Genomic DNA, 54749 nt, shown 5'->3' on the forward strand with positions numbered 1-54749 from the left:
TCCGCCAGGTCGCGCCGGTGGCAGTCACAGGAACACCTTCCCCTCGCCGCGGTACGTGGGAAGCTCGCCGATCACGCGGCCGTCGTCGACGAGCGCGTAGGCCTCGACGTGCTCGGCGAGCTCACCGGACTTGGCATGACGCAGCCAGACGCGGTCGCCCGCGCGGAGCGCGCCCGCCCCTCGACCGGTGACCGGGGTCTGCACCTCGCCGGCGCCCTCGCGCGCAAGCAGCCGCAGGCCCTCGGGCCACACCACGCGCGGCAACCGGTCCCGGCCGGGCGGGCCGGACGCGATCCACCCGCCGCCGAGCAGGGTCGCGTGCTCGGGACCGGGCGAGCGGACCACGTCGAGCGCGAACGCGGCGGCCGGCGCGGGCGCGAAGCCGGCGTACCCGTCGAAGAGGTGGCCGGCGAACAGGCCGGACCCGGCCGCGACCTCCGTCACGCTCGGATCGGCCGCCGTCGCCTCGATCGAGCCCGTGCCGCCGCCGTTGACGAACTCGAGTTCGGCGTGCCGGCGCACCGCGGCGACCGCGAGGGCTCGCCGCTCGACCAGTTCGGCCATCGAGCGCGGCTTCATCCATCGGGTCGCCGCGCCCGCGACCGGCCGGCCGGCCGGCCGATCGGCGACGCCGGCCACCTGCGCCTCGTAGGCCATGAGCCCGACGAGGCGGAAGCCGGGCCGGGACGCGACCGTCGCCGCGAGCGCCTCGGCGTCGGCCGCCGAATGGACCGGCGACCGGCGCACGCCGACGTGGCCGAGCACGGGCGCGCGCCACGATGCGTCGAGTTCGAGGCAGACGCGGATCGGTTCGCGGCGCCCCGGACCCGCCACGGCGTCGACGAGGTCGAGCTGGTCGACCGAGTCGACCATGATCGCCACCCGCGCCGCGGCCTCGGGATCACCGGCGAGCCGGGCGATCGCCGCCCGGTCCGCGGTCGGGTAGCCGACCACGACGTCATCGGCCGACCCCCTTCCGACCAGCCACAGCGCCTCCGGGAGGGTGTACGCGAGCACGCCCCGGTACCCGGGCAGCTGCTCGAGCGCCTCGACGACGCCGCGCACGCGCAGCGACTTCGACGCGACCCGGATGGGCGTGCCGCCCGCACGACGCACGAGGTCCCGCGCGTTGCGACGCAGCGCCCCGAGGTGGAGCACCGCCAGCGGTGCCGCGAGTGCCGCCGTCGCGGTGTCGAGCTCCGGCCAGTACCGTTCCGGGTGGGTCCAGGGCGTGCCATCCGCGTCGTCGGGGGCGTCGGCGCGGAGGCCGAGATCGAGGGCGGTCACGGGGCACAGTATGCCTGCGGGGCGCGCGGGACACCAACCACGCACTACGCTCGCAGCATGCGCCTCGGGGTCCTCGACGTCGGTTCCAACACCGTGCACCTGCTCGTGGTCGACGCGCATCCCGGTGCACGACCCATCCCGGCCGCGTCGAACAAGTCGGTGCTTCGGCTCATGCGCTACCTCGACGACGACGGCGCGATCACCGAGGAGGGCGTCGACGCGCTGCTCGCCGCGGTGACCGAGGGCGCGCGGGTGGCCCGCGAGGCCGGCATCGACGAGATGCTCGCGTTCGCCACGTCCGCCATCCGCGAGGCCGCCAACGGTCCCGAGGTGCTGCAGCGCATCGAGGACGCCGCCGGCATCCGCCTCGACGTGCTGAGCGGCCCCGACGAAGCGCGGATCACCTTTCTCGCCGTGCGCCGGTGGTACGGCTGGTCCGCCGGACGCGTGCTCCTGTTCGACATCGGCGGCGGCTCGCTCGAGATCGCGCACGGCGGCGATGAGATCCCGGATGCCGCGCAGTCGGTGCCGCTGGGCGCCGGCCGGTGCACGATCCGCTTCCTGCCGGACGATCCGCCGAGCGAGGCGCAGGTGAAGCGGCTCCGCGAGCACGCTCGGGGGCTCCTCGAGGCGACGGTGGACGAGTTCGGCGGCATCCCGGCATCCGACCACGTCGTCGGCTCGTCGAAGACCATCCGATCGCTCGCCAAGCTCGCCGGCAGCACCGAGGAGGGCGTCGGCTCGGAGGAGCGCAGCATCCTGAAGCTCTCGCACCTCGACGACTGGATCCCGCGCCTCGCACGCATCCCCGCCGACGCGCGACCGGCGCTGCCCGGGATCACCGAGGACCGCACGTTCCAGATCGTCGCCGGCGCGATCGTCCTCTCCGAGACGATGCACGCGTTCAAGGCGAAGACCCTCGAGGTGTCGCCGTGGGCGCTGCGCGAGGGGCTCATCCTGCGGCGCCTCGACCGCTTGGGCTGAGCCGTCGGCCGGCGGTGGCGCCGTTGGAGACGGACGGGCGCACCGGGTCGATTCGTGGTGCTCCCGCTGGGATTCGAACCCAGACTGAGGCGAGTTTAAGTCGCCTGCCTCTGCCGATTGGGCTACGGGAGCGCGGTGCCGGCCGATCCGGCCGGCACCGCGTCACAGCTTAGGGCGACTACTTGGCCGCGACGGCCTTCGCGGGCGTCTTGCGAGCACCCTTCGTGCCGCTGCTCGACTCGACCGCCTTGGCGGGTGCGGCCGGAGCCACCTCGGCCGCCGGCTTCGGGCGCGCGGCGAACTGCTCGAAGGCAGCGCGCGGGTGCTGGACCGCAGCGAGCGACACGATGTCGCGGCCGAGCCAGAAGTTGTTCCACCAACCCCAGAACACGCGGAACTTGCGCTCCCACGTCGGCATCGCGAGGCCGTGGTAGCCGCGGTGGGCGAACCACGCCGGCAGGCCCTTGATCGCGATCTTGCCCGACTGGAACGCACCCGAGCCGACCCCGAGGCCGGCCACGGCGCCGAGGTTCTTGTGGATGTACTGCTTGGGCTCCTCGCCGCGCAGGACCGCGACGATGTTCTTCGCGAGCAGCTTGCCCTGGCGCACCGCGTGCTGCGCGTTGGGCACGCAGTAGCCGCCCACGCCGCCGCCGGTGAGGTCGGGCACGGCCGCGATGTCGCCGGCCGCCCACGCGTCGGGCACGAAGTCGTCCTCGTCGCCCACGCGGAGGTCGGCGCGCGTGAGGATGCGACCGCGCTCCTCGACCGGGAGGTCGCTCGTGCGGACGATCGCCGGGTTGGCCATGACGCCTGCGGTCCAGACGATGAGGTCGGACTCGAAGGTCTCGCCCGTCGAGAGCTCGATGCGCCCGTCGACGGCGCTCGTGAGCTGCGTGTCGAGGTGGACCTCGGCGCCGCGCTGGGCGAGGTGCTTGATGACCCAGTGGCTCGTCGGCAGCGACACCTCGGGCATGATCCGGCCCATCGCCTCGATGAGGTGGAAGTGCGTGTCGTCGAACGAGAGCTGCGGGTAGTACTTCAGCAGCGAGCTCGCGAACGAGCGGAGCTCGGCGAACACCTCGATGCCCGCGAAGCCGCCGCCGACCACGACGAACGTGAGCAGGCGGTCGCGCTCCGGGCCCGCCGGCAGGTTCGCGGCCTTGTCGAAGTTGGTGAGGACGCGGTCGCGGATCGCGACGGCCTCCTCGATGGTCTTGAGCCCGATCGCCTGGTCGGCGACGCCCGGGATCGGGAACGTGCGCGAGACGGCACCACCGGTGACCACGATGACGTCGTAGTCGAACTGCCACGGCTCGCCCACCTCGGGCGTGATCGTCGCGGTCTTCGACGCGTGGTCGATGCCCGTGACCTTCGCGGTCACGACGGTGGTCTTCTTGAGGTGGCGACGGAGCGCGACCACCGAGTGGCGCGGCTCGATCGAGCCGGCGGCGACCTCGGGAAGGAACGGCTGGTACGTCATGTACGGCAGCGGGTCGACGACCGTCACCTCGGCCTCGCCGGGTCGCAGCCACTTCTCGAGCTTCCACGCCGTGTAGAAGCCTGCGTAGCCGCCACCGACGATCAGAATCTTGGGCACGGTGAATGGACTCCTTGGTTTTCTGGTGAGTGCGATCACTGGGCGCGGATGCGCTCAGTCCGCCTGATGTGCCGAGTGGCGCCGATGCCCAACAGCGCTGCTAGCGTACCAAATCCGGCGACCAGCGAGAGCGGCACCGTGATATAGGCGAGCGTCCACGGCGTCGGCAGCAGCGTCTTGGCGCTTTCCGAGCGCGGCGGCGGCGGATCGGCGATCGGGACGATCTGCTCGGCGTCGCGCCCGTCGGCCGTGTCCTGCTCCGGCAGGTCGGCGCGGCGATGCACGCGGATCCAGTCCTGGAGGCTGCCCAGCGGGTTCGCCTCGACGGCCTCGACGTCGGCGGTGAGCGCGGCGACCGGGTCGATGATGCCGTACCCGTAGAGCGGGCTCGGCACTTCCTCGCCCTTCGGGTCGGCGGTGCGGATGACGCGGTTGATGACGTTCGCGGCATCCATGTCGGGGTACTCGGCGCGCACGAGCGCCACGAGGCCCGAGACGAGCGGCGCCGCCGCCGAGGTCCCCGACCACTGGACGTAGCCGCCGTCGGGGAGCACGCCGACGAGGTCCTCGCTGGGTGCCGCGACCGCGATGGTGATGCCCTGCGAGCTCGCGTCGAAGCTCGCGTTCTGCTCGCGGTCCACGCCGGCGACGGTGAGCACGCCGGGGATCGTGGCGGGCGCACCGACCTGCGTCGTGCCCGATCCGCGGTTGCCCGCGGCCGCGACCACGACGACGTCGTTCTCGAAGGCGTGCAGGAACGCGTCGTCCCAGCTCTCAGGCCAGTCGCTGGTGTTGCGGGTCAGCGACATGTTGATCACGTCCGCGCCGTTGTCGACCGCCCATCGCACCGCATCGGCGATCTGCTCGTCGTTGGTCTTCGGCGACCCCGAGTCCTGCCCGAAGGCGACGGATGCCGTGAGCAGGTCGGCGTCGGGCGCGACCCCGATCACGCCGTTGCCCGCGCCGGTGCCGCGGCCGGCGAGCAGGGAGGCCACCAGCGTGCCGTGCTCGCTCTCCTCGCCGACGGGCGTCTGGCCGTTCGGCGACCCGATGCCCGAGGCATCCGTGCCGCCCACCACCACGCCGCGGAGCTCGGCGATCTCGCCGTTGACGCCCGTGTCGATGATGGCGACCTTGACGCCGTCGCCGCGGGACGTGTTCCAGGCCTGGGTGAAGCCGTACTCGTTCAGCCAGTACTGCAGGTCGCGGACCGTGTCGGCGTTCGCGGGGGCGGTGCCCGTGACGGCGAGCGCCGCGGCGAGCGCGATCGTGAGACCCGCGCGCCACCCGGCGCGGCGGCGTCGGCGCCGGACGACGGCCCCCGCACGGCCGTCCCGGGTCCGGGTGGGCGTCATGACGACGACTCCGCGGCATCCGCGTCGTCGACGCCGTAATCGGGGCACCGGCACACGTCGGGCGACCAGGTGGAGCGCTCGAGGGCGAGGTCGCCGATCGGGTTCACGCCGGGACCTGCGGCGAGCGCATGGCCCGCGAGGGCGTGCAGGCACTTCACGCGCGTGGGCATGCCCCCCGCCGAGACGCCCGCGATCTCGGCGACGGTGCCGAACTGCTCGCGGTCGGCGAGGTACTGCTCGTGGGCCGCCCGGTAGGCTGCCGCGACCTCGGGGTCGCGCTCGAGCAGCTCGGTGAACTCCACCATGAGCTGGGCCGCCTCGAGGAACGACATGGCGGCGGTGGCGACCGGGTGGGTCAGGTAGTAGAAGGTGGGGAACGGCGTGCCGTCGGACAGGCGCGGCGCCGTGGAGACGACCGTCGGCGCGCCGCAGACGCAACGCGCCGCGATGCCGACGACGTCGCGCGCGGGGCGGCCGAGCTGCGCCGACACGATGCGGAGGTCTCGGTCGGACACCGGGGGGAACGGCGGGCGGGTCATCGGGTCCCCTCGTCGGCGGGTCGGTCGTTCGCGGGCTCGGTCGCCGGGGCGTCGGATGCCGCGGGCGCGAGTCCCGCGGTCATCACCGAGCGCAGCATCGTCTGCATCCAGTCGCCGCGCTGCTCGGTCACCTCGCGGGAGACCTCACGGTCGGCGGCGGCGAGCGCCTCGGGCGAGCGGTCGTCGATGACGAGGTAGCTGACCTCGCCGGGGAGCACGTAGTAGAGCCGCTCCCGTGCCTGGGTGACGATGTACGTCTCGTCGTTCCAGCGTTCGCGCTGCTCGGTGAGCCGGGCGACCTCGGCCTCCTGGCGGGCGACGTCGGCCTTCAGCTCGGCGATCTGCTGGCGCTGCTCGGCGTAGGCCGCGATGCTCGGCGCGAGCACCACCACGGCGAGCACGAGCACGCCCATCATGATGATCGAGAAGCCCGAGAAGCGGATGCCGGCGAGCCAGTCGGCGCTCACCTGGCGGACGGACTGCCGTGCGGGCCTGCCGCCCGAGCGCGGCGGCGGCGTCCGGGACGGGCTGGCGGCCGGCTCGGCGGGCTTGGCGGGCTTGGCGGAACGAGGCGGGGTCGGACGACGTGCGTTCATCGGCGTCGCCTCCTCTCGTGCCCGCGGGAACGACCGACGGGAGCGGCCGCCTGGCCGCTCCCGTCTGGACGTCTGGTGACGTGCTACGCCGTGAAGCGCGGGAATGCCGTGCGGCCCGCATACACCGCGGCCTCACCGAGCTCTTCTTCGATCCTCAGGAGCTGATTGTACTTGGCCACTCGCTCGGACCGGGCGGGCGCGCCCGTCTTGATCTGCCCGCAGTCCGTCGCGACCGCGAGGTCGGCGATGGTCGTGTCCTCGGTCTCGCCCGATCGGTGCGACAGCACCGCGGTGTAGCCGGCGCGCTGCGCGAGCTTGACGGCGTCGAGCGTCTCGGTGAGCGTGCCGATCTGGTTGACCTTGACGAGGATCGAGTTGCCGACCCGACGGCCGATGCCGTCGGCGAGGCGCTTCGGGTTCGTCACGAAGAGGTCGTCGCCGACGAGCTGCAGCTTCGTGCCCAGCGAGCCGGTGAGTTCGGCCCAGCCGTCCCAGTCGTCCTCGGCGAGCGGGTCCTCGATCGAGATGAGCGGGTACGCGTCGGCGAGCTCGGCGTAGTACGCGTTCATCTCGGCGGCGCTGCGGTCCTTGCCCTCGAAGCGGTACACGCCGTTCTCGAAGAACTCGGTGGCCGCGACGTCCAGGCCGAGGGCGATCTCGCCGCCCAGGGTGAAGCCGGCCTTGCCGATCGCCTCGGCGATCAGGTCGAGCGCGGCGCGGTTGTTCGCGAGGTCGGGCGCGAAGCCGCCCTCGTCGCCGAGGCCCGTGGACAGGCCCTTCGACTTCAGCAGGCTCTTCAGCGCGTGGTACGTCTCGACGCCCCAGCGGAGGCCCTCGGAGTAGGTCTCGGCACCGACCGGCAGGATCATGAACTCCTGGATGTCGACGCCCGTGTCGGCGTGCGCGCCGCCGTTGATGATGTTCATCATCGGCACCGGGAGCACGTGCGCGTTGGGTCCGCCGAGGTAGCGGAACAGCGGCAGGTCGGCCGAGTCGGCCGCGGCCTTCGCGACGGCGAGGCTCACGCCGAGGATGGCGTTCGCGCCGAGGCGGCCCTTGTTCTCGGTGCCGTCGGCGTCGATGAGGGCGGCGTCGATGACGCGCTGGTCGCTGACGTCGAGGTCCTCGATGGCCGGGCCCAGCTCGTCGAGCACGGCGTCGACGGCCTTCTGCACGCCCTTGCCGAGGTAACGGTCCTTGTCGCCGTCGCGCAGCTCGTACGCCTCGAACGCGCCGGTCGACGCGCCCGAGGGCACCGCGGCCCGCGAGACCGTGCCGTCGTCGAGCAGGACCTCGACCTCGACGGTGGGGTTGCCGCGCGAATCCAGGATCTCCCGTGCGCCGACAGCTTCGATGAATGCCACAGTGAACTCCTCTGTGATGGGGGTGTGCTGGACGACTCCGTCGTGGCCCGCAGGACAGTCTAGGACCCTCGATCCGAGGTCGCCTCGCGTATGTCGTCGCGCGCGACGCGGCGCGGGGCGCCGTCAGGCGGCGAGGTCGCGGAACTCCAGCGACGCGGCATCCGTCGTCTCGGCCGTGACGGGCGCCCACGCGTCGAAGCCGTCGGCGGTCACCCGCTCGAGCAGCCCGCGCAGGTTCTTCGTGCGCTTCTCGAAGCGCACGCGCATGCCGGATGCCACGAGCTCGTGCTTCAGCGCGAGGAGCTCGCCGGGCGCCACGTCGCGGTCGTGCACGAGCACGACCGCCCGCGGCCGGCCCTCGTCGCGGACGGCGAGGAGGTCGACGATCCGCTCGAAGCCGATCGAGAACCCGCACGCCGGCACCTCCTGGCCGAGGAAGCGCCCGACCATGTGGTCGTAGCGGCCGCCTCCGCCGAGCGAGTAGCCGAAGTCGGGGTGGGCGATCTCGAAGATCGTGCCCGTGTAGTACCCCATGCCGCGCACGAGCGTCGGGTCGAAGTCGACGGCCGCGCCCGGCACCGCGTCGCGCAGGGCGACCAGGTCGCGGAAGGCGTCGTGGTCGAGCCAGCCCGGGGCGGCGGCCTCATCGGCGGCGATCGACCAGTCGGCCGCCGCGAGCTCGCGCAGCTCGTCGGCGACGCCGGGGCGGTCGACGCCCAGGGTCGCGAGCTCCGCGGCGACGCCGTCGGGGCCGATCTTGTCGAGCTTGTCGATCGTGATGAGGGCGCGCTCGCGCAGGTCGTCGGGCACACCCCACGAGCCCAGGATGCCGGCGAGGATCCGGCGGTCGTTCAGCCGGATGCGGCATCCGTCGAGCCCCAGCGCCTCGAGCGCGGCCACGGTCGCGGTGAGCAGCTCGAGCTCGGCGAGCGGGCCGGCCTCGCCGATGATGTCGATGTCGCACTGCACGAACTGCCGGTAGCGGCCCTTCTGCGGGCGCTCGGCGCGCCAGACCGGCGCGATCTGGATGGCGCGGAACACGGGCGGCAGTGCGGCGCGGTGCGTCGCGTAGAACCGGGCGAGCGGCACCGTCAGGTCGTACCGGAGGCCGAGGTCGGCGAGCGAGAGCGCGTCGCCGGACTCGGCCGCCGCTGCGAGGTCGTCGGGCGTGATGCCGCGCTTCATGACGGCGAACGCGAGTTTCTCGTTGTCGCCGCCGAGACCCGCGTGCAGTCGCGACGAGTCCTCCATCACGGGGGTCTCGATCTCGTCGAACCCGTGGGCCGCGTACACCCCGCGGATCACCGAGAGCGCATGCTCGCGGCGGGCCTTCTCGGCGGGCAGGAAGTCGCGCATGCCGCGCGGGGGCGTCACGGTCTGGGCCATGCGTCCCATTCTTCCAGCAGCGGATGGCGCGCCCGACCGGGGTGCGGACGAAGTTCTCCACATCCGGGCCATCCCCGATCCACGCGCGCGCGACCGCCGCTAGGCTCGCGTCTCGTCGGCGCGTCCGCCGACCCGAAGGAGGTCGGATGGCCGGCATCGAGGTGTCGGGACTCGCGCGCGCGTTCGGCGACGTCCACGCCGTGAGGGAGGCGACCTTCACCGTCGAGCCGGGCCATGTGGCCGGCCTCATCGGCCCGAACGGCGCCGGCAAGACGACCCTCCTGCTCATGCTGGCGACCCTGCTGCGGCCCGACGCGGGCACCGTCCGCGTCGCCGGTTTCGACGCGGTCGCCGAGCCGCGCGAGGTGCGCGCCCGCATGGGCTGGATGCCCGACCTGCTCGGGTCGTGGTCGACGCTGACGGTGCGCGAGGCGCTCGTCGCGAGTGCGCGGCTGTACGGCCGACCGACGGGGGCGGCGGCGGCCCGCGCCGCCGAGCTGATCGACCTCGTCGACCTCGGCGAGCTCGCCGACCGGCCGACGCGGGTCCTCTCGCGCGGCCAGAAGCAGCGGCTGAGCCTCGCCCGCGCGCTCGTGCACGACCCGGAGGTGCTGCTGCTCGACGAGCCCGCCTCGGGTCTCGACCCCGTGGCGCGCGCGTCGCTGCGCACCCTCGTCCGCAGGCTCGCCGGCGAGGGACGCACCATCCTCGTCTCCAGCCACGTCCTGGCCGAACTCGAGGAGATGGCCGATCAGGCGGTGTACCTGTCCGGTGGGGTGACCGCGGCCGCCGACGACATCGCGCGCGCCGGGCGCACGGCCCGCGACTGGCGGGTGCGCTCGCTCGACCCGGCACGCCTGCGCGCGGCGCTCGACGCCGCCGGCTGGGGAACCGCGAGCCGCATCGACAACCTCGGTGCGATCGTGCCCCTCGCCTCCGAGGAGGACGCCGCGCAGCTGCTCGCGCACCTCGTCGCGTCCGGGGTGCCGGTCTCGTCGTTCGCCCCCGCCGTGGGCGACCTCGAGCACGTGTTCCTCGATCTCAGCCGCAACGGGGAGGACCGCGCATGACCGGGTTCCTGCAGGGCCTCTGGCTCGTGGTCACGATCGACCTGCGGCAGCGGACGCGCACCGTCGCCTGGTATGTGCTCCTCGGCGTCTTCGTGCTCCTCGTGCTCGCCGTCACGGTGCTGCTCGTCTTCGCGACCGACGCCCTCTTCGCGGGCGGCGGCGGGGTGTTCTCGACGATCGTGTTCTTCGTGCTGCTCCTCGGCACGCTGGTCTCCCCCGCGCTGAGCGCCAACGCGATCAACGGGGAACGCGACTCGGGAACGCTCGCGACCACGCAGGTGACGCTCGTCTCCACGACGCAGATCGTGCTCGGCAAGTGGCTCGCCGCCTGGATCACCGCGCTGGCGTTCCTCGCGGCGGCGGTGCCGTTCCTCGCGTTCGCCGTGGCCCTCGGCGAGGTTCCGGCGGCGACCATCGTCGTCGCGACGCTCGTCACGGCCGTCGAACTCGGCGTGGTGGCCGCGATCGGCGTCGGCCTGTCCGGCGTGCTCACCCGACCGCTGTTCTCGGTGGCGGTGACCTACCTCGTCGTGGCGGCGCTCTCGATCGGCACGCTCATCGCGTTCGGGCTGGGCGGCGCGGCGGTCCAGTCCGAGGTGCGCGCCACCAACCGGTCCGTCGACTGGGCGGCGGTCGAGCGCGACGGGGTGCCCCCGGGCGAGGAGGCGCCCTGCCTCCCGTCCGAGACGTACACCTACCCCACGCCGCGATTCGACTACGTCTGGGGCTTCCTCGCCGCGAACCCGTACGTCGTGGTCGCCGACGCGGCCCCCGGCAGCTTCGACGAGCAGGGCGACCCGAAGGACGTGTTCGGCTGGATCGCGACGGGTGTGCGCCAGGCGCAGCACGCACCCGAACTCGAGATCGAATACGACGAGTGCGCGGCCTGGACCCCGTCCGGTTCGATCGCGCCCGACGACGACTGGGAGCGGCCGCAGCAGGTCTACGACCGCTCGGTGCCGTCCTGGTTCGTCGGCCTCGGCATCCACCTGCTCCTCGCTGCGGGCGCGCTCGCCTGGGCCGTGCAGCGCACCCGCACCCCCGCCCAGCGCCTCGCGCGCGGCAGCCGGATCGCCTGACCGGGAGCGCCCGTCACGCCTCGGCGGCGCGCACGTCGTCCTGCAGCGAGCGGATGGCGCCGCGCAGCGCCCGCTCGGCGTCGAGGCCCTGCGCGCGGGCGGACGCGACGAGCGCGAGGAGCGTGTCGCCGAGTTCCGCCTCCGTGGTCGGTGCGGCAGCGGCATCCGTCGGCTCACGGGTCACGCCCACCTTCTCGGCCTTGCCGAGCAGCTTCTGCGAGAGCGCGAGTGCCGGCATGCCCTGCGGCACGCCGTCGAGGACGCTCGTCCGGTGCGGCTTCTCACCGGCTTTGAGCTCGTCCCAGAACGCGACCACGTCGGCGGCCGTCTCGGCCTCGCGGTCGCCGAAGACGTGCGGATGCCGCGCGACCATCTTCGCCGTCATGTGCCGGGCCACATCGTCGATGTCGTAGTCCTCGCCCGGGGTGTGCGCCGCGAGGTCCGCGTGGAAGAGCACCTGGTAGAGCACGTCGCCGAGCTCCTCGATCATCTCCTCGCGCGAGCCGGACTCGATCGCGTCGATGAGCTCCCAGCACTCCTCGACGAGGTACTGCACGAGCGACTCGTGGGTCTGCTCCGCATCCCACGGGCAGCCGCCGGGACCGCGGAGCCGTCCGACCATCGCGACGAGCTCGAGCAGTCCGTCTCCGGACGCGGGGGCCTGCGTCATCCGTCGTCACCTTCCCGTCCGCGTATTGCGGCTCCTCCCAGCGAGCGTAATCGCGGCCCGATAGACTCCGTACCCGGGGTGCCGGGAAGTCTGGTCGGCCGACGCGATGCGTCGTTCACGTCCCCGCGCGCCCGCCCGGTCGCGCTCGTCTTCCCCAGAGGTGCCATGAACATCCTCCGCTCCGAGCGCGTCTCCGCGTCGCTCCTGCTGTCCGCCGCCGTGCTCGGCCTGCTGCTGGCGAACCTCGCGTTCGGCCCGGCGCTGATCGACCTGAAGCACGCCTACCTGCAGGTGCCCTTCACTCCCCTGAAGCTCTCGGTCGGACACTGGATCAGCGACGGCCTCCTGGCGATCTTCTTCTTCATCGTCGCGATCGAGCTGCGCCGCGAGCTCGTCATCGGCGAGCTCAACAGCCTCTCGAAGGCCGCGCTGCCCGCGATCGCCGCGATCGGCGGCGTCGTCGTCCCCGCGGGGGTGTTCCTCGTCTTCGCCGGCAACGGGCCGACCTCCGACGGCTGGCCGATCCCCACAGCGACCGACATCGCGTTCGCGCTCGGCGTGCTGGCGATGTTCGGCCGGTTCATCCCGACCCGGGTGCGCGTCTTCCTGCTCGCGCTGGCCGTGCTCGACGACCTCATCGCGATCCTGCTGATCGCCTTCTTCTTCACCGCCGACGCCGACCTCACGTGGCTCGGGTTCGCCGCCATCACCGTGACGCTCTTCGGCATGACCAGCCGGCTCCTCCGCCCCCGGTCGCCGTACGTGCTCGCGCGCCGGGCGCAGTGGCCCGTGATCGTCGCGCTGGTCGTCCTCGGCGTGCTCACGTGGAGCTTCGTCTACCTCTCGGGCGTGCACGCCACCATCGCGGGCGTGATGCTGGGCCTCGTGATGTCGCGGCGTCCCGCCGGCCGGGTCATGCACGAACTCGAGCCGTGGTCGAACGGCGTGGTGCTGCCGCTCTTCGCGTTCTCCGCCGCGCTCGTCGCGGTGCCGCAGGTGCGTCCGAGCGAGCTCGACCCGGCGTTCTGGGGCATCCTCGTCGGCCTGCCCGTCGGCAAGATCGTGGGCGTGACGATCGTCGGCGGCATCGCGACCTGGTTCGTCGGCCGCCGCAAGGGCATCACGCCGTTGACCTGGGCCGACATCGCGACCGTCGGCGCCCTCGCCGGCATCGGCTTCACGGTGTCGCTGCTCATGAACGAGCTCGCGTTCCGCGAGTACCCCGACGTGATCGACCAGGGCACCGTGGCCGTGCTGCTCGGCTCCGGCGCGGCGATGATCGTCTCCGCCGTGCTCGTCACCCTCCGGTCGCGGCACTACCGCCGGCTCGGCGAGCAGAAGGGCGTCGGCGGGGCGATGTCGCGCAACGCCGCTCCGCCGATGGAGGAGGCCGACCGGACCTGACGACGACGGGGGCGGATGCTGCGGCATCCGCCCCCGTCTCGTTGCGGGCCCGCGGGACTCAGCCGGCCGTCGCCGCCGCGCCGTCGGCGACCGGCTGCTCGACCGGGAAGATCACGCCGATGAGGTTCGAGACCCACTCGATGAGGTCGGCGTCGCCCGGAGCCTCGCCGCCGGGCGTGGGGAACGGCACGAGGATGACGTCGTTCTGCGCGAACAGCTTCGCGCCCGGGTACATGCGCTCCAGCCGCACACGTCGCGAGTCGGGGAGCCGGGCCGGCGCGATGCGCAGCTTCGAGCCGGTCGCGATGACGTCGGAGAGTCCCGCGAGCTGGGCCTTGCGCCGCAGGCGCGAGATCGCGACGAGGTGCTCGACCGCCTCGGGCGGCTCGCCGTAGCGGTCGACGAGTTCCTCGACCACGAGGTCGATCTGGTCCTCCTTCGCCGCCGGCCCGCTCGCGGCCGACAGCTTCTGGTAGGCCTCGAGCCGCAGCCGCTCGCTGTCGACGTAGTCCTCGGGGATGTGCGCGTCGACGGGCAGTTCGAGCCGGAGCTCGGTCTGCCCCTCGGCGACCTCGCCGCGGAACGCGCTCACTGCCTCGCCGATCATGCGCAGGTACAGGTCGAACCCGACGCCGGCGATGTGACCGGCCTGTTCCGCGCCGAGGAGGTTGCCGGCGCCGCGGATCTCGAGGTCCTTCAGGGCGACCTGCATGCCGCTGCCGAGCTCGTTGTTGGCCGCGATCGTCTCGAGGCGGTCGTGGGCCGTCTCGGAGAGGGGCTTGGCCGGGTCGTAGAGGAAGTACGCGTACGCGCGCTCGCGCCCGCGCCCCACGCGGCCCCGGAGCTGGTGCAGCTGGCTCAGGCCGTACTTGTCGGCGCGATCGATGATGATCGTGTTCGCGTTGGCGATGTCGAGGCCCGTCTCGATGATCGTCGTCGAGACGAGCACGTCGAACCTGCGCTCCCAGAAGTCGACGACGATCTGCTCGAGCACGTGTTCGTTGAGCTGTCCGTGCGCGACCGCGATACGCGCCTCGGGCACGAGCTCGGCCAGCTGCGCGGCGACCCGGTTGATGGACGAGACGCGGTTGTGCACGAAAAACACCTGGCCCTCGCGGAGCATCTCGCGACGGATCGCGGCGGCGACCTGCTGGTCGGAGTAGGGCCCGACGTAGGTGAGGATCGGGTGGCGGTCCTCCGGCGGCGTCGCGAGCGTGGACATCTCCCGGATGCCGGTCACGGCCATCTCGAGCGTGCGCGGGATCGGCGTCGCGCTCATCGCGAGGATGTCGACGTTGGTCTTGAGCTTCTTCAGCTGGTCCTTGTGCTCGACGCCGAACCGCTGCTCCTCGTCGATGACGAGCAGCCCCAGATCCTTGAACTTCACCTGCTCGGTGAGGATCCGGTGGGTGCCGATGACCATGTCGACGGTGCCGTCGGCGAGGCCGGCGACGGTCTCGCGCACCTCCTTGTCGGTCTGGAACCGGCTGAGGGCCCGCACGTGGACCGGGAACCCGGCGAAGCGCTCGGAGAACGTCTCGAGGTGCTGCTTGACGAGCAGGGTGGTCGGCACGAGCATCGCGACCTGCTTGCCGTCCTGGATCGCCTTGAACGCCGCGCGGACGGCGACCTCGGTCTTGCCGAACCCGACGTCGCCGGCCAGCAGTCGGTCCATCGGGATGGGCCGCTGCATGTCGGCCTTGACCTCGTCGATCGTCTGCAGCTGGTCGGGCGTCTCGGCGTAGGGGAACGCCTCCTCGAGCTCGTGCTGCCATGGGGTGTCGGGCCCGAACGCGTGCCCCTTGGCCGCCATGCGAGCCGAGTAGAGCTTGACGAGCTCGACGGCGATGTCGCGGACGGCCCTCCGGGCGCGGCTCTTGGCCTGCGCCCAGTCGCTGCCGCCCATCTTCGACAGCGAGGGCGCCTCGCCGCCGACGTACCGCGAGAGCAGGTCGAGCTGGTCCATGGGCACGTAGAGCCGGTCGCCGGCCTGGCCGCGCTTGGACGGGGCGTACTCGAGCACGACGTACTCGCGCACCGACTTGGGCGCCTGCTGGATGCCGGCCGTGCGACTCGGTCCGGTCGGTCGCGTGCCCGTGGCGACCTCGCGCTGCACGAGCTCGACGAACCGGCCGATGCCGTGCGTGGAGTGCACGACGTGGTCGCCCGGCTTCAGCTGCAGGGGGTCGACGACGTTGCGGCGACGGCTGGCGAGCTTCTTGACCTGCCGGGTGTCGTAGCCGGCCGACCGACCGTAGAACTCGGCTTCGGCGATCAGCCCGACCTTCGCCTCGGGCACCTCGAAGCCGGCCGAGGCCTGGGCCTGCACGAGGAACGCGACGCCGGGTTCGAGCTCGGCGGGCACCTCGTCGACGAGGCGGCCGGCGAGCCCGTGCTCGGCCAGCACGTCTCGGGCGCGCTCGACGAGGCCGTGGCCGGCGGCGGCGACCACGAGGCTCCAGCCGTCGCGGAGGCGCTCGCCGACGTGGGCGACGGCGCCCTCGACGTTGCCCTGGAAGCTCGGTACGCTCGCCGCCGCGATGCGGACGTACGCGCCGTCCGGACCGCCGGACGCCTCGCCGATCGCCTCGGCGGCGTCGCCCTGGTCGAAGCTCGAGAAGGTCCACCAGGCCCGCCGCGGGTCGGGCTCGCCCGGTGCGCTGTGCAGCGCCGACTCGCGGAGCTCGCGCAGCGTGAGGAAGTCGCCGGCCTCGAGGTCGATCGGCGCGGCGGCGCCGGCGGTCGCGGCGTTCCATGCTGCGGCGAGGAACTCGCGGTTCGTCTCGGCGAGGTTGACGGCCCGGGAGGCGACGCGCTCGGGCGCGACGACGGCCACGGCGGCGCCCGCCGGGAGGTAGGTCGTCACCGGCACCAGCCGGTCGAGCAGCGCCGGCGCGAGCGACTCCATCCCCTCGACCGGGATGCCCTCGGCGACCTTCTCGAGGATGCCCGAGAGGTTGGGGAACTCGTGGACCATCTCGCGTGCCCGCTGGCGCACGGGTTCGGTGAGGAGCAGCTCGCGGCTCGGCGGGAGCTCGACGCGCTCGACCTTCTCGGGGAGCGACCGCTGGTCGGCGACGGAGAAGGCCCGCAGTTCCTCGACCTCGTCGCCGAAGAAGTCGACCCGCACCGGGTGGTCGGCGGTCGGCGGGAACACGTCGAGGATGCCGCCGCGCACCGCGAACTCGCCGCGACGCGACACCATGTCGACGCGCGCGTACGCGAGGTCCACGAGGCGCAACGCGATCCGGGACAGGTCGTACCCGCGCGCGCCCCGGGCGAGCACGATCGGCTCGAGGTCGCCGAGGTTGTCGGCGACCGGCTGCAGCGCGGCGCGCACCGAGGCGACGACGACGAGCGGATGGCGCGCGCCCTCCGCCTCCCACGTGCGCAGCCGGCGCAGGGCGTGCAGGCGTCGGCCGACGGTCTCGGCGGACGGACTCAGCCGTTCGTGCGGCAACGTCTCCCAGGCGGGGAACTCGAGGAGCTCGCCGTGCTCGAGGTACGGCTCGAGCGACGCGCGGAGGGCCTCCCCCTCGCGGCTGGTCGCCGTCACGGCGAACAGGGCCGGCGCGAGCCCGGCCTCGCGGCGACGCTCGAGCAGCGCGGCGAGCATCGGCGCAGCGAGGCCCGCGGGCGCGGAGAAGTCCGCGTTCCGCTCGGCCTCCGCGAGGGCTCGTTCGATCGTGGAGGCGCGCGAAAGCGCCGTGTTCAAGCCCTGCAGGATCACCGGAGCAGTCTACGCGCGCCCCCTGACAGCCCTCCGATGTCGCAGCGCGCCGATAGCATGGTCGCCGTTCCCGACCGGAAGGACCCGCATGATCATCGCCGCCGCCGACGGATCCGCCCTCGGCAACCCCGGTCCGGCCGGGTGGTCGTGGTACGTCGATGACGGATGCTGGGCCGCGGGCGGGTGGCCGCACGGCACCAACAACCAGGGCGAGCTCACGGCCGTCCTCGAGTTGTTCCGGGCCACGGCGCACCTCGACGAGGAACTGCTCGTGCAGTGCGACAGCCAGTACGTGATCAACGCGCTGACGAAGTGGATGCCGAACTGGAAGCGCAAGGGCTGGCGCAAGGCCGACGGCTCCCCCGTGCTGAACCTCGAGCTCATGCAGTCGCTCGACGAGGCGCTGCGCGGCCGTCGCTACCGGTTCGAATGGGTTCGCGGGCACGCCGGGCACCCGATGAACGAGGCCGCGGACGAGCGTGCGCGCGCGGTCGCGATCGCCTACCAGCGGGGCGGCGACATCCCCACGGGCCCCGGCTGGACGGGGGCGTGCGAACCCGCCGTCGATGCGATCGTCTCCCCCGGGACGATCGACCTCCCGGACGCCGCCGACGACGCCGACGCGGGCGAGGTGCCCGCCGACGCGGCGCTGTTCGACTTCGACGACCCCACCGCCGACTGGACCACGCTCTCGCTCGAGCTCACGACCGAGGAGCACACGCGGCTCGTCGAGCGCGCCCGCGCCGCCGGCGTCTCACCGGAGGAGTTCCTCCGCGGCCTGATCTAGCGGCTCAGGCCGGCGAGTGGAAGCGCTGCTGCGCGGCCACGAGCCCGTCCGTGACGATCGACTCCACGGCGTCCGCGGCATCCGCCAGCAGGTTCGGCAGCGCCTCGCGCTCGGCCCCGGCGAAGTCGCGGAGCACGTAGTCGGCGGCGTCCATGCGACCCGGGGGTCGGCCGATCCCGACGCGCACGCGCGTGAACTCGGGCGATCCCGCGGCCTTCTGGATGTCGCGCAGCCCGTTGTGGCCGCCGTGGCCGCCGCCGCGCTTCAGCCGCACGGTGTCGAACGGGATGTCGAGCTCGTCGTGCACCACGATGAGCCGGTCGATCGGCAGCGAGTAGAACTTCAGCAGCGCCGAGACCGGCCCGCCCGAGGCGTTCATGTAGCTGTTGGGCTTGGCGAGGACGAGCTTGGGGCGCCCCGGGCCGAGGAACCCCTCGGCGACGCGCGACGGCGTCTTGTGGCTCTTGAACGTCGCGCCGATGCGCGACGCGAGCTCGTCGGCGACCATCTGGCCGACGTTGTGGCGGTTGCCCGCGTACTGGGCGCCGGGGTTGCCGAGGCCGACCACAAGCCAGGTGTTGTCGGACACGACCTCGTCCTTCCGGCGGTGCAGGAGGCGGTCGAGCAGGTTCACGGATGCCTCCGGGGCGGGGGTGGTGGGAACGGCGGAGGGCCTGCGGCCCGCGTCCGAGCGTACCCGGATGCGGCGCCGCAGGCCCTCACGTCGAATCGATCGATCGGGGTGCGGTCGACTACTCGGCCGACTCGCCCTCGGTCGCGGCCTCCTCGACGGCGCCCTCGGCCTCGGAGACCTCGCCCTCGGTCTCCTCGCCCTCGGCGGTCTCCTCGCCGAGGTCGACCTTCTGCGGCACGTGCACGTTGATGACCAGCGTCTCGGGGTCGCTGATGAGGGTCGCGCCCTTGGGCAGCTCGACCTCGTTCGCGAGCACCTTGGTGCCGTCCTCGAGGCCCTCGACCGAGACGGTGATGTTCTCGGGGATGTGCGTCGCCTCGACCTCGAGCAGGAGGGTGACGGCGTCGAGGTCGGCGATCGTGCCGGAGGCGGGCTCGCCCTCGACGTGCACGGGGACCTCGACCTGGACCTTCTCGCCGCGCTTGATGACGACGAGGTCGATGTGCTCGATGAGCTGGCGCACCGGGTCCTTCTGGACGTCCTTCACGAGCGCGAGCTGGCTCTTGCCGCCGATCTGGAGGTCGAGCACCGCGTTGGCCTTGCGGATGAGCAGCGCGACCTCGTGGCCCGGCAGCGTCAGGTGGCGGGGGTCGGTGCCGTGGCCGTAGAGCACGGCGGGGATCTTGTCGGCGGCGCGGATCTTGCGCGCCGCGCCCTTGCCGAACGACTCGCGCGGCTCGGCGACGATCTTGTTGTCTTCGTCCATGGTGATGGCTCCTAGCGGGCTCGCGGCCCAGAGTGGGGTTTCTGATGTCGTCTCGAACGCCCGGCACTGCGCGTACGCAGCCAGCGTGAGGAACAGCCGTGAGTCTCGTTCCACCGCGTCGATCACGGATGCCGCACCGGGCGGGCCCGGCTCCGGCGGCATCCCTCGCCGAAGTTCAATCGCCCAGTCTACCGGATGCCGCGGTCGGGGCTGCGCGCGCCGATATCCTCGACCCATGAGCTCCCGCCTGCACGACCTCGTGGTCGACACCCTCGGCCGCCGCGTGGTGCAGGGCGAACTCGCCGAGGGCACGACGATGCTCGCGGAGGAGCTCGAGCGCGAGTTCGGCGTCTCGCGCTCGGTCGTCCGCGAGGCGGTCCGCGCGCTGCAGTCGCTGGGGCTCGTCGAGTCCGCCAAGCGCGTCGGCATCCGCGTGCTGCCGATGGCCCGCTGGAACGTGTTCGACGCCTCGGTGATCCGCTGGCGGCTCGCCGCGGACGCGCACGGCGTCCAGCTGCGCTCCCTCACCGAACTGCGCGCCGCCGTGGAGCCGGCCGCGGCCGAGCTGGCGGCCCGCTTCGGTCCGGATGGACTCGCGGCGGAGCTCATCGCGATCGCGGGCCGCATGCGCGCGGTCGGCCGGGCGGGCGATCTGGCGACGTTCCTCGACCTCGACATCCGCTTCCACGCGCTCGTGCTCGCGGCATCCGGCAACGAGATGTTCGCCAAGCTCGAGGGGGTCATCGCCGAGGTGCTGCGCGGCCGGACCGAGCACGGGCTCATGCCCGACCACCCGCACGAGGAGGCGCTGCAGCTGCACGTCGACGTGGCCGACGCGATCCTCGGACGGCGACCCGACGAGGCCCGCGAGGCCATGGACCGCATCATGCGCCGCACGGTCGACGAGGTCGAGTCCGTGTGGGCGGGCCGGCCGCGCGTCCACCTCGCGTAGCCGGCCCGCCGGTCGGGTCACGAGAAGCGCAGCAGCACCTTGCCGCTGGTGGCGGCGTCCGTCGCGGTCTCGAACGCCGCGAGGGCGTCGGCCGCGTCGAACTCGTGGGTGACGACGGCCCCCACCGCGAGCGAGCCGTCGGCGAGCGCCGCGACGACCTCGTCGATCTCGTCGTTGAAGCGGAACGAACCGACGAGTTCGAGCTCGCGCGTGATCGCGAGCGAGACGGGCACCGGCTGGTCGCCCGTGGGCAGGAGCCCGACCATCACGACGCGACCGCCTCGGGCGGTGCCGCGGATGGCCGAGCCCAGGCCGAGCGGGTTGCCGGACGTCTCGAAGGCGACGTCCGCCTCGACGGCGGCGATCGCGTCGGCGTCCCGGGCGTCGACCGTCCGAGTCGCTCCCGCCTCGCGCGCGATCCGCAGCGGCAGGTCGTGCAGGTCGACCGCGACGATCTCGGCGGCGCCGGCCCGGCGCAGCACGGCGACCGTGAGGGCGCCGATCGGCCCGCTGCCCACCACGAGCGCGCGACGCCCCCGCACCTCGCCGGCGCGGCCCACCGCGTGCCACGCCACGCTCGCGGGCTCCACCAGGGCGGCGTCGCGCAGCGCGAGCCCCGCCGGGAGCGCCCGAAGCATCCGCGCCGGGAGCACCGCATGGCGTGCGAAGGCGCCGTCGGTGTGCGGCACCCGGGCGGCGCTGCCGAGGTAGGTGCACCCCGGCGAGAGGTTCGGGCGATCGGCCGGGTACCGCGCGCCGTCGCCGGGCCCGGGGGTGGCCGGGTGCACGGCGACGGGCGTGCCCGCTGCGGGACCGGTCCCGTCGGCGGCCGCGCGGACGACGGTGCCCACGACCTCGTGGCCGAGCACCATCGGGTTCCGGAGGATCGACTCGCCCGCCGCGCCGTGGCGCCAGTAGTGCAGGTCGGACCCGCACACGCCCCCGTAGGCGATCTCGACCACGGCGTCTCCCGGTCCCGGCGCGGGGACCGGGACCGGTTCGACGCGGAGGTCGCCGGCGCCGTGGGCCACCACGCCCAGCGTGGTCTCGGGGATCTGCTGCTCGTTCATCCGTTCCCTTCCGTCCGTCGCCGTCACACGACCGCGGTCATGCCGCCGTCGACGAAGACCACCTGGCCGTTGACGTAGTCCGACCCGTCCGAGGCGAGCCACACGGCCGGCCCGATCAGGTCCTGGGTGGTCCCCCACCGGTGCGCGGGCGTGCGCCCCGTGATCCAGGCGTTGAAGTCGGCGTCGTCGACGAGGTTCTGCGTCATCTGCGTGTGGATGTACCCGGGCGCGATCGCGTTCACCTGCAGCCCGTGCGCGGCCCACTCGGCCGTCATCGCGCGGGTGAGGTTGCGGATGCCGCCCTTGGAGGCGGTGTACGCGCCGATGGTCGGCCGAGCGAGATCGGCCTGCACCGAGGCGACGTTGATGATCTTGCCCCGCCCGCGGGGGATCATGCGGCGGGCCGCCTCGCGACCGACGAGGAAGGCGCTCGTGAGATTGGTGCGGATCACCCGGTCCCAGTCCGCGGGGTCGAGTTCGAGCATCGGGACGCGGTGCTGGACTCCGGCGTTGTTCACGAGGATCCGCAGGTCACCCACGTCGCGCTCGACGCGCGCGATGCCGTCGGCGGCGGCCGCGGCATCCGTCACGTCGAAGGCGACGGATGCCACGCGCCCCGCACCGTACCGGTCGGCGAACGCCTCGTGCGCCGCCCGGAGCCGGTCGGGGTCGACGCCGTGCAGGACGATCGTGGCGCCCGCGTCGGCGAGCCCCGCCGCGATGGCGCGGCCGATGCCGCGGCTCGAGCCGGTGACGAGCGCGACGCGCCCGGTGAGGTCGAAGAGGTCCACGGCCGCCCTCCTAGAAGCCGCTCGCGAGCAGGTAGATCGTGAGGGACAGCGCGAAGCCGATGATGCCGACGAGCGCCTGGCCGACCGTCCAGGTCTTCAGCGTGGTCTTGGTGTCCATGCCGAAGAACCGGGAGACCAGCCAGAAGCCGGAGTCGTTGACGTGACCGGCGAACACGGAGCCGGCGGCCAGGCTCAGCACGATCGCGGCGAGCTCGACCGGGTTGTAGGCGGCGTTGTCGAGGACCACCGGCTGCACGAGCGCGGCGGCGGTCGTGAGCGCGACGGTGGCCGAGCCCTGGGCGAGGCGCACGACGGCGGCGATCACGAACCCGGCGACGATGACCGGCAGCCCGATCGCGTCGAGGGACTCCGCGATGGCGTTGCCGATGCCGCTCGCCCGGAGCACGCCGCCGAACATGCCGCCGGCGCCGGTGATGAGGATGATCGAGCAGACCGGGCCGAGGGCGCTGTCGACGACCGTCTCGACGAGGCTGCGCGGCTTGCGGTTGCGCCAACCGAGCAGCCACATGGCGAACAGGACGGTGATGAGCAGCGCGATGGGCGTCTCGCCGAGCAGGCGGAGGATCTGCACCCACGTGTCCTCGAGCGAGACGAGGCCCGCGGTGGCCGCCATGTTGAGGCCGGTGTTGAGGAAGATCAGGCCGAGGGGCAGGAGCAGCAGGAAGAGGATCGTGCCGAGCTTCGGGGTGGATCGGAACTCCTGCTCGGGCGATTCCGCCGGGGCGTCGAGGATCATCGGCACGGGCAGGTCGATGCGCCGCCCGAGGAACCGGCCGAAGAGGTAGCCGACGACGTACCAGGTGGGGATCGCGACGACGAGGCCGAGGACCAGCACGAGACCCACGTCGGCGCCGAGCAGGCCGGTCGCGGCCACCGGGCCCGGGTGCGGCGGGACGAAGATGTGCATGACCGAGAACGCCGTCGCGGCCGGGAACGCGTAGAGCAGCAGCGACCCGCCGAGGCGCCGGGCGACGGTGAAGATGATCGGCAGCATGACCACGAGGCCCGCGTCGAAGAAGATCGGGAAGCCGAACATGAGCGACGCGATCGACAGCGCGAGCGGGGCCCGCTTCTCACCGAACCGGGAGATGAGCGCGTTGGTGAGCACCTCGGCGCCACCCGAGACCTCGAGCATCCGGCCGAGCATGGCGCCGAGGCCGACGAGGAGTGCGACGCTCGCGAGCGTGCCGCCGAATCCCGTGAGGAGGGTGGGCACGAGCTGGCCGGCGGGGATGCCGGTGGCGATGGCGGTGAGCACGCTCACGATCACCAGGGCGATGAACGCGTGGATGCGGAACTTCATGATGAGCAGCAGCAGCGCGGCGATCGCCGCGGCCGCCACCGCGAGGAGGCCCGGCGTGCCGAGCGTCCAGTTGAGGTCGAGGTCGGTCATCTTCGTCCTTGTTCGAGAGTGGTGGTCGGGGTCGGGTGGTGCTGGATGGTTGGCGGGCGACCTGCGGCGTCAGCCGTGGTCCGGGGCGCCCTCGTCCAGGACGCCGAGCGCGTCGCGGACATCCGCGACGATCTCGGCGGGGTCGCGGCGGACGTCGACGCGGATGCCGCGCTCGTCCTCCTCGAGGGGCTCGAGCGCGTCGAACTGCGACGCGAGCAGGCTCACGGGCATGTACTCGTGGGTGCGCCCGAGCTGACGGTCCGCGATGAGGTCGGGGTCGCCGACGAGGTGCACGAAGACCGTCGAGGGCGCGTAGGCGACGAGCTGGTCGCGGTACCGACGCCGGAGCGCCGAGCAGGCGACGACGATCGGCCGGCCTTCCGCCAGCTCCGCGCCGATGCGCAGCGCGATGATCTCGAGCCAGGGCGCGCGGTCCTCGTCGTCGAGCGGCTGGCCGGCGGCCATCTTCGCCTTGTTGGCGCTGGGGTGCAGGTCGTCGCCGTCGATGAACTCCACGCCGAAGGCCGCCGCCAGCGCGGCGCCGATGGTCGACTTCCCCGATCCGGAGACGCCCATCACGATGATGGGGGTGCGAAGTGCCATGGTGCTGCTCCTCAGACGCGTCATTACATCTGATTCCAACACCCGACTCGCGGGTTTAAATCAGATTTATTGCAGGTACGATAGCACAGCGTCGGCGCGGACGGTCACGGGGACTCCCGACGACACACGGGGCGGGCGTGTCCTACGCTTGACCCGATCCCCCGACGGAGCGAGGCGCCGCTGCGCGGCGCGAGGAGGAATGATGGCGGAGACCACGGGCACGGCGAACATCGGCGTCGTCGGACTCGCAGTGATGGGGTCGAACCTGGCCCGCAACCTGGCGAGTCGCGAGGGCAACACGGTGGCCGTGTTCAACCGCTCCCCGGAGCGCACGCGCACCCTCACCACCGAGCACCCCGAGGCCGGGTTCGTCGCCGCCGAGGGCTACGACGAGTTCGTCGCCTCGCTCGCGAAGCCCCGCACCGCGATCATCATGGTCCAGGCCGGCCGGGGCACCGACGCGGTGATCTCCGAGCTCGTCAAGCGGTTCGAGCCCGGCGACATCATCGTCGACGGCGGCAACGCGAACTTCCACGACACCATCCGTCGCGAGGCGGAGATCGCGCCGACCGGCATCCACTTCGTCGGCGCCGGCATCTCGGGCGGAGAAGAGGGCGCGCTGAACGGCCCCTCGATCATGCCCGGCGGCTCGGCCGAGTCGTACGAGACGCTCGGCCCGATCCTCGCCTCGATCGCCGCGGTCGCCGAGGGCGAGCCGTGCGTCACCCACGTCGGCACCGACGGCGCCGGCCACTTCGTCAAGATGGTGCACAACGGCATCGAGTACGCCGACATGCAGCTCATCGCCGAGGCCTACGACCTCATCCGACAGGGCACCGGCAAGTCCCCCGCCGAGATCGCCGACATCTTCGCTGAGTGGAACACCGGCGAGCTCGAGAGCTACCTCATCGAGATCACCGCCGAGGTGCTCCGGCAGACGGATGCCGAGACCGGGCAGCCGCTCGTCGACGTCATCCTCGACGAGGCCGGCGCGAAGGGCACCGGCGCCTGGACCGTGCAGAACGCGCTCGACCTGGGCGTGCCCGTGTCGGGCATCGCGGAGGCCGTGTTCGCCCGCAGCCTCTCGTCCAAGCGGGCGCAGCGCGACGCCGCCGCCGACCTGCCCGGCCCCTCGGGCGAGTGGACCGTCGCCCCGGAGGACGCCGACGCCTTCGTCGAGGACGTGCGCCGCGCCCTCTACGCGTCGAAGATCATCGCCTACTCCCAGGGCTTCGACGAGATCGTCGCGGGCGCCGAGCAGTTCGGCTGGGACGTCAAGAAGGGCGAGATCGCGAAGATCTGGCGCGCGGGCTGCATCATCCGCGCGCGCTTCCTCAACCGCATCGCCGAGGCCTACGCCCAGGACCCGGGCCTCGTCGCCCTCGTGACCGCGCCGTACTTCCGCGACGCCGTCGCCGGCGCGCAGGACAGCTGGCGCCGCGTCGTGCAGGTCGCCGCCGGCGCCGGCATCCCCACGCCCGCCTTCTCGTCGTCGCTCGCGTACTACGACGGCCTCCGCGCCCCGCGCCTCCCCGCCGCACTCGTACAGGGCCAGCGCGACTTCTTCGGCGCCCACACCTACAAGCGCGTCGACAAGCCCGGCGTGTTCCACACGCTCTGGTCGGGCGACCGCTCGGAGATCGAGACCACGCCCTCGTCGCACTGAGCGTCGGGCACGGGTGAGACGGAGCGGATGATGCCGAGGCCGTCGTGGCAGCAGGAGGGGCAGGACCCCGACTACCGGTTCACGCTGGCCAACGAGCGCACGTTCCTCGCCTGGATCCGGACCGCGCTCGCCCTGCTCGCGGGCGGTGTGCTGCTGCACCAGTTCGCCGTCGGGCTCGAACCGCGGGTGGTGCTCGTCATCGTCGCGGTCGGGCTCGGGCTCGTCTCCACCGCGCTCAGCGTCGTCGCGTACACCCGGTGGCGCGCGAACGAGATCGCCATGCGGCACGGACGGCCGCTCCCCTACGGCTGGGCGCTGCCCGTGCTCGCCGCCACAAGCCTCCTGACGGCAGCGGTGCTCACGGTCGTCCTGATCGTGTCGTGAGGCCGCCGAGGTGAGCGCCTACCGCGTGCCGGCGACCGGCGACCCCGGCCTCCAGCCGGAGCGAACCGCGCTCGCCTGGGGCCGGACCTCGCTCGCGATCGCCGTGAACGCGCTGCTGTCGCTGCGCACCGGGCTCGTGCTCGGCGAGCCGTCGCTGGTCGCCATCGGGGCGCTGCTGTTCGCCGCCGCCGGCGGCGCGGTCGCGATCGGCGCCGTGCGGCGCGTGCAGCTCTCCGGCGCCGAGCTGACGATCACCCCGCCTGCTTGGGCGCTGCCCGGCGTCGCCGCGGCGACCGTCCTCGCGAGCGTGGGCGGCATCGCCTCGGTGCTCGTGGAAGGATCGGCGTGATGGACGATTCGCATCCCGAACTCGACGACGACGGCTGGCGCGACGACCGACCGGTGCGCACCGAGCGGCGCCGCCGCGCGCTCCGGATCGTCGTGCTCGTCGCGCTCGCGGGCATGCTGCTCCCCCTCGTCCTCTCGGCGTACGGCGTCGCCCGCGCCGCCGCCGAGCGCGCGTGCGCCGTCTACGCGCTCGACTACAGCGTCAACGCGACCTCGAGCGTCGGCTTCGACCTGTTCGCCGAGGGCGGCCCGGGCTGGCTCTGCTTCGCCGAGGTCGGCGCGGGCGACCGCGGCATCCTGCTCGGCAACCTCGGCCTCATGCCGGCCGCCCCGCGCCCCGCAGCGCCCGGACGCGACGCGTAGCGCCCTCGGGCGTCCCGCTACCGCACCGCCTCCGACTCGAGCAGGCGCTGCCTGACCTGGCGCCGGATCACCTTGCCGATGAGCGAGCGCGGCAGGTCGTCGACCGCGATGACGCGCTTGGGCACCTTGTACGGCGTCAGCCGTTCGCGCGCGAGGGAGCGGATCGACTCGACATCGAGGGTCGCGCCGGCTCGGAGCACGACGGCGGCGACGACCTCCTCGCCCGACCGGGCGTCCGGCAGGCCCACGACCGCGCAGTCCTCGATGTCGGGATGGTGCCGCAGCGCCTCCTCGACCTCGCTCGGTGCGACGTTGAAGCCGCCGGTGATGATGAGTTCCTTGATGCGGTCGACGATGGTGACGAACCCGTCGTCGTCGATCGTGACGATGTCGCCCGTGCGGAACCACCGCGCACCGCCGTGCGGGTCGTCGACGAACACCGCGTCGGTCTCGTCGGACTTGCGCCAGTACCCGGTGAACACCTGCGGTCCGCGCACGACGAGTTCACCCCGCTCGCCGTGCGGCACGTCGCGCATCGGGTCGTCGGGGTCGACCACCCGGACCTCGGTCGACGGCAGCGGGAGCCCGACGGTCCCGGCCTTGCGAGTCGGCGCGACCGGGTTCGCCATGAGCACGGGCGAGCACTCCGACAGCCCGTATCCCTCGACGAGCATGCCGCCGGTCTGCGCCTCCCACGGCTCGACCACCTCGGCCGACAGCGGCATCGCGCCCGAGATGGCGATGCGGATGCCGCGCAACGAGACGCCCCGCTCGACGGCGGCGCGCGTCAGCCGCTCGTAGATCGGCGGCACGGCCGGCAGGAACGTCGGCGGGCGCTTCCGGGCGACCTTCAGCACGAGGTCGGGGTCGAACTTGGGGAACAGGACGAGCCGAGCGCCCATGCTCATCGCGAAGGTCAGGCACAGCGTCAGGCCGTACGCGTGGAACATCGGCAGCACCGCGTAGACGACCGACGTGCCGCGCTCGATCTCGGGCACCCACGCACGGGCCTGCGCGGCGTTCGCGAGCAGGTTCGCGTGCGTGAGCGTCGCACCCTTCGGCGAGCCCGTCGTCCCGCTCGTGTACTGGATCAGCGCGACGTCGTCGACGCCGGGTGCCGCGAGGTGCGCATCGACCGGGTCGGATGCCACGACCTCGCGCCACGGGACCGCGCCGCGTACGCGCGTGGTCAGCGCGGCCCGCGACTCGCGCGCCTTCGCGATCGGCAACCGCAGCAGGGCGCGGGTCGCGAACGGCATCGCCCGCGTGACGTCGACCGACACGACGTGCTGCACGCGCACGTCGTCGGGGAACGCCCGGATGGTCTCCACGACGTTGCTCCAGGCGATCACGACGCGCGCGCCGTGATCCTCGAACTGGTGGCGCAGCTCCCGCGGCGTGTAGAGCGGGTTGTGCTCGACGACGATCGCCCCGAGGCGCAGCACCGCGTAGAACGCGACGATGTGCTGCGGGCAGTTCGGCAGCACGATCGCCACCGGGTCACCCGGCTGCACGCCAAGGCGCCGCAGACCCTCGGCAGCCCGCTCGATCTGGTCGCCGAGCTCCGCGTACGTCGTCACGCGGCCGAAGAACTCCAGCGCGGGCCGGTCCGGGTACTGCTCGACCGACGCGCGGATCAGGTCCCAGAGCGAGCCGTCGGGCGGCGGGAGTTCGTGCGGGACGCCGGGGGCGTAGCTTCGGAGCCAGGGCTTCGCCGTGGCATCCGCCATCAGGCCGCGCCGTCGAACATGCTCGTGACGCTGCCGTCCTCGAACACCTCGTGGATGGCCCGGGCGAGCAGCGGCGCGATGGGCAGCACCGTCAGGCGGTCCCAGCGCTTCTCCTCCGGAACGGGCAGCGTGTCGGTGACGACGACCTGGTCGATGAAGTCGGACTGCAGGATCTCGACGGCGGGGTTGGAGAACACCGCGTGGGTCGCGGCGACCACGACACCCGTGGCGCCGTTCTTCTTCAGCGCCTCGGCCGCCTTCACGATGGTGCGGCCCGTGTCGATGAGGTCGTCGACGAGCAGGCACACGCGTCCCTCGACGGTGCCGACGATCTCGTGCACCGAGACCTGGTTCGGGACGAGCGGGTCGCGCCGCTTGTGGATGATCGCGAGCGGCGCGCCGAGCTTGTCGGACCAGATGTCGGCGACGCGAACGCGCCCCATGTCGGGCGAGACCACCGTGAGCGTCTCGGGGTCGAGCAGCTTGCGGAAGTGCTCGAGCAGCACGGGCATCGCGAACAGGTGATCGACCGGGCCGTCGAAGAAGCCCTGGATCTGCGCGGCGTGCAGGTCGACCGACATGATCCGGTCGGCGCCGGCGGCCTTGTAGAGGTCGGCGACCAGGCGGGCCGAGATCGGCTCGCGGCCGCGGCCCTTCTTGTCCTGCCGGGCGTAGGGGTAGAACGGCGAGACCACCGTGATGCGCTTCGCGGACGCGCGCTTCAGCGCGTCGACCATGATGAGCTGCTCCATGAGCCACTCGTTGATCGGCGCCGCGTGCGACTGGATCACGAACGCGTCGGTGCCGCGCACGCTCTCGCCGTAGCGCGCGTACAGCTCGCCGTTGGCGAACGTGCGGGCATCGGTCGGCACGAGCTCCGAGCCGAGCTCGGCGGCGATCTGCCGCGCGAGCTCCGGGTGCGCCCGCCCCGAGATCAGCACGAGCCGCTTCGATCCGGTGGTCTCGATCATGTGTGCAGTCCTTCCCACCGGTGGCGGCGTTCTCTGGTCAGTCCTCGGTCGCCTGGACGGCGTCGCCCGTGCCGGCCGCCTCGGCCGCCTCGGCGGCCTTGGTGCCGGCCCGGTGCTCCCGGACCCACCCGTCGATGTTGCGTTGCGGGGCGACGTTCACCGCGAGGGCACCGGCAGGAACGTCCTTGCGGACGACCGTCCCGGCCCCCGTGTAGGCGCCGTCCCCAATCGTAACGGGCGCGACGAACACGCCGTGCGACCCCGTGCGGACGTGGGACCCGATCGTGGTGCGGTGCTTGCTCACGCCGTCGTAGTTCGCGGTGATCGAGCCGGCACCGACGTTCGAGCCCTCGCCGATCTCGGTGTCGCCGATGTAGGACAGGTGCGGCACCTTGCTGCCCGCGCCGATGTCGGCGTTCTTCGTCTCGACGAACGTGCCGATCTTGCCGTCGGCGCCGAGCACGGTGCCCGGGCGGAGGTACGAGAACGGTCCGACGGAGGCACCGGCGCCGATAACGGCGAGCGTGGCATCCGTTCGCTTGACCTCGGCGTTCTCGCCCACCTCGCAGTCGACGAGCGTCGTGTCGGGGCCGACCACCGCGCCCGTCGCGATGGCCGTCGCGCCCTTCAGCTGCGTGCCCGGGCGGATCGTGACGTCGGGCTCGATGCGCACGGCGAGGTCGATCCACGTGGTGCCCGGGTCCTCGATCGTGACCCCGTTGAGCTGCCAGCCGCGCACGATGAGCGCGTTCAGCCGCGCGGCGGTCTCGGACAGCTGGGCGCGGTCGTTGATGCCCGCGACGAGCCAGCCCTCGGACACCGGCCGGGCCTTGACCTCGGAGCCGGCGGCGCGGAGGTGCTCGATGACGTCGGTCAGGTACTTCTCGCCCTGCGCGTTCTCGGTCGTGAGGTTCGCCAGCTGGTCGCGCAGCGCGTTCGCGCCGAACGCGTAGACGCCCGCGTTGACCTCGTCGATCGCGAGCTCCGCCTCGCTCGCGTCCTTCTGCTCGACGATGCGGTCGAACGACCCGTCGGCCGCCCGCACGATGCGCCCGTAGCCGGTCGGGTCGTCGTATCGGGCCGAGAGCACGGATGCCGCGAGCCCGTCGGCGCGGTGGCGCTCGAGCAGCTCGGTGAGCGTCGAGGCGTTCAGGAGCGGCACGTCGCCGTTCAGCACCAGGACCTCTCCGGCGAAGTCGCCGGGGAGCGCCTGCACGGCCTGCTCGACCGCGCGGCCGGTGCCCGGGATCTCGTCCTGGTCGACGATGATCGTGCCGGGCAGCTCGGTCTCGATCGCCGCCGCGACGAGGTCGCGCTCGTGGCGCACCACGGCGACCACGTGCGCGGCATCCAGCGCACGTGCCGTGGCGAGCACGTGCGCGATGATCGGCGCACCCGCGAGCGGGTGCAGGATCTTCGGCGTGGCCGACTTCATGCGGGTGCCCTGACCCGCGGCGAGCACGATGATGGCGAGGTTGTTGTCCATGCTCCGCCACCAGGATTCGAACCTGGTCCTCACAGCTCCAAAGGCTGTCGTGCTGCCGTTACACCATGGCGGACCGCGCCCGGCGGGGGTCCGCCGAGCGCCTACCAAGTCTGCCACGCGGCATCCGTCGGCTCTGAACGGATGCCGCATGCCCGATGCGATACTGGCGACATGACGGCGGACGCGGACGAGGTGGACCGGATCGTCGACGACTGGGAGCGCGAGCGCCCCGACCTCGACTTCGCCCCCCTGCAGGTGTTCTCGCGCGTCGGGCGGCTCGCGAAGCTGCTCGACCGCGCCCGCAAGCAGGCGTTCGAGCGCTCGGAGCTGGAGTCGTGGGAGTTCGACGTGCTCTCCGCGCTGCGGCGTGCGGGGGCGCCGTTCCGGCTGCCGCCGAAGGCGCTGCTCGCGCAGACGCTCGTCTCGAGCGGCACCATGACGAACCGCATCGACCGGCTCGTCGCGCGCGGGCTCGTCACGCGGCAGACCGACCCGCACGACGGCCGCGGCATCCTCGTCGAGATGACGCCCGCGGGCGTCACGCGAGTCGACGCCGCGATCACCCGGCTCGTGGATGCCGAGGCCGAGCTGCTGGCCGGCCTGCCCCCGGCCGAGCAGCGCCGGCTCGCCGCGCTGCTGCGCAAGCTCTCGCTCGGCTTCGCCTGACCCGAGGGGACGCGACGTGCCGCGCCGCCGCGGCGTCCCGCGGCGTGTCGCGTCCCCTCGGCGCGGTCTACCGGCGCAGCACCCGCCGGGCGAGCCAGTTGCCGAGGTACTGCACCACCTGCACGAACGCGACGATCAGCAGGACCGCCGCCCACGTGACCACCGGCTCGAACTGCCGGTAGCCGTAGAGCTGCGCGAAGTAGCCGAGCCCGCCGCCGCCGATGAGCCCAGCCATCGCCGACATGTCGATCACCGCGACGACGATGAACGTGTAGCCGAGGATGAGCGGCCCGAGCGCCTCGGGCACGACGACCGTCCCGAGGATCCGCCAGGGTCCGGCGCCCATCGACCGCGCCGCCTCGATCACGCCGGGTCGCACGGTGAGCAGGTTCTGCTCGACGATGCGGCCGAACGCGAACGACGCCGCGAGCGAGAGCGCGAAGATCGCGGCATCCGTGCCGATGCCGACGCCGATCACCGCCCGTGTCACGGGCTGCACCGCCGCGATGAAGATGATGAACGGGATGGGCCGGAAGAAGTTGATGACGACGTTCAGCACGTTGTTCACGACGGCGTTCGGCAGCAGGCCGCCGCGCCGCGTGACGTACAGGCCGACGCCCAGGAGGAAGCCGCCCGCGCCGCCGAACAGCATGGTCAGCGCGACCATGTACAGGGTCTCCGCGGCCGCGGTCCAGAACTCGGGCGCCAGTTCGATGAGCCGGTCCATCAGCGGGCCTCCGTCACGTCGGCGTGGCGCGCGACCGTCTCGAGCGCGCGGTCGATCGCGGCATCCGCCCCCCGGATCGCGAGGGTCAGGTGGCCGAACGCGCGTCCGCGGATGTCGTTGATGCCGCCGTAGACGAGCTCGAACTCCAGGCCCGCCGCCGCGAGGTCGATGAAGACCTGCGCCTGCGAGGCGTCGCCGTCGCGGAACGAGAAGGTCACGATCCGCCCCTCGTGGCGCTCGCGGAGCACCGCGAGCTCGGCGGGCGAGGGTACGCCCTTGATGACGGTGCCGACGAACCGCTGCGACGACGGATGCCGCGGGCCGGAGAACACGTCGAACACGTCTCCGTGCTCGATCACCCGGCCGCGGTCCATGACCGCGACCTTCGTGGCGATCGTCTGGATCACGTCCATCTCGTGGGTGATGACGATGATCGTGACGCCCTGCTCCTCGTTCACGCGCTTCAGCAGCGTCAGCACCTCGTGCGTCGTCTCGGGGTCGAGCGCGCTGGTGGCCTCGTCGGCGAGCAGGAGGCGCGGGCGGGTCGCGAGGGCGCGGGCGATGCCGACGCGCTGCTTCTGCCCGCCCGAGAGCTGGTCGGGGTGGGCGCCGGCCTTGTCGGCGAGGCCGACGAAGTCGAGCAGCTCGTCGACCCGGGCGCGGATGTCGGCCGCGCGCCATCCGGCCACCTTCAGCGGGTACGCCACGTTGCCCCGCACGGTCTTCGCATCGAACAGGTTGAACTGCTGGAAGATCATGCCGATGCCGAGGCGGATGCCGCGGAGCTCGCGCTCGGCGAGCCCGGTGATCTCGCGCCCGTCGATGCGGATCGAGCCGCTCGTCGCGGGCTCGAGCGCGTTGACGAGCCGCACGAGCGTCGACTTGCCCGCGCCGGAGTAGCCGATGATCCCGAAGACGTCGCCCGCCTCGATCTCGAGCGAGACGTCGTCGACGGCGGTGACGGGCTCGGCGCGCCGGTCGGCCGCCGGATAGGACTTGGTGACGTGCTCGAGGGTCACGAGCGCCATGGGGTACCTCCTTCCGTGGGCAGGCCGGTGGTCGAGGAGCACGCAGGCGCGTACCGAGACCTCGCACGGGTCTCGGTACGGGCGCTGCGCGTCCTACTCGACCACCGGGGCCGCCGCCGACTAGCCCTGGGCGCGGGTGTCGTCCTCGACCTCGGCCAGCGAGGACTCCAGGTCGGCGACCGGGATCTCGACCGAGACGCCGGTACCCGCCGAGGCCTCGTCGAGGCCGGCCTGCACGGCCGCGTCGGTCTGGAAGATCTCGACGAGCTTGCGGTACGTCTCGTTGTCGGCTTCGTCGGCGCGCGCCGCGAAGATGTTGACGTAGGGCAGCGCGTTCGGGTCGGCCGGGTCGTCCTTCGCGATGGCGTCCTCGAAGCTGAGGCCCGCGTCCTCCACGAAGTCGTTGTTGATGATCGCCGCGGCGACATCCGGCAGCGACGTCGCCGTGAGCGACGCCTCGAGCGGGGTGACCTTCACCTTCGACGCGGCCTGGTCGATGTCGTCGACGGTTGAGAAGATCGACCCGCCGTCCTCGAGCTCGATGAGGCCCGCCGACTGCAGCACGAGCAGGGCGCGCGCGAGGTTCGAGGGGTCGTCGGGGATGGCGACGGTCTCGCCCTCCTCGATGTCCTCGACCGACTCGTACTTGGTCGAGTACAGGCCGAGCGGGTAGATCTGCGTCGAGCCGACGGGCGTCAGGTCGGCGTCGGCCGAGACGTTGTAGTCGGCGAGGTAGACGATGTGCTGGAACTGGTTGAGGTCGAGCTCGCCCTCGGTGAGCGCCGGGTTCGGCTGGGCGTAGTCGGCGAAGTCGACCAGCTCGATCTCGATGCCGGCTTCGGCGGCGGCCGCTTCGAAGGCGGGCCACTGCGGGTCGGACTTGCCGACGACGCCGATGCGGACGACGTCGTCGCCCTCGGCCGCCCCGGCGGACGAGCAGGCGGCGAGCCCGATGACGAGCGGGGCTGCGGCGAGCGCGGCGATGAGCTTGGTTCGGGTGCTGGGCATGCGGTGGTTCCTCTTTCAGGTGGGCGCGCGCGAACGGATGCTGGTGGCGGATGGTGCCCGGCATGACGAAACCCCACCGCTGGTGGCGGTGGGGCGTCGATGCCGCGTTCGTGGACGCACGTCAACGTTAGACGAAGGTCCTGCGCCCGAATGACCGCATGGTCACCGAGTGTCACAGATCCTGCGGCGTCATCCCTCGAGTTGCTCGGAAACTTCGAGCCAGCGCGTCTCGAGGTCGGTCACGGAGTCCTCGAGCGCGCGCAGTTCGTCGCCGAGCGCACCGAGTCCGACGTAATCCGACTGGTCGTGCCGGGCGAGCTTCTCGTGCTGCTCGGCGATCTGCGCCTGCAGCTTCTCGAGCCGGCGGTCGATCGACGCCAGCTCCTTCTCGGCGGCGCGGCGGTCCGCGCCCGCGAGCGCCGGGCCACCGGCAGCGGATGCCGCGGGGCCGGTCGTGGACGAACCCGGCGCAGACGCCGGCGCCGTGGCATCCGTCACCTGCCGGCGTCGCAGCTCGAGGTACTGGTCGACCCCCCGCGGGAGGTCGCGCAGGTGCCCCTCGAGGATCGCGACCTGGCGGTCGGTCACCCGCTCGACGAGGTACCGGTCGTGGCTCACCACGAGGAGGGTGCCGGGCCACGCGTCGAGGAGGTCCTCGATCGCGGCGAGCATGTCGGTGTCGAGGTCGTTGGTCGGCTCGTCGAGGATGAGCACGTTGGGCTCCTGCAACAGGATCAGCAGGAGCTGCAGCCGCCGCTTCTGCCCGCCGGAGAGGTCCTTCACGGGCGTCGCGAGCTGCTGGTTCGTGAAGCCGAGCCGTTCGAGCAGCTGTCCGGGCGTGAGCTCGACGGCCTTCGAACCCGAGCCGACCACGTAGCTCGTCTTCTGCGCGGCGACCACCGCGCTCACGCGCTCGTCGGCCCATTCGGCGAGCTCCGCGAGCTCCTGGCTGAGCACCGCGATCTTCACCGTCTTGCCGCGCTTGACGCGGCCGGTCGTCGGCTGCACCTCCCCCGTCACGAGCTTCAGCAGCGTCGACTTGCCCGCGCCGTTCACGCCGAGGATGCCGGTCCGCTCGCCCGGGGCGATGCGCCACTCGAGCTCGTGCAGCACGGTGCGGGTCGCCGGCGCGTCGGGTGCGGCATCCCGGACGGGGTACTCGACCGTCACCCCGAGCAGGTCGACGACGTCCTTGCCGAGCCGCGTGACCGCGAGCCGGTTCAGCTCGACCGGGTTGCGCACGGGCGGCTCGTTCTCGATGAGCTGGTTCGCCGCCTCGATGCGGAACTTCGGCTTCGACGTCCTCGCGGGCGCGCCGCGGCGCAGCCACGCCAGCTCCTTGCGCATGAGGTTCTGGCGCTTGGCCTCGGATGCCGCGGCCATGCGGTCTCGCTCGACGCGCTGCAGCACGTACGCGGCGTACCCGCCCTCGAACGGTTCGACGATGCCGTCATGCACCTCCCACGTGGCCGTGCACACCTCGTCGAGGAACCACCGGTCGTGCGTCACGACGACGAGCGCGCCGTCGTTCGCCGCCCACCGGGCCTTGACGTGACCGGCGAGCCACGCGATGCCCTCGACATCGAGGTGGTTCGTGGGCTCGTCGAGGAACAGCACGTCCCAGTCGCCGATGAGCAGGGCGGCGAGCCCCACGCGTCGGCGCTGGCCGCCCGAGAGGTCGCCCACTCGCGCGTGCCACGGCACGTCGGCGAGCAGCCCGGCGATCACGTCGCGCACCTTCGCGTCGCCAGCCCAGACGTGCTCCTCGATGCCGCCGACGACGGCGTCGGCGACCGTCGTCGCCGGGTCGACCGTGTCGGCTTGGTCGAGCATGCCAATGCGGATGCCGCGGCGCACCGTCACGCGACCGCCGTCCGGCTCGAGCCGCCCGGCCAGCAGCTTCAGCAGGGTGGACTTGCCGTCGCCGTTTCGCCCCACGATGCCGATGCGGTCGCCCTCGTCGATGCCGAGGGTGACCTCGTCGAAGACGGTGCGCGTGGGGAACTCGAGGTGCAGGCGCTCGGCGCCGAGGAGGTGTGCCATGTCGCGCTCAACCCTAGCCACCCACCCTGTGCGCCCTCGCCCGCTGCTCCCCCTCCCCTCCTCCTTCCGCCCCCCCCTGCGACGGAGTGATGCCACCTGCACCGGTGGTGGCGCGCGGCGGTGCACCTGGCATCAATTCGCCGCACGGGCGGGCGCGGGGAAGAGAGAGGGTGGGCGCGGAGAGGGAGGAGGGCGCGCGTCAGCGGAGGACGACGCGGGCGCCGTGGACGGGCCCGTGGACGTGGACCGCGGTGAGCCGCGCCGCCGACAGCGCGACCTGCAGCTCGATCGCCGAGTCGGCGCCGTCGACGAGGAACGCCACCGTCGGCCCCGACCCCGAGACGATGCCCGCGAGCGCGCCGTTGCGCTCGCCGATGTCGAGGATGCGGCCCAGGCCGGGCGCGAGCGACAGCGCCGCCGACTGCAGGTCGTTGTGCAGCGCGGTGGCGAGCCGGCGCGGGTCGCCCGCGCGCAGCGCCTGCAGCACCGCGAGGTCGACGGTGGGCGAGGCAGCGGATGCCGCATCCGCGCCGGAGCGCCAGTCCTCCTCGAGGCCGGCGTCGCGCCGGCGGTCGAGTTCGCGGTAGACCGCCGGCGTCGACAGGCCGAACTCGGCGACGGCGAGCACCCAGTGGAACGACCCGGTCGCGAGCGCCGGGCTCAGCCGGTCGCCTCGTCCGGTACCGATCGCGGTGCCGCCGGTGAGCGCGAAGGGCACGTCGGCGCCGAGGGACGCGGCGAGGGCGTGCAGCTCCTCCTTCGGCAGCGCGGTGCCCCAGAGCGCGTCGCAGGCGACGAGGGTCGCCGCGGCATCCGCCGACCCGCCGCCCATGCCGCCGGCGATGGGCACGTGCTTCTCGATCTCGAGGCGGACCCCGCCGGGCACCCCGGCGTGCCGGGCGAGCAGCTTCGCCGCGCGGACCGCGAGGTTCGAGGCATCCGTCGGCAGGTCGGAGGTGTCGACCGTGCCGCTGAACGAGACCGTGATGTCGTCGTCGGGCCAAGCGCGCACGTCCTCGTAGAGCGACACCGCCTGGTAGGCCGTCGCGACGTCGTGGTAGCCGTCGGCGTCGAGCGCGCCGACGCGCATGAAGACGTTGATCTTGCCGGGCGCCCGGACGTGCACTGCCTCGTCGGTCGCCGCGATCGTCATGCGTCCACGCTAGGGCATGCGGTCAGCCCACGCGCTCCAGCCACTCGCGCAGCGTCGCCTTCACGTCGGCGACGCGCGAACCGTCGGGCATGCGCCCCCACGTGAGCGAGATCGACGAGCGGTCGTCGCCCCGCGGGCTCGACCCGGCGAGCACGAACTCGCCGCCGTCGAGGTGGAACCGGGCGGTCGGATGCCGCGCCGACGTGTTGCGCGCGAGCGGCTCGACCGCGAGTTCGGCGGCCACCACGTCGGCCAGCGCGTGGAGCGCCGCGACCGCGTCGAGCGGCACCGTGCGCGAGACGCTCGCCTCGAACATGCCGTCCTGGCGCTGCCCGGGCGAACGGATGCCGCGGGCCTGCTCGTACGCCACGGTGAGGTGCTGCGACCACCACGCGTCGACCCCCTGGTCGGCAGGGAGCCAGGCGGCGATCTCGGGGTGGGACCACTCGCGCGCCCCCGCCTCGTCGAGGATGGCGAACCAGTCCTCGCGAGCGCGCCCGGTCACCTCGCGCACCTTGGCGTCGCCGACGCCGTCGCCGCTCGATCCGATGCCGTCCGTCGTCATGCCCTCACGCTACCCGGGGCGCGGGGGCCCGCCGCAAGGGGGTGGCGTCGGGCCGTTCCTCCGTACTCGGGTCGGTGCGCGGTCAGGCGGAGGCCGCGGCGCGCGCCACACGCAGGAAGTCGTCGACGGTGAGCTGCTCCCCGCGGGCCTGCGGGTCGATGCCCGCACGCTCGAGCACCGCCGTCGCCGCGGCCGACGTGCCGCCGAGCACCCCGGAGAGGGACTGCCGCAGCATCTTGCGACGCTGCTGGAACGCGGCGTCGACGAGCGCGAACACGGCGACGCGCTCCGCCTCGGTTCCGGGCGGGTCGCCGGGCGCCTCGCCGCGCTCGAAGCCGACGAGCACCGAGTCGACGTTCGGCACCGGCCAGAACACCATGCGGGAGACCTGGCCGGCGATGCGCCACCGGCCGTACCAGGCGGCCTTGACGCTCGGAGCGCCGTACACCTTCGAGCCCGGTTCGGCCGCGAGCCGGTGCCCCACCTCGGCCTGCACCATGACGATGCCGCTGCGCAGCGACGGCAGGTGCTCGAGCAGGTGGAGCAGCACGGGCACGGAGACGTTGTACGGCAGGTTCGCGACGAGCCGCGTGGGCGCTCCGGGCAGCGACGTGACGCGGAGCGCGTCGTCGTGCACGACGGTGAGGCGCGTCCCGGGCTGCATCACGGTGGCGGTGTGCGGCAGTTGCCGGGCGAGGCGGCCGTCGATCTCGACGGCGATGACGTCGGCGCCGGCCTCGAGCAGTCCGAGGGTCAGCGAGCCGAGGCCCGGCCCGATCTCGAGGACCGTCTCCCCCCGTTCGACGCCCGCGGTCTGCACGATGCGGCGCACGGTGTTGCCGTCGTGCACGAAGTTCTGGCCGAGCTTCTTCGTCGGCGTGACGTCGAGCAGCTCGGCGAGGTCGCGGATCTCGGCGGGTCCGAGGAGGCGCGCGGTACGGTCCGCCCCGTCGGCCTCGTGGCGGTGCGCGTTCACCGGATGCTCCCCCGCACGGTGTCGATGCTGCGGCACGTGGGGGCGACGGTGGTCACGGCGCGCCGGTTCACGCGGATCCCGCCGCGTCGGCAGCGAGGCCGTCGTCCCACGACCCGTAGGCCCGCACGGTGTTCTCGGCGACCTGCGCGCAGAGTTCGTCGAGGTCGGCGTCGAGGGTGTCGGCGAGGAACCGCATGGTGTGCGGCACCAGGTACGGCGCATTGGGCCGGCCGCGGAGCGGCACGGGCGTGAGGTACGGCGCATCGGTTTCGACGAGGAGCAGCTCGCGCGGGAGGACGCGCAGCGCCGCCCGCAGGTTCTCGGCGTTCTTGAACGTGACGTTGCCCGCGAACGAGCAGTACCAGCCGGCATCGGCGGCGAGCCGGGCGAGCTCGGCGTCGCCCGAGAAGCAGTGGAAGATCGTGGTGTCGGGCGCGCCCGCACGACGCAGGGTCGCGACCACCTCGTCGTGGGCGTCCCGGTCGTGGATCTGCAGCGCGATCCCGTGCCGCTTCGCGATGTCGAGGTGCGCCTCGAACGAGCGGAACTGGGCGTCGCGGCCCTCGTCGCCGGTGCGGTAGAAGTCGAGGCCGGTCTCGCCGACGGCGCGCACGCGCGGCTGCGCGGCGAGTTCGTCGATGACGTCGATCGCGGCATCGAGCTCCCCGCGGGCGTCGAGTTCCGGCGCCTCGTTGGGGTGCAGTGCGACGGCCGCGAGCAGGCGGGGTTCGCGGGCGGCCATCTCGGCCGACCAGCGGCTGGTGGCGACATCCGTGCCGACCTGCACCGCACCGGCGACGCCGACGGATGCCGCACGCTCGAGGTGCTCGTGCGGCGTCAGCGGCATCGCGCCGTCGGCGATCTCGAGGTGGGTGTGGTTGTCGTACACCGCGACCGCGAGCGGCTCGGGCGCCGGCGGGTACTCGACGGCGCGTCCGCCGTCGGATCGGGTGCGCAGGTGGTCGGCCGGAGCCGTCACTCGGCGACCTCCACGCGTGGGAACAGCGGTTCGAGCGCGGCGACGCGCGAACCGGGCGTCCACTCGTGGGCCCGGTCGATCGGCTGCTCCTGCACGGTGCCGGGCGCGCCGAGGGCGGTCCACAGCTTCGCGGTCGCCTTGGGCAGCACCGGCGAGAGCAGCACGGCGAGCGTGCCCAGCCCGTGGTAGGCGGTCGCGAGCACCGCCTCGAGGCGGTCGCGCTGCGCCGGGTCCTTCGCGAGCGCCCACGGCTCCTGCTCGGTGAGGTAGCCGTTGAGCGCGTCGACGAGGCGCCACGCCGCGGCGATCGCCTCGTGCACGCGGAGTCGCTCGATCGCCCGCCACGCGGCATCCGTCACCTCGGCCCCGAGCGCCGCGACAGCGGCGTCCGCGTCGGTGCGGCCGGCCTCGCCCGAGGGCACGTCGCCGTCGCAGTACCGGCCGATCATCGCGATGACCCGGGAGGCGAGGTTGCCGAAGCCGTTCGCGAGCTCGGCCTGGTAGCGGGCCGCGAGGTCCTCCCACGAGAACGAGCCGTCCTGTCCGAAGTGGATGGCGGAGAGGAAGTAGTAGCGGAACGCGTCGGAGCCGAAGGTGTCGGTGATCTGCTCGGGCGCGATGCCCGTCAGCTTCGACTTCGACATCTTCTCGCCGCCGACGAGCAGCCAGCCGTGGCCGAAGACGCCGCGCGGCACCTCGAGGCCCGCGGCCATGAGCATGGCCGGCCAGATGACGGCGTGGAAGCGGAGGATGTCCTTGCCGACGAGGTGCTGTGCGGGCCAGCGCCGCGCGAACTCCGCGTCGTCCTGTCCGTAGCCGACCGCGGTGATGTAGTTCAGCAGCGCGTCGAACCACACGTAGACGACGTGGGACTCGTCCCAGGGCACCTTCACGCCCCAGTCGAACGTCGACCGCGAGATCGACAGGTCGGCCAGCCCCGACCGCACGAAGCTCACGACCTCGTTGCGCGCCGACTCGGGCTGCACGAAGTCCGGACGCGTCTCGTAGAGCTCGAGCAGCCGGTCGGCGAACGCGGACATGCGGAAGAAGTAGTTCTTCTCGTGCAGCAGTTCGACGGGCTTCGAGTGGATGGCGCACACGAGCTGGCCCGCGTACTCCCCCTCGCCGTCGACGAGCTCGGACTGCTGCTTGTACTCCTCGCAGCCGACGCAGTAGTAGCCCTCGTACTCGCCCGTGTAGATGTGCCCGTCGTCGTAGAGCTTCTGCAGGAACCGCTGCACGTTCGCCTCGTGGCGCTCGTCGGTCGTGCGGATGAAGTCGTCGTTGGCGACGTCGATCGTGTCGAGCAGCGGCTTCCACGCCTCGGCGACGAGCTTGTCGGCCCATTCCTGGGGCGTGACGCCGTTCGCCGTCGCGGTCCGCAGGATCTTCTGGCCGTGCTCGTCGGTGCCCGTCAGCATCCACGTGTCGCGGCCCGCCTGCCGGTTCCAGCGCGCGAGCACGTCGGCGGCGACCTCGGTGTAGGCGTGCCCGATGTGGGGCACGTCGTTGACGTAGAAGATCGGGGTGGTGATGTAGAACGAGGAGCCGTCGGCCATGCCGACAATCCTACGGGCGGCGCACGCCGCGTAACGCCGGGCCGGGGGCGGCCCCGGCCCGGACGATCAGCGCACGGGCGCCGCGGCGGCGGGCGCCCCGACCTGCGGGATCGAGCCCGTGCGCAGCCGGCGCGCGCGGCCGTCGCCGATCACCGGCGGCAGCACGCCCTCGACGCTGACGCGCTCGTGCGGCGTGGGGACGCCGATGGTGACGTCCTGCTGCTTGAGCCGGGACGGCCGCACCTTCTGCCCCTTGTAGTCGACGAGCTTCATGCCGATGACGATCTTGCCCGCCGAGTCCCGCTGGTCGAGCTGCCGGTACGCGTCGGCGATCTCGGACAGGGAGAACACGTCGGCGATGGGCAGCCGGATCTGGCGGTCGGCGACGAGCTGCGCGACGCGCGCGAGCGCGATGGTGTCGCCCGCGTAGAGCTTCACCGCGTCGTGGTCCTCCACGGCGCCCCAGTCGGTCGTGGTGAACACGCGCATGGACGGCACGCCGAGCGCGGCGGCCTCGTCGGACTCGCCGCCGAGGAAGTCGAGGAACGCGGTGACGGGCGCCCGGGTGACGGCGCGGACGCGGGCGGCGAGGTCCGGGCCGTAGGAGACCGGCACCACGCCGAACTGCCGGACGAAGTCGAACCGCTCCTCGGTGGTGCTGCCGATGACGACGGCGCCCCGAGCCCGCGCGAACTGCGCCGCCAGGCAGCCGATGCCGCCGGCCGCGGCCGTGATGACGACGACGTCGTTCGCGCCGAGGTTCAGGCCCTCGACCGCGCCGAGGGCGGTGGTGCCGGCCACGTAGAGCGACCCGGCGATCTCCCACGAGAGCGAGATCGGCTTGGGCAGGAGCTGGGTCTCGGGCACGACCACGTGCGTGGCGTGCGCACCGCGGGCGACGTAGCCCATGACCTCGGCGCCACGGCGGAACCGCGTGACGCCCGGCCCGACCTGGGCGACCACACCCGCGAACTCGCGCCCCTGTCCGGAGGGGAACTCGACCGGCCACCGGTCGGCGTTGTCGCCGAGTCGCACGGCCGTCTCGACGGGCGAGATCCCGGCGGCGTACACCTCGACGAGCACTTCGCCCGGGCCGGGTGCGGGCGTCGGGATCTCCTGGATCTCGAGCACCTCCGGTCCGCCGAATTCACTGAACCGCACTGCCTTGGCCATGACGCCCTCCCCCGGACTCCGTTGTCACGGTCATCGTGCGTCCGGCCGGTGGGAGGCGCTTGGGAAGCACCTGTGATTCCGATGCAAGCGAATGGGCTCGCAGGTTCAGTCGCCCCGGCGAGCCTCCAGCGCCGCCTCGTACAGGTCGCGGCGTCCCAGGCCGGTCTCGGCGGCGACGGCGGCCGCGGCGTCCTTCAACCGGGTACCGGATGCCGCGAGCGCGACGACCCGCGCCACGGCCTCGCCGGCGTCGGCCGGAGCCGGCTCGGCGGCACCGCCCACCACGATGCAGATCTCGCCGCGCACGCCGTCGGCAGCCCAGGCGGCGAGCTCGCCGACCGGACCACGGCGGACCTCCTCGTGCAGCTTGGTGAGTTCCCGGCAGACCGCGGCGGGCCGGTCGTCGCCGAACGCCTCGGCGAGCGCGCCGAGCGTGGCCGCGAGCCGCGACGGCGCCTCGAAGAACACGAGCGTGCGACGGTCGGCGGCGAGGTCGGCGAGCCGCCGCATCCGCTCGCCCGCCTTGCGCGGCAGGAACCCCTCGAACGCGAAGCGGTCGGTCGGCAGCCCCGACACGGCGAGCGCGGTGATCACCGCGCTCGGGCCCGGGATCGCCGTCACGTCGACGCCCGCCTCGACCGCGGCCTGCACCAGCGGGAAGCCCGGGTCGGACACCGTCGGCATGCCCGCGTCGCTCAGCACGAGCAGGTCGCCGTCGCGCGCGAGCTCGACGAGGTCGGCGGCGCGCGCCCGCTCGTTGTGCTCGTGCAGGGCGATGAGCTTCGGCCGGTTGGCGATGCCGAGGCCGGCGAGCAGCCGCTGGGTCACGCGGGTGTCCTCGGAGGCGACGACGGTCGCGTCCTCGAGCGCCTGCCGGAGCCGTGCGGAGGCGTCGCCGAGGTTGCCGATGGGCGTCGCCGCGAGGATGATCACCGCTCCAGTCTGACGCACGGATGCCGCGGCGGGCGCGGCTACAGTGGGGCGCATGGGTTCGAACGGGGTCGGCGCCGACGCGCGCGACGCCGCATCCGTCACCCCGCCGGAACCGCCAGAGCGCGCCGCCGAGGCCGAGCCAGAGACCGCGACCGGCCCGGTCGACGCTCCCGCGACCGACCCCGGCCCGCGCGGGTCGCGCCTCGACGAGCGCTGGGCGCACCTGTTGCGCACCCCCCGTCGCCGCGCCGTCTGGTACTGGGGCGGCCCCATCGCGGTCGCGCTCATCGCGGCGTTGCTGCGCTTCTGGAACCTCGGAGACCCGCACGAGATCGTCTTCGACGAGACGTACTACGTGAAGGACGCGTGGACGCTCATCGCGAACGGCTACGAGTCGGCCTGGCCCGCGGGCGCGAACGAGGACTTCGCGCGCGGCGACACCGACGTCTTCTCCGACGACCCGTCGTACGTGGTCCACCCGCCGCTCGGCAAGTGGATGATCGGGCTCGGCATGGCGCTCTTCGGCGCCGACAGCGCGTTCTGGTGGCGCGCGTCGACGGCGCTCGCCGGCGTCGTCGCGGTGTTCGCGCTGACCATGGTCGGCCGCATCCTGTTCCGGTCCACCTCCCTCGCCGTGATCGCCGGGCTGCTGTTCACGGTCGACGGCAACGCCATCGTCATGAGCCGCGTGGGCCTGCTCGACAACTGGCTGATGCTGTTCTGCCTGCTGGGCTTCTGGTTCGTGCTGCTCGATCGAGCGAAGACCGAGGATCGGTTCGCCGCGCGGCTCGCGGCGCTGCGGGCCGACGGCGCCGAGCCCCGGTCGGGTCCGGTGGTGTGGGCGCGACCCTGGGTGGTCGCGGCGGGCGTCGCGTTCGGCGCGGCGATCGCCGTGAAGTGGTCTGGCCTGTACTTCCTGGCGGCGGTGGGCGTCTACCTCGTGCTCGTCGACGCGCTCGCGAGGCGTCGCGCCGGGCTGCCGTTCTTCGTCGAGGGCGCGGTCGTCAAGCAGGGGCCGGTCACGTTCCTGCTGCTCGTCCCCGTCGCGGCCGCGACCTACCTCGCGTCGTGGACCGGCTGGCTCGTGACCTCGGGCGGGTACTACCGCGACTGGGCCGACCAGCCCGAGAATGCGGCCACCGGGTTCTGGTCCTGGGTGCCGCATCCGCTGCAGAGCCTGTGGCACTACCACCAGGCCGCCTACGGCTACCACGTGGGGGTCCGAACCGACCACCCGTGGGAGGCGAACCCGCTGACGTGGCCGCTCATGCTCCGTCCGACGAACATGTACTACGCCGAGGTCGACGGCTGCGGCGGGGGCGAGTGCGTGTCGTCCATCATCGGCATCGCGAACCCGCTGATCTGGTGGGCGGCCACCCTCGCCTCGGTGTACCTCGTCTACCGCTTCGCACGGTACCGGGAGTGGCAGGCGGGCGCCGTCCTGCTCGGCGTGGGGGCCGGGTACCTGCCGTGGCTGCTCTACGTGGAGCGCACGGTGTTCCACTTCTACACGATCGCGTACGAGCCGTTCGTGTTCCTCGCCCTGACGTACGTGCTCGGCATCGTCCTCGGCAGGCCCGACGATCCGCGGTGGCGTCGCCAGCAGGGCATCGCGACGGTCGCGGTGTTCCTCGCGGTGGTCCTCGTCGTCTCCGCGTTCTTCTTCCCGATCTGGAGCGCGATGCCGACGTCGCCGGAGTTCCGGCAGCTGCACTTCTGGCTGCCCGGGTGGGGATGACGCGCACGCCCGCATGGGGCGAGCGGATGCCGGGCGTCGGCGTCGCGGCGCTCGCCGCGGTCCTCGCCTGGCTCGTGCACCTCGCGGTGCCCGCCGTGCCGCTGCTCACCGTCGCGGTCGCGGCGGGCATCGTCGCGGGCCAGGTCCCGCGGGTGCGGCCCCACCTCGACGGCGCGCTCCGGCCGGGCCTGGCGTTCAGCGGTCGCACGCTGCTCCGCGCCGGAATCGTGCTCCTCGGACTCCAGCTGGGACTCGGCGACATCGTCGGGCTCGGCTGGGTCACGGTGCTCACGACGATCGGCGTGGTCGTCCTCACGTTCGCCGGCACGTGGTGGCTCGGACGCGCGGTCGGCCTGCCCGGGCATGAACCGCTGCTCGTCGCGAGCGGCTTCGCGATCTGCGGCGCCTCGGCGATCGGCGCGATGGGCGGTGCCGTGCGGGCGCGACACGAGGAGCAGGCGGTGCCGGTGGCGCTCGTGACGCTGTGCGGCACGCTCGCGATCGCGGTCCTGCCCGCGCTGTGGCATCCGCTCGGCCTGACGGCTGCCGAGTTCGGGCACTGGGTGGGTGCGGGCGTGCACGACGTCGGCCAGGTCGTCGCCACGGCGCAGGTGGCGGGCGCGTCGGCCCTCGCGGTCGCGGTGGTCGTGAAGCTCACCCGGGTGCTGCTGCTCGCCCCGATGGTCGCGATCGCGGCGAGCGTCGAGCGGCGCCGGGTGACGGATGCCGCGGGCCCGCGCCCCGCCATCGTGCCGCTCTTCGTCGTCGGCTTCCTCGCCGCGGTGCTGCTCCGCACGTTCGTGCCGTTGCCCGAGGCGCTGCTCAGCGCCGCGGAGGTGGTGCAGACGACCCTGCTCGCCATGGCGCTCTTCGCACTCGGCTCGTCGATCCGCGTGGGTGCGCTGCTGCACACCGGCTGGCGCGCGCTCGTGGTCGGGCTCTCGTCGTGGGCGCTCGTCGCCGCGCTCGCCTACGGCGCCGTGCTGCTCGGCTGAGCCGGGCGACGTGCGGTGCCGCCCGCGGCGTCCGCTGACGCGCCCGCGGCATCCGGCGCCGACCGGTCGTCGCGCACCCGGATCGCGACCTTGCCCCGGACCCCACCGGACTGGAGGCGTGCGATCGCCTCGGCCGCCCGGCCGAACGGGACGACCTCGTCGACCACGGGTCGCAGCCGCCCCGCCTCGGCGTGCCGACGGAGCTCGTCGAGGTCGTCGCCGCTGCGACGTGCGACGAGGGGCTTCAGGCGCCGGCGCGTGAACGGCGACATGAGCGTGGCGGCCGCCAGCCTCGGGATCGGCCCGAGCAACCGCGAGCCGGTGCCCGAGGAGAGCACGAGCGTGCCGCGCGGCGTGAGGATCTGCTTCAGCGCACGGATCGGGTGCGCGCCCGCGAGATCCAGGATGACGTCGTACCGGGCGCTGCCGGTGGTCGGGTCCTCGGTGTGCCGGTCGAGGACGTGCGTCGCCCCGGCGGCGCGGACGTGGTCGGCCTTCGCGGCGCTCGCGACGCCCGTGACCTCCGCGCCGAGCGCGGCCGCGAGCTGCACGGCGAACGTGCCGACGCCGCCGCTCGCGCCGATCACGAGCACGCGGTCGCCGGATGCCACGCCGCCGAGGCGCAGCCCCTGCAACGCGGTCGTGCCCGAGACGGGGATCACCGCGGCGTGCGCGTCGTCGAGGTTCGCCGGGGCCCGACGCACGTAGGCGGCATCCACCACCGCGGTCTCGGCGAAGCCGCCCTGGTCGGACTCGGCGAACACGCGGTCGCCGGCCGCGAGGGTCGTGACGCCCTCGCCGACGGCGCTGACGACCCCGACGACGTCGCGTCCGACGGGCTGCTTCGGCCGCTTCCGACCGAAGACGGCGCGGAGCATGAGCGGCTCGCCGTGCATGATCCACACGTCGCCGGCGTGGACGCCCGCCGCGTGGACCTCGATCGCCACCTGTCCGGGGCCCGGTGGCGCCGGATCGGGCACCTCGGCGACGACGAGGACCTCGGGGCCCCCGTATCCGATCTGGGTGAGCGCCTTCATGATGCCTCCTGCAGTTCGGGCACGGGCGCGATCACGACCGTGCCGGCCTTGTGTCCGGTGTTGACGACGGCGTGGGCCTCGACGACGGCGTCGAGCGGGAGGATCCGATCGACGAGCGGCGCGAATCGGCCGGATGCCGTGAGCGCCGCGAGCTCCTCGAGGTCGGGGCGCTTCGCCTCGGCCGACCGGAGCCCGGTGAACATGATGACGGCGCGACGCCGCCCGAGCCGCGACGTGAGCTGCTGCAGCATGATCGCCCAGGACGGCACGGTGGTGAGGTAGCGACCGCCGTAGGCGAGCACGCGGCGCGCCCGCCGGAACGAGCTCGCGCCCACCGCGTCGAACACGAGGTCGTACGTCGTGCCGTCCGCGGGTCGCATCGGGTCCTCGCGCGTGTAGTCGATGACCCGCTGCGCGCCGAGTCGCGAGACGAGGTCGGCGTGCCCGGGACCGCACACGCCGGTCACCTCGGCGCCGAGCCGGGCGGCGAGCTGCACTGCCGCGGAGCCGACCGCGCCCGACGCGCCGTTGACCAGCACGCGCATGCCGGGCCGCAGCCGGCCGCCGTCGCGGAGGAAGGGGAGCGCGGTCATGGCGCCGTCGCAGATCGCGGCGGCCTGCGACGCCGTGACGCCGTCGGGCAGCGCCACGATCGCGCCCTGCTCGCTCACGACGACGGCCTCGGCGTGCGCGCCGCCGTCGGCGCCCGTCGCGCCGAAGACCCGGTCGCCGACGGCGAACCGCGTCACGTCGGCGCCGACCACGTCGACGACGCCGGCGAAGTCCGACCCGAGCACGGCGTTGCGGGGTCGACGCAGCCCGAAGGCGAGCCGGGCGAACCAGGGCGAACCCGCCCGGCCTGCGGCATCCGACGCCCCGACGGATGCCGCGTGCACCCGCACGCGCACCTCCCCCGGCCCGGGCTCGGGCTGCTCCCGCTCCTCGATCCCGACGACGTCGGGCGATCCGTACCGGTGGTAGGCGGCGATCCTCATGATGCCGACACCTCCTCATGGGGGTACTGGAAGACCTCGTCGAGCGGCACCCCGAACACCCGGGCGATCTGGAAGGCCATCTCGAGCGACGGCGAGTAGCGCCCCTGCTCGATGGCGATGACGGTCTGGCGGGTGACCCCGAGCCGCTGCGCGAGCTCGGCCTGGGTCATCTCGCCGTGCCGGAACCGCAGGGTGCGGATGTCGTTCGTGACCCGCGTCGGTTTCACCATGCGGGCAACCCCCGGCGGTACATGGCGAGCTTCGCGAGGCTTCCGAGCACCGCCGAGAGCACGAAGCCGAGGTAGATCGCGTTGGCGATCCAGAACCAGTGCACCTGCAGCATGGCGAGCACGAGCGCGCCGATGCCCGCGATCACCACGAGCGAGTTGCCCACCTGCTCGCCGGCCCGGTCGATCTGCCGGTCGCGCACGTCGGCGCGAGTGCTCTCGCTGGGGCTCGCGATCTCGATCGCGATGCGCGCGAGGATGCCGGCCACGACGGCGCCGCCGATGGTCCAGAGCATGGGGATCGCGTAGTCGACCTCCTCGACGGGCGTGCCGCCCACGATCTGGGAGAGCACGAGCCAGAGGTACACCGCGTACCCCGCGATCGCGACCACGAGGAACGACCACGTGCCCTTCTCCTCGTATGACATCCGCTTCCTCCGATGTGAAGAATGTTTGACACGCACAGTGTCAACCATTCCCGACACCGTGTCAAGTATTCTTGACACAGCGGACGCCGCGGGGCCGGCGCCGTGGCGTCGCCGCGGACGTCCGCCCGGCCCGGCCCCGCCCCGGCAGCGCGCGGAGCGCTAGTGCCCGGCGCCGCCGTCGACGAGCTTCAGGCCGACGACGCAGCCGACGAGGCCCGCGATGAGCGCGAGACGGGCCCACGAGACATCCGTCTCGCCCGTGACCATCGCCCAGATCACCGTGAGCGCGGCGCCGATGCCGACCCACACGGCGTACGCCGTGCCCACGGGGATCTCGCGCATCGCCCAGGCGAGCCCGCCCATCGAGAGCACGAGCGTCGCGCCGAACACGACCGACGGCCAGAGCCGGGTGAACCCCTCGGACCGGCCGAGGGCGGTGGCCCACACGGCCTCGAGCACACCGGAGAGGATGAGGACGATCCACGACATGACGGCTCTCCTTCGGCCAGTCTTGTCGCGCTCCGGGTACTGGGTTCCCTCGTCCGGGGCCGCCCCTCGGCGACCTCGTCCGAGGCTAGCAAGCGCCCCTGATCACGGCCTGTGCAGCAGACGGCCGGCGGAGGTCGCGCGGCGGCGCCTCAGCGCCCCGCGAGCCCGGTCGGCGACGACCCCGCCGAGATCGCCCTGCCGGCCCGGAACCGGTCCGGCGCCGGCGCGGCGCCGTCGGCGAGATCCGCCAGGATCCGCCCGACGACGGGCGTGAACTTGAACCCGTGCCCCGAGAATCCGGCGCCCACGACGATGGGCCCGATGCGGTCGAGCACGAAGTGCTCGTCGGGCGTCGTCGTGTAGGTGCAGCTGATCGGGTCCACCGTGTCGGCGTCGACGCCCGGGAGCCATTCCCGCGCATAGCGCTGCAGGTCGGCGAGCTGGTCGGGCACGGGCAGGAAGTCGCGTGCGTCGGGGTCGACGACGGGGCCGACGCCGTGCCATCCGGCCTTCACGCCCTCGCCCGGCGTCAGCATGCCGTAGACCGGCGAGCGCCAGTACGCGTAGCCGTCGGCCGCGGCGCCCGGGAAGTGGTTGTAGCTCGGCCACGCGACCGACTCGTCGCGCACGGCGAAGTGCGCGGGCTGCTCCTGGGTGACCACGAGCCGCGGCATGGCGAGCCCGCCGACGAGCTTCGCGGTCCATGCGCCGAGCGTCACGACCGCGGTCTGCGCCTCGAAGAGCTCCTCGCCGGCGTCGGTCGTGCAGCTCACGCGAACGCGCGCGTCATCGACGACCTCGATGCGCGTCGCCCGCGTGCGATGCCGCACGTCGGCCCCCGCGGCAGCGGCGGTCGCGTGGAGCGCCGCGACCGTGGCATCCGCGTCGACCCGCCCGGCCCGCTCGTTGAACAGCACGCGCGTGTCGAAGCGGATGCCGGGCCAGCGGCGCCCGGCCTCCTCGACGGGCAGGAACTCGGCCGGGATGCCGGCCGCGTCGAGCGCGGCGTGCACGTCGTCGAAGTGAGCGCCGTGACCGTGGTTCGCGACCCCGACGAGGTCGAGGAGGCGGGTGCCGGACTCGGCCTCCAGCTCCCGCCACAGCGGGAGCGCCTCGACGAGCAGGCGCACGTAGGCGGGATCGTCGTACGCGACGTTGAAGTTCCGCGAGGCGCCGTGCGAGGCGCCGTTGCGGTGCCCGGGCTCGAAGCGCTCGAGCAGGGCCACCTCACGGCCGCGGCGCGCGAGCTGCCAGGCGGTCGCCGCGCCCATCGCGCCGCCGCCGACCACCACCGTCTCGACGCGAGTGACCGCGGTCATGCCACGTCCCGGAAGTGCTCGACGACGGGGAACGGATCGTAGAACCCGTGCAGCAGCTCCCGCCAGCGCGCGTACTCGGGCGAGCCGCGGAACCCCGGATCGTGGTCCTCGAGGCGCTCCCAGTGCACGAGCAGCAGGTATTCGTTCGGGGTCTCGACCGACCGCGACAGGCGCAGGTCGACGAACCCGGGCATCGACGAGATGATGGGCCGCGCCAGGGCGAAGGCCGCCTCGAACTCGGCCTCGCGGCCCGGGACGACGGGGAGGATGGCGTGCTCGAGGATCATCCGGCCCACGCTACCGCGCCGTTGGCAGCCGCTCGCCGAGGAATGGCAGGCGTGGGCCGGGCACGGCGCCGGGCCGCCCGTCACGATGGACCCATGGACTTCGACGACACCGCCGCCCTCATCGTGATCGACGTGCAGCAGGGATTCGACGACCCGTACTGGGGCGACCGCGACAACCCGGACGCCGAGGCGAACATCGCCCGGCTCGTGCAGGCGTGGGCGGATGCCGCGCGGCCGATCGTGCTCGTCCGGCACGACTCGCGCGAGCCCGGGTCGCCCCTCCGGCCCGGCTCCCCCGGCAACGCACTGAAGCCGGTCGTCGCCGACGCGCCGCACGACCTCTTCGTCACGAAGCACGTGAACTCGGCGTTCTACGGCGAGCCGGACCTCACGGCGTGGCTCGACGAGCGCGGCATCCGGCAGCTCGTGGTCTGCGGCATCCAGACGAACCAGTGCGTGGAGACGACCGCGCGCATGGGCGGCAACCTCGGCTACGACGTGACGCTGCCCATCGACGCGACCCACACGTTCGACATGGCCGGCCCGGGCGGCCTCCGCCTCACGGCCGCCGAACTCGCGCGGGCGACCGCGGTGAACCTCGACGGCGGCGGGTTCGCGCGCGTGGTCGCGACGGACGACGTGCTCGCCGGGTGATTCCCGAGGGGACGCGACACGCCGCACCGACGCCGCAGCCGGCGGCGAGCCGCGTCCCCTCGGGCGCCGCCGGCCACGCGGCATCCGTTGCCTCTCGTTACGGCGACGAGCGGATGCCGCGGCCCGGCCGACTACCGTGGCCCCATGGCAGACCGCGAATACGGCTTCAAGACCCGCGCCATCCACGCGGGCAACATCCCCGACGCCGAGACGGGCGCCCGCGCGCTGCCGATCTACCAGTCGAGCGCCTTCGTCTTCGACGACACGGCCGACGCGGCGGCGCGCTTCGCGCTGCAGAAGTACGGCAACATCTACTCCCGCCTGGCGAACCCGACGGTCGCGTCGTTCGAGGAGCGCGTCGCGAGCCTCGAGGGCGGCCTCGGCGCGGTCGCGACCGCGAGCGGGTTGGCCGCGCAGTACATCACCTTCGCGAGCCTCGCCGGCACGGGCGACCACATCGTCGCGTCGGCGAACCTGTACGGCGGCTCGATCACCCAGCTGGATGTCACGCTCCGCCGCTTCGGCGTCGAGACGACGTTCGTGCGCTCCTCCGACCCCGCCGACTACGCGCCGGCGATCACCGAGCACACCAAGGCGCTGTTCGTCGAGACGATCGCGAACCCGTCGGGTGAGGTCGCCGACCTCGAGGGGCTCGCCGACGTCGCGCACGCGCACGGCATCCCGCTCATCGTCGACTCGACGATCGCGACCCCGTACCTCAACCGGCCGATCGAGTGGGGCGCCGACCTCGTCACGCACTCGGCGACGAAGTTCCTCGGCGGGCACGGCACGACCCTCGGCGGCGTCGTGGTCGAGTCGGGTCGGTTCGACTGGCACTCCGAGAAGTTCCCGCTCTTCGGGGAGTCCGTGCCGCACTACGGCGGGCTCCAGTGGTCGGGCAACTTCGGCGAGTACGCGTTCCTCACCCGCCTGCGCGCCGAGCAGCTGCGCGACATCGGCCCGGCGCTCGCGCCGCACAGCGCGTTCCTCCTCGCCCAGGGCGTCGAGACGCTGCCGTACCGCATCCAGGCGCACGTCGACAACGCACGCGTGGTGGCCGAGTGGCTCGACGCCGACCCGCGCATCGAGCGCGTGTTCTGGGCGGGGCTGCCCGACCACCCGCACTTCGAGCGCGCCGCGAAGTACCTCCCGAAGGGTCCGGGCTCGGTGTTCAGCTTCGAGGTGAAGGGCGGCCGCGTGGTCGGCCAGAAGCTCATCGAGTCGGTGAACCTCGCGAGCCACCTCGCGAACATCGGCGACGCGAAGACGCTGATCATCCACCCGGCGTCGACCACGCACGCGCAGCTCACCGACCAGCAGCTCGTCGATGCGGGCGTGCTGCCCGGTGTCGTGCGGCTCTCGGTCGGCATCGAGGATGTCGACGACATCATCGCCGACCTCGACCAGGCCCTCTCGGCTGCGACCGCGGGCCTCGCGGTCGCCGGCGCCACGATCGGAGGCACGCGATGAGCACCGCCGTCGACCTCGACACGTCCGGCTCCGAGACGACGGATGCCGCGGCCGGCGACGTCGAGACCGTGCGCCTCGTCAACGGCCTCTCGTGCGAACTGCCCGCGAGCTCGCCGCTCGCGAAGCTGCTGAAGTCCCAGCGCACATGGATCGGCCCCGACGCGAGGCAGCGGCAGCGGATCCTCAACGCCGCGAGGTCGGTCGCGATCGTCGGCGCGTCGCCGAAGCCGCAGCGCTCGAGCTACTTCGTGGGCACGTACCTGCAGCAGTCGAGCGACTACCGCGTGTACTTCGTGAATCCCAACGAGACCGAGATCCTCGGGCAGCCCGCCTATGCCGGCCTCACGGACCTGCCCGAGGTGCCCGACATCGTGGTGGTGTTCCGGCGCGGCAGCGACATCCCGTCGGTGGTCGACGAGGTCGTCGCGGCGGGCGCGAAGACGATCTGGGTGCAGCTGGGCATCTGGAACGAGCAGGCTGCCTACCAGGGCGAGGAGCAGGGGCTCACGGTCGTCATGGACCGGTGCATCAAGGTCGAGCACGCGCGCTTCCACGGGGGCCTGCACCTGCTCGGGTTCGACACCGGCCAGATCACGAGCCGCCGCGGCGGGCGCTGAGGAACGATCCGCGTCCGGGCGGGTCAGGCGGCGTGCGCGGCGCGACCGGCGTCGGCATCGACGTCGCGGCCGTAGGCCCAGATGAGGATGCTCGTTCCGTCGGGACGCTCGAAGGTGAACTCCCGCTCGAGCAGCCGCTCGAAGCCGAGACGCTCGTAGAGCCGCTGGGCGGCGATCATCTGCGGCCCGGTGTTCAGCACGACGCGGCGGAGGCCGCGGTCCGCCGCGAGCGCGGTCACGTGGTGCACCAGCTGCTCGCCCACCCCGCGTCCGCGCGCCGCCGCGGCGACGCCGAGGAAGCGGAAGTCGAGCTCGTCCCGGTCGCGGGCGACGGCGGAGAGGCGCTCCCCGGGCCGCGGCGTGGTGACGGTGCCGAGCAGCGCGCCGGACGCGGCATCCTCGGCGACCCACACCTCGTGGTCGCGCGCCCGATCGGCGACGGCCTCGATCTCGGCGAGGTAGTCCTCGGAGAGCTCGTAGTCGCCGGCGTACGCCTGGCGGACGAGGCGGCCGACCGAGGCGGCCTCGTCGTCGCGCATGAGGCGGATGCGCACCCCGGCGGAATCGTTCACGGACATCCGCACGAGTCTACGCCGCGCCGGCTGGGTGACGGCCGTGGGGGCGGGGGGGGGGGGGCGGGCCCCCCCCCGCCCG

54 protein-coding genes, 2 tRNA genes and 1 riboswitch (1 of these 57 cut by a window edge) are annotated in these 54749 nt (G+C 72.8%); of the genes, 16 read left to right on the forward strand and 40 right to left on the reverse strand.

Features of this window, described 5'->3' with window-relative positions:
* A protein-coding gene (locus M1L56_RS06270) for a D-arabinono-1,4-lactone oxidase (RefSeq protein WP_248598577.1) crosses the window boundary here: on the reverse strand, positions 1 to 28 show its 5' portion. Its footprint begins 1286 nt before the window's first position; 28 of the gene's 1314 nt are visible here — the first part of the coding sequence; the start codon lies at positions 26 to 28; the stop codon falls past the left edge of the window.
* Complete coding sequence (locus tag M1L56_RS06275) at positions 25 to 1287, reverse strand: alanine racemase (protein WP_248598578.1); 1263 nt, start codon at positions 1285 to 1287, stop codon at positions 25 to 27. Before M1L56_RS06275 ends, M1L56_RS06270 begins: the two co-directional genes overlap by 4 nt.
* A 57-nt stretch (positions 1288 to 1344) precedes the next feature.
* Here M1L56_RS06275 and M1L56_RS06280 point away from each other — a divergent pair, with 57 nt between their 5' ends.
* Positions 1345 to 2271: a Ppx/GppA phosphatase family protein gene (locus M1L56_RS06280; RefSeq protein ID WP_248598579.1), complete on the forward strand. Its 927-nt coding sequence runs from the start codon at positions 1345 to 1347 to the stop codon at positions 2269 to 2271.
* Positions 2272 to 2326: 55 nt separating this feature from the next.
* Here M1L56_RS06280 and M1L56_RS06285 read toward each other — a convergent pair.
* From M1L56_RS06285 to hisS, 7 genes are all read right to left on the reverse strand, one after another.
* Positions 2327 to 2403 (reverse strand) — tRNA-Leu (locus M1L56_RS06285).
* A 46-nt stretch (positions 2404 to 2449) separates the two neighbouring features.
* Positions 2450 to 3871 (reverse strand): NAD(P)/FAD-dependent oxidoreductase, encoded by a 1422-nt coding sequence (locus tag M1L56_RS06290; protein WP_248598580.1) that lies wholly within the window; start codon positions 3869 to 3871, stop codon positions 2450 to 2452.
* A 35-nt stretch (positions 3872 to 3906) separates the two neighbouring features.
* Positions 3907 to 5226, reverse strand: coding sequence for a S8 family serine peptidase (locus M1L56_RS06295; protein ID WP_067949962.1), 1320 nt, complete (start codon positions 5224 to 5226; stop codon positions 3907 to 3909).
* Entirely contained in the window at positions 5223 to 5765 is a 543-nt protein-coding gene (locus tag M1L56_RS06300; RefSeq protein WP_248598581.1) for a DUF501 domain-containing protein, read from the reverse strand. The genes M1L56_RS06295 and M1L56_RS06300 overlap by 4 nt, the downstream gene beginning before the upstream one ends.
* A complete protein-coding gene (locus M1L56_RS06305; RefSeq protein ID WP_248598582.1) occupies positions 5762 to 6361 on the reverse strand; it encodes a septum formation initiator family protein in 600 nt (199 codons plus the stop codon). Before M1L56_RS06305 ends, M1L56_RS06300 begins: the two co-directional genes overlap by 4 nt.
* An 83-nt stretch (positions 6362 to 6444) precedes the next feature.
* Positions 6445 to 7725 carry a phosphopyruvate hydratase gene (gene eno, locus M1L56_RS06310; protein ID WP_067949959.1) on the reverse strand — a complete coding sequence of 427 codons (1281 nt, stop codon included), beginning with the start codon at positions 7723 to 7725 and terminating at the stop codon, positions 6445 to 6447.
* 123 nt (positions 7726 to 7848) lie between these two features.
* Positions 7849 to 9111 (reverse strand): histidine--tRNA ligase, encoded by a 1263-nt coding sequence (gene hisS, locus M1L56_RS06315; RefSeq protein WP_248598583.1) that lies wholly within the window; start codon positions 9109 to 9111, stop codon positions 7849 to 7851.
* 146 nt (positions 9112 to 9257) lie between these two features.
* Between hisS and M1L56_RS06320 the strand changes: the two genes are divergently transcribed.
* Both M1L56_RS06320 and M1L56_RS06325 read left to right on the forward strand, forming a co-directional pair.
* Entirely contained in the window at positions 9258 to 10181 is a 924-nt protein-coding gene (locus M1L56_RS06320) for an ABC transporter ATP-binding protein (protein WP_067949955.1), read from the forward strand.
* Positions 10178 to 11260: an ABC transporter permease gene (locus M1L56_RS06325; protein WP_248598584.1), complete on the forward strand. Its 1083-nt coding sequence runs from the start codon at positions 10178 to 10180 to the stop codon at positions 11258 to 11260. Before M1L56_RS06320 ends, M1L56_RS06325 begins: the two co-directional genes overlap by 4 nt.
* 13 nt (positions 11261 to 11273) lie before the next feature.
* Here the strand turns inward: M1L56_RS06325 and M1L56_RS06330 are convergent, their stop codons facing one another.
* A complete protein-coding gene (locus M1L56_RS06330; protein ID WP_248598585.1) occupies positions 11274 to 11930 on the reverse strand; it encodes a MazG family protein in 657 nt (218 codons plus the stop codon).
* A 165-nt stretch (positions 11931 to 12095) separates the two neighbouring features.
* On the opposite strand from M1L56_RS06330, the gene nhaA reads away from it, so the two are divergent.
* Positions 12096 to 13334, forward strand: a complete 1239-nt coding sequence (nhaA, locus tag M1L56_RS06335; RefSeq protein ID WP_248598586.1) for a Na+/H+ antiporter NhaA — start codon at positions 12096 to 12098, stop codon at positions 13332 to 13334.
* Positions 13335 to 13392: 58 nt separating this feature from the next.
* Here nhaA and mfd read toward each other — a convergent pair whose 3' ends face one another.
* Positions 13393 to 17064 carry a transcription-repair coupling factor gene (mfd, locus tag M1L56_RS06340; protein WP_248598587.1) on the reverse strand — a complete coding sequence of 1224 codons (3672 nt, stop codon included), beginning with the start codon at positions 17062 to 17064 and terminating at the stop codon, positions 13393 to 13395.
* 88 nt (positions 17065 to 17152) lie between these two features.
* On the opposite strand from mfd, the gene M1L56_RS06345 reads away from it, so the two are divergent.
* The gene (locus tag M1L56_RS06345; RefSeq protein WP_248598588.1) at positions 17153 to 17851 is read left to right on the forward strand and encodes an RNase H family protein; all 699 of its coding nucleotides are present in this window, start codon (positions 17153 to 17155) and stop codon (positions 17849 to 17851) included.
* A gap of 4 nt (positions 17852 to 17855) precedes the next feature.
* Here the strand turns inward: M1L56_RS06345 and pth are convergent, their stop codons facing one another.
* Both pth and M1L56_RS06355 read right to left on the reverse strand, forming a co-directional pair.
* On the reverse strand, positions 17856 to 18440 hold the full coding sequence (pth, locus tag M1L56_RS06350) for an aminoacyl-tRNA hydrolase (protein ID WP_248598626.1): 585 nt from the start codon (positions 18438 to 18440) through the stop codon (positions 17856 to 17858).
* 163 nt (positions 18441 to 18603) lie between these two features.
* Positions 18604 to 19251, reverse strand: coding sequence for a 50S ribosomal protein L25/general stress protein Ctc (locus M1L56_RS06355; RefSeq protein WP_248598589.1), 648 nt, complete (start codon positions 19249 to 19251; stop codon positions 18604 to 18606).
* A 235-nt stretch (positions 19252 to 19486) separates the two neighbouring features.
* On the opposite strand from M1L56_RS06355, the gene M1L56_RS06360 reads away from it, so the two are divergent.
* Entirely contained in the window at positions 19487 to 20203 is a 717-nt protein-coding gene (locus M1L56_RS06360) for a FadR/GntR family transcriptional regulator (RefSeq protein ID WP_067949942.1), read from the forward strand.
* Between the two features lie 17 nt (positions 20204 to 20220).
* Here M1L56_RS06360 and M1L56_RS06365 read toward each other — a convergent pair whose 3' ends face one another.
* The 4 genes from M1L56_RS06365 to M1L56_RS06380 all read right to left on the reverse strand — a co-directional run bounded on the left by M1L56_RS06365 (position 20221) and on the right by M1L56_RS06380 (position 24081).
* Positions 20221 to 21273 (reverse strand): L-idonate 5-dehydrogenase, encoded by a 1053-nt coding sequence (locus M1L56_RS06365; RefSeq protein WP_248598590.1) that lies wholly within the window; start codon positions 21271 to 21273, stop codon positions 20221 to 20223.
* 23 nt (positions 21274 to 21296) lie between these two features.
* Positions 21297 to 22064: an SDR family oxidoreductase gene (locus M1L56_RS06370; RefSeq protein ID WP_248598591.1), complete on the reverse strand. Its 768-nt coding sequence runs from the start codon at positions 22062 to 22064 to the stop codon at positions 21297 to 21299.
* 10 nt (positions 22065 to 22074) lie between these two features.
* On the reverse strand, positions 22075 to 23478 hold the full coding sequence (locus tag M1L56_RS06375) for a GntP family permease (protein WP_248598592.1): 1404 nt from the start codon (positions 23476 to 23478) through the stop codon (positions 22075 to 22077).
* A gap of 69 nt (positions 23479 to 23547) precedes the next feature.
* Complete coding sequence (locus tag M1L56_RS06380) at positions 23548 to 24081, reverse strand: gluconokinase (protein WP_248598593.1); 534 nt, start codon at positions 24079 to 24081, stop codon at positions 23548 to 23550.
* 202 nt (positions 24082 to 24283) lie between these two features.
* Between M1L56_RS06380 and gndA the strand changes: the two genes are divergently transcribed.
* Genes gndA through M1L56_RS06400 form a run of 4 tightly spaced genes read left to right on the forward strand, consistent with a single transcriptional unit; the run spans position 24284 to position 26842 of the window.
* On the forward strand, positions 24284 to 25747 hold the full coding sequence (gndA, locus tag M1L56_RS06385) for an NADP-dependent phosphogluconate dehydrogenase (RefSeq protein ID WP_248598594.1): 1464 nt from the start codon (positions 24284 to 24286) through the stop codon (positions 25745 to 25747).
* A 30-nt stretch (positions 25748 to 25777) separates the two neighbouring features.
* Positions 25778 to 26131: a YidH family protein gene (locus M1L56_RS06390; protein ID WP_067950000.1), complete on the forward strand. Its 354-nt coding sequence runs from the start codon at positions 25778 to 25780 to the stop codon at positions 26129 to 26131.
* Positions 26132 to 26141: 10 nt separating this feature from the next.
* Positions 26142 to 26480 (forward strand): DUF202 domain-containing protein, encoded by a 339-nt coding sequence (locus tag M1L56_RS06395; protein WP_067949931.1) that lies wholly within the window; start codon positions 26142 to 26144, stop codon positions 26478 to 26480.
* Complete coding sequence (locus M1L56_RS06400; RefSeq protein WP_248598595.1) at positions 26480 to 26842, forward strand: hypothetical protein; 363 nt, start codon at positions 26480 to 26482, stop codon at positions 26840 to 26842. Before M1L56_RS06395 ends, M1L56_RS06400 begins: the two co-directional genes overlap by 1 nt.
* A 17-nt stretch (positions 26843 to 26859) precedes the next feature.
* On the opposite strand, the gene M1L56_RS06405 is transcribed toward M1L56_RS06400, so the two are convergent.
* From M1L56_RS06405 to M1L56_RS06420, 4 genes are all read right to left on the reverse strand, one after another.
* A complete protein-coding gene (locus M1L56_RS06405) occupies positions 26860 to 28572 on the reverse strand; it encodes a long-chain-fatty-acid--CoA ligase (RefSeq protein WP_248598596.1) in 1713 nt (570 codons plus the stop codon).
* On the reverse strand, positions 28572 to 29543 hold the full coding sequence (locus tag M1L56_RS06410; protein WP_067949925.1) for a ribose-phosphate diphosphokinase: 972 nt from the start codon (positions 29541 to 29543) through the stop codon (positions 28572 to 28574). Before M1L56_RS06410 ends, M1L56_RS06405 begins: the two co-directional genes overlap by 1 nt.
* A gap of 37 nt (positions 29544 to 29580) precedes the next feature.
* The gene (glmU, locus tag M1L56_RS06415; protein ID WP_248598597.1) at positions 29581 to 31029 is read right to left on the reverse strand and encodes a bifunctional UDP-N-acetylglucosamine diphosphorylase/glucosamine-1-phosphate N-acetyltransferase GlmU; all 1449 of its coding nucleotides are present in this window, start codon (positions 31027 to 31029) and stop codon (positions 29581 to 29583) included.
* 1 nt (position 31030) lies between these two features.
* Positions 31031 to 31102, reverse strand: a tRNA-Gln gene (locus M1L56_RS06420).
* Between the two features lie 98 nt (positions 31103 to 31200).
* On the opposite strand from M1L56_RS06420, the gene M1L56_RS06425 reads away from it, so the two are divergent.
* Positions 31201 to 31695: a MarR family winged helix-turn-helix transcriptional regulator gene (locus M1L56_RS06425; RefSeq protein ID WP_067949920.1), complete on the forward strand. Its 495-nt coding sequence runs from the start codon at positions 31201 to 31203 to the stop codon at positions 31693 to 31695.
* A gap of 67 nt (positions 31696 to 31762) precedes the next feature.
* Here M1L56_RS06425 and M1L56_RS06430 read toward each other — a convergent pair whose 3' ends face one another.
* The 11 genes from M1L56_RS06430 to rsmI all read right to left on the reverse strand — a co-directional run bounded on the left by M1L56_RS06430 (position 31763) and on the right by rsmI (position 43839).
* The gene (locus M1L56_RS06430) at positions 31763 to 32422 is read right to left on the reverse strand and encodes a methionine ABC transporter permease (protein WP_248598598.1); all 660 of its coding nucleotides are present in this window, start codon (positions 32420 to 32422) and stop codon (positions 31763 to 31765) included.
* Positions 32422 to 33450 carry a methionine ABC transporter ATP-binding protein gene (locus tag M1L56_RS06435; protein ID WP_248598599.1) on the reverse strand — a complete coding sequence of 343 codons (1029 nt, stop codon included), beginning with the start codon at positions 33448 to 33450 and terminating at the stop codon, positions 32422 to 32424. Before M1L56_RS06435 ends, M1L56_RS06430 begins: the two co-directional genes overlap by 1 nt.
* Before the next feature lie 120 nt (positions 33451 to 33570).
* Positions 33571 to 34458 (reverse strand): MetQ/NlpA family ABC transporter substrate-binding protein, encoded by an 888-nt coding sequence (locus M1L56_RS06440; protein WP_248598600.1) that lies wholly within the window; start codon positions 34456 to 34458, stop codon positions 33571 to 33573.
* 189 nt (positions 34459 to 34647) lie between these two features.
* Positions 34648 to 36501 (reverse strand): ABC-F family ATP-binding cassette domain-containing protein, encoded by a 1854-nt coding sequence (locus M1L56_RS06445; protein ID WP_248598601.1) that lies wholly within the window; start codon positions 36499 to 36501, stop codon positions 34648 to 34650.
* A gap of 199 nt (positions 36502 to 36700) precedes the next feature.
* On the reverse strand, positions 36701 to 37654 hold the full coding sequence (locus tag M1L56_RS06450) for a 4-(cytidine 5'-diphospho)-2-C-methyl-D-erythritol kinase (protein WP_248598602.1): 954 nt from the start codon (positions 37652 to 37654) through the stop codon (positions 36701 to 36703).
* 22 nt (positions 37655 to 37676) lie between these two features.
* Positions 37677 to 38219 (reverse strand): DUF4287 domain-containing protein, encoded by a 543-nt coding sequence (locus M1L56_RS06455; protein WP_248598603.1) that lies wholly within the window; start codon positions 38217 to 38219, stop codon positions 37677 to 37679.
* Between the two features lie 82 nt (positions 38220 to 38301).
* Positions 38302 to 39195, reverse strand: a complete 894-nt coding sequence (gene rsmA / locus M1L56_RS06460) for a 16S rRNA (adenine(1518)-N(6)/adenine(1519)-N(6))-dimethyltransferase RsmA (protein WP_067949906.1) — start codon at positions 39193 to 39195, stop codon at positions 38302 to 38304.
* A gap of 67 nt (positions 39196 to 39262) precedes the next feature.
* Positions 39263 to 40174, reverse strand: coding sequence for a TatD family hydrolase (locus M1L56_RS06465; RefSeq protein ID WP_248598604.1), 912 nt, complete (start codon positions 40172 to 40174; stop codon positions 39263 to 39265).
* Positions 40171 to 41733: a methionine--tRNA ligase gene (gene metG, locus M1L56_RS06470; RefSeq protein ID WP_248598605.1), complete on the reverse strand. Its 1563-nt coding sequence runs from the start codon at positions 41731 to 41733 to the stop codon at positions 40171 to 40173. Before metG ends, M1L56_RS06465 begins: the two co-directional genes overlap by 4 nt.
* 66 nt (positions 41734 to 41799) lie before the next feature.
* Positions 41800 to 42906: an NADP-dependent oxidoreductase gene (locus M1L56_RS06475; protein ID WP_248598606.1), complete on the reverse strand. Its 1107-nt coding sequence runs from the start codon at positions 42904 to 42906 to the stop codon at positions 41800 to 41802.
* Positions 42907 to 43011: 105 nt separating this feature from the next.
* Entirely contained in the window at positions 43012 to 43839 is an 828-nt protein-coding gene (rsmI, locus tag M1L56_RS06480; protein WP_067949898.1) for a 16S rRNA (cytidine(1402)-2'-O)-methyltransferase, read from the reverse strand.
* Positions 43840 to 43891: 52 nt separating this feature from the next.
* Here rsmI and M1L56_RS06485 point away from each other — a divergent pair, with 52 nt between their 5' ends.
* Positions 43892 to 45577 carry a dolichyl-phosphate-mannose--protein mannosyltransferase gene (locus M1L56_RS06485; protein WP_248598607.1) on the forward strand — a complete coding sequence of 562 codons (1686 nt, stop codon included), beginning with the start codon at positions 43892 to 43894 and terminating at the stop codon, positions 45575 to 45577.
* Positions 45574 to 46572, forward strand: coding sequence for a YeiH family protein (locus tag M1L56_RS06490; RefSeq protein WP_248598608.1), 999 nt, complete (start codon positions 45574 to 45576; stop codon positions 46570 to 46572). Before M1L56_RS06485 ends, M1L56_RS06490 begins: the two co-directional genes overlap by 4 nt.
* On the opposite strand, the gene M1L56_RS06495 is transcribed toward M1L56_RS06490, so the two are convergent.
* The 7 genes from M1L56_RS06495 to M1L56_RS06525 all read right to left on the reverse strand — a co-directional run bounded on the left by M1L56_RS06495 (position 46548) and on the right by M1L56_RS06525 (position 51354).
* Positions 46548 to 47609: an NAD(P)-dependent alcohol dehydrogenase gene (locus M1L56_RS06495; RefSeq protein ID WP_248598609.1), complete on the reverse strand. Its 1062-nt coding sequence runs from the start codon at positions 47607 to 47609 to the stop codon at positions 46548 to 46550. The two genes, M1L56_RS06490 and M1L56_RS06495, sit on opposite strands and share 25 nt — an antisense overlap.
* Positions 47606 to 48604: an NAD(P)-dependent alcohol dehydrogenase gene (locus M1L56_RS06500; protein ID WP_248598610.1), complete on the reverse strand. Its 999-nt coding sequence runs from the start codon at positions 48602 to 48604 to the stop codon at positions 47606 to 47608. Before M1L56_RS06500 ends, M1L56_RS06495 begins: the two co-directional genes overlap by 4 nt.
* On the reverse strand, positions 48601 to 48834 hold the full coding sequence (locus M1L56_RS06505) for a helix-turn-helix transcriptional regulator (protein ID WP_067949894.1): 234 nt from the start codon (positions 48832 to 48834) through the stop codon (positions 48601 to 48603). The genes M1L56_RS06500 and M1L56_RS06505 overlap by 4 nt, the downstream gene beginning before the upstream one ends.
* Complete coding sequence (locus tag M1L56_RS06510; protein ID WP_248598611.1) at positions 48828 to 49259, reverse strand: hypothetical protein; 432 nt, start codon at positions 49257 to 49259, stop codon at positions 48828 to 48830. The genes M1L56_RS06505 and M1L56_RS06510 overlap by 7 nt, the downstream gene beginning before the upstream one ends.
* Before the next feature lie 159 nt (positions 49260 to 49418).
* Positions 49419 to 49748, reverse strand: coding sequence for a multidrug efflux SMR transporter (locus M1L56_RS06515; protein WP_067949890.1), 330 nt, complete (start codon positions 49746 to 49748; stop codon positions 49419 to 49421).
* 11 nt (positions 49749 to 49759) lie between these two features.
* Positions 49760 to 49826, reverse strand: a riboswitch (guanidine-III (ykkC-III) riboswitch).
* Between the two features lie 71 nt (positions 49827 to 49897).
* The gene (locus tag M1L56_RS06520; RefSeq protein ID WP_248598612.1) at positions 49898 to 51067 is read right to left on the reverse strand and encodes an FAD-dependent oxidoreductase; all 1170 of its coding nucleotides are present in this window, start codon (positions 51065 to 51067) and stop codon (positions 49898 to 49900) included.
* Positions 51064 to 51354 (reverse strand): antibiotic biosynthesis monooxygenase, encoded by a 291-nt coding sequence (locus M1L56_RS06525; protein ID WP_248598613.1) that lies wholly within the window; start codon positions 51352 to 51354, stop codon positions 51064 to 51066. Before M1L56_RS06525 ends, M1L56_RS06520 begins: the two co-directional genes overlap by 4 nt.
* 93 nt (positions 51355 to 51447) lie before the next feature.
* On the opposite strand from M1L56_RS06525, the gene M1L56_RS06530 reads away from it, so the two are divergent.
* The 3 genes from M1L56_RS06530 (at position 51448) to M1L56_RS06540 (ending at position 54095) form a co-directional block, all read left to right on the forward strand.
* Positions 51448 to 52008 carry a cysteine hydrolase family protein gene (locus M1L56_RS06530; RefSeq protein WP_248598614.1) on the forward strand — a complete coding sequence of 187 codons (561 nt, stop codon included), beginning with the start codon at positions 51448 to 51450 and terminating at the stop codon, positions 52006 to 52008.
* A gap of 144 nt (positions 52009 to 52152) precedes the next feature.
* Positions 52153 to 53478: an O-acetylhomoserine aminocarboxypropyltransferase/cysteine synthase family protein gene (locus M1L56_RS06535; protein ID WP_248598615.1), complete on the forward strand. Its 1326-nt coding sequence runs from the start codon at positions 52153 to 52155 to the stop codon at positions 53476 to 53478.
* Entirely contained in the window at positions 53475 to 54095 is a 621-nt protein-coding gene (locus tag M1L56_RS06540; protein ID WP_374256101.1) for a CoA-binding protein, read from the forward strand. The genes M1L56_RS06535 and M1L56_RS06540 overlap by 4 nt, the downstream gene beginning before the upstream one ends.
* A 23-nt stretch (positions 54096 to 54118) precedes the next feature.
* Here M1L56_RS06540 and M1L56_RS06545 read toward each other — a convergent pair whose 3' ends face one another.
* A complete protein-coding gene (locus M1L56_RS06545; protein WP_067949879.1) occupies positions 54119 to 54673 on the reverse strand; it encodes a GNAT family N-acetyltransferase in 555 nt (184 codons plus the stop codon).
* Positions 54674 to 54749: the final 76 nt, after the last annotated feature.

The organism is Agromyces sp. C10 (genome assembly GCF_023217995.1).
Classification (GTDB): Bacteria; Actinomycetota; Actinomycetes; order Actinomycetales; family Microbacteriaceae; genus Agromyces; species Agromyces indicus.

Coding starts and splice junctions, on each gene's coding strand:
- M1L56_RS06345 (WP_248598588.1), top strand. CDS start 17,153: ATGATCATCGCCGCCGCCGACGGATCCGCCCTCGGCAACCCCGGTCCG.
- M1L56_RS06400 (WP_248598595.1), top strand. CDS start 26,480: ATGGACGATTCGCATCCCGAACTCGACGACGACGGCTGGCGCGACGAC.
- M1L56_RS06325 (WP_248598584.1), top strand. CDS start 10,178: ATGACCGGGTTCCTGCAGGGCCTCTGGCTCGTGGTCACGATCGACCTG.
- nhaA (WP_248598586.1), top strand. CDS start 12,096: ATGAACATCCTCCGCTCCGAGCGCGTCTCCGCGTCGCTCCTGCTGTCC.
- gndA (WP_248598594.1), top strand. CDS start 24,284: ATGGCGGAGACCACGGGCACGGCGAACATCGGCGTCGTCGGACTCGCA.
- M1L56_RS06355 (WP_248598589.1), bottom strand. CDS start 19,251: ATGGACGAAGACAACAAGATCGTCGCCGAGCCGCGCGAGTCGTTCGGC.
- M1L56_RS06535 (WP_248598615.1), top strand. CDS start 52,153: ATGGCAGACCGCGAATACGGCTTCAAGACCCGCGCCATCCACGCGGGC.
- M1L56_RS06300 (WP_248598581.1), bottom strand. CDS start 5,765: ATGACCCGCCCGCCGTTCCCCCCGGTGTCCGACCGAGACCTCCGCATC.
- M1L56_RS06510 (WP_248598611.1), bottom strand. CDS start 49,259: ATGTCATACGAGGAGAAGGGCACGTGGTCGTTCCTCGTGGTCGCGATC.
- M1L56_RS06430 (WP_248598598.1), bottom strand. CDS start 32,422: ATGGACCGGCTCATCGAACTGGCGCCCGAGTTCTGGACCGCGGCCGCG.
- M1L56_RS06280 (WP_248598579.1), top strand. CDS start 1,345: ATGCGCCTCGGGGTCCTCGACGTCGGTTCCAACACCGTGCACCTGCTC.
- M1L56_RS06375 (WP_248598592.1), bottom strand. CDS start 23,478: ATGACCGACCTCGACCTCAACTGGACGCTCGGCACGCCGGGCCTCCTC.
- M1L56_RS06425 (WP_067949920.1), top strand. CDS start 31,201: ATGACGGCGGACGCGGACGAGGTGGACCGGATCGTCGACGACTGGGAG.
- metG (WP_248598605.1), bottom strand. CDS start 41,733: ATGGCCGACGGCTCCTCGTTCTACATCACCACCCCGATCTTCTACGTC.
- M1L56_RS06320 (WP_067949955.1), top strand. CDS start 9,258: ATGGCCGGCATCGAGGTGTCGGGACTCGCGCGCGCGTTCGGCGACGTC.
- M1L56_RS06380 (WP_248598593.1), bottom strand. CDS start 24,081: ATGGCACTTCGCACCCCCATCATCGTGATGGGCGTCTCCGGATCGGGG.
- M1L56_RS06450 (WP_248598602.1), bottom strand. CDS start 37,654: ATGACGATCGCGGCGACCGACGAGGCAGTGCACGTCCGGGCGCCCGGC.
- M1L56_RS06440 (WP_248598600.1), bottom strand. CDS start 34,458: ATGCCCAGCACCCGAACCAAGCTCATCGCCGCGCTCGCCGCAGCCCCG.
- M1L56_RS06540 (WP_374256101.1), top strand. CDS start 53,475: ATGAGCACCGCCGTCGACCTCGACACGTCCGGCTCCGAGACGACGGAT.
- M1L56_RS06530 (WP_248598614.1), top strand. CDS start 51,448: ATGGACTTCGACGACACCGCCGCCCTCATCGTGATCGACGTGCAGCAG.
- hisS (WP_248598583.1), bottom strand. CDS start 9,111: ATGGCCCAGACCGTGACGCCCCCGCGCGGCATGCGCGACTTCCTGCCC.
- M1L56_RS06295 (WP_067949962.1), bottom strand. CDS start 5,226: ATGACGCCCACCCGGACCCGGGACGGCCGTGCGGGGGCCGTCGTCCGG.
- M1L56_RS06525 (WP_248598613.1), bottom strand. CDS start 51,354: ATGATCCTCGAGCACGCCATCCTCCCCGTCGTCCCGGGCCGCGAGGCC.
- M1L56_RS06475 (WP_248598606.1), bottom strand. CDS start 42,906: ATGGCCAAGGCAGTGCGGTTCAGTGAATTCGGCGGACCGGAGGTGCTC.
- M1L56_RS06410 (WP_067949925.1), bottom strand. CDS start 29,543: ATGATCGAGACCACCGGATCGAAGCGGCTCGTGCTGATCTCGGGGCGG.
- M1L56_RS06545 (WP_067949879.1), bottom strand. CDS start 54,673: ATGTCCGTGAACGATTCCGCCGGGGTGCGCATCCGCCTCATGCGCGAC.
- M1L56_RS06365 (WP_248598590.1), bottom strand. CDS start 21,273: ATGAACGAGCAGCAGATCCCCGAGACCACGCTGGGCGTGGTGGCCCAC.
- M1L56_RS06490 (WP_248598608.1), top strand. CDS start 45,574: ATGACGCGCACGCCCGCATGGGGCGAGCGGATGCCGGGCGTCGGCGTC.
- M1L56_RS06520 (WP_248598612.1), bottom strand. CDS start 51,067: ATGACCGCGGTCACTCGCGTCGAGACGGTGGTGGTCGGCGGCGGCGCG.
- M1L56_RS06495 (WP_248598609.1), bottom strand. CDS start 47,609: ATGAAGGCGCTCACCCAGATCGGATACGGGGGCCCCGAGGTCCTCGTC.
- M1L56_RS06455 (WP_248598603.1), bottom strand. CDS start 38,219: ATGACGACGGACGGCATCGGATCGAGCGGCGACGGCGTCGGCGACGCC.
- M1L56_RS06390 (WP_067950000.1), top strand. CDS start 25,778: ATGCCGAGGCCGTCGTGGCAGCAGGAGGGGCAGGACCCCGACTACCGG.
- M1L56_RS06505 (WP_067949894.1), bottom strand. CDS start 48,834: ATGGTGAAACCGACGCGGGTCACGAACGACATCCGCACCCTGCGGTTC.
- M1L56_RS06360 (WP_067949942.1), top strand. CDS start 19,487: ATGAGCTCCCGCCTGCACGACCTCGTGGTCGACACCCTCGGCCGCCGC.
- M1L56_RS06330 (WP_248598585.1), bottom strand. CDS start 11,930: ATGACGCAGGCCCCCGCGTCCGGAGACGGACTGCTCGAGCTCGTCGCG.
- M1L56_RS06435 (WP_248598599.1), bottom strand. CDS start 33,450: ATGGCGCTCGTGACCCTCGAGCACGTCACCAAGTCCTATCCGGCGGCC.
- M1L56_RS06305 (WP_248598582.1), bottom strand. CDS start 6,361: ATGAACGCACGTCGTCCGACCCCGCCTCGTTCCGCCAAGCCCGCCAAG.
- M1L56_RS06500 (WP_248598610.1), bottom strand. CDS start 48,604: ATGAGGATCGCCGCCTACCACCGGTACGGATCGCCCGACGTCGTCGGG.
- M1L56_RS06485 (WP_248598607.1), top strand. CDS start 43,892: ATGGGTTCGAACGGGGTCGGCGCCGACGCGCGCGACGCCGCATCCGTC.
- glmU (WP_248598597.1), bottom strand. CDS start 31,029: ATGGACAACAACCTCGCCATCATCGTGCTCGCCGCGGGTCAGGGCACC.
- M1L56_RS06405 (WP_248598596.1), bottom strand. CDS start 28,572: ATGGCGGATGCCACGGCGAAGCCCTGGCTCCGAAGCTACGCCCCCGGC.
- M1L56_RS06515 (WP_067949890.1), bottom strand. CDS start 49,748: ATGTCGTGGATCGTCCTCATCCTCTCCGGTGTGCTCGAGGCCGTGTGG.
- M1L56_RS06445 (WP_248598601.1), bottom strand. CDS start 36,501: ATGGCACACCTCCTCGGCGCCGAGCGCCTGCACCTCGAGTTCCCCACG.